Genomic DNA, 56,918 nt, shown 5'->3' on the forward strand with positions numbered 1-56,918 from the left:
GTGTGGCGCTGATACGGTACCGGTTCACCGGTATTTTTTGAAGAAGCGTCCATCCACGGCCAAGGGGAGCGCGAGTTGGCACGACAGCAACGGGCGATCCGCACGCGCAGAATCTTCCTGGAAGCCGCCGCAGAGGTCTTCGACGAGCACGGCTACGACGCCGCGACGATCGCCGCGATCCTTGACCGCGCCGGTCTCACCAGGGGCGCGCTCTACTTCCACTTCACGTCGAAGGAGGAGCTGGCCCGCGGTGTTCTCCAGGAGGCGGTGACCGCGGACGGCGTCACTCCACAGACGTTCAAGCTGCAGGAGTGGGTGGACATGGCCCTTCTGCTGGCCTACCGGCTGCCCAGGGAGCCCCTGCTCAGCGCCTCGATACGACTGTCGGTCGACCCGCGGGCGCGCAGCCTCTTCGGGACCCGCTGGCCGGACTGGATCGTGATAGGCGCCGACCTCCTCACCGAGGCGAAGGAGCGCGGCGAGCTGCTTCCGCACGTCGATCCGGTAGCCACGTCACGTCTCCTGGTCGGGGCCTGGACCGGGGTGCAGCTGGTGACGGAGTCCATGGCGGATCCGCCGGACCTCGTCACCGAGATCTCGGCCCTCTTCGAGCTCATCCTCCCCAACACGACCGTGCCGGGCGTGCTGGCCCGGCTGGACACCTCCCCGCACCGGGCCGAACGCATCATCGAGCAGAACAGGACAGCCGCTGTCGCGTCCTGACCCGGCCGGCCGCACGGCCACGTGTCACCCGAATGGGGGTCCTCGCCTGCGTCGTGGCTGGTCGGGCGGCATGGTGGCTCTATGTGGCTTCGCCGAACAGCCCTGGGCGCCATGGTCGTGCCGCTGACGCTCCTGGTCTTCCGGGACGCGCCGGTACGGCTCGTCGCGCCCGATCCGGCCATGGCGAAGCCCGAGACGGAGAGCGGCGCCCCGCGGCCCCCGATCGTCAGCCGTGCCGCGTGGCACGCGGACGAGGGCCTGGTCAAGGAGAAGGCGGTCTACACGGGGGGCGTGAAGGTCGTCTTCGTGCACCACACCGGGCACACCAACCGGTACGCCTGCGCCGACGCCCCCAAGATGCTCCGTGCCATGGAGGCGCAGCACGTCAAGGGCGAGGGGTGGGACGACATCGGCTACAACTTCGTCGTGGACCGCTGCGGGACCATATACGAGGGCAGGGCGGGCGGCGTCGGCCGTACCGTGCGCGGAGCCCACGCCACGGGGTTCAACGCGCACAGCGTGGGAGTGGCGGCCCTGGGCACCTTCGGCCCCGGGGTAGCGGTGCCCAAGGCGCTCATCGAGGGGATCGCGAAGGTGGGCGCGTGGAAGCTGCGCAGGGAGATCGACCCACGGGACATCGTACGGATGGTCTCCACGAACGGTGACAGTCTTTACGAGCGGGGCGAAGTCGTCCGCCTCCAGGCGGTGTCGGGCCACCGCGACACCTACCGGACCGATTGCCCCGGGGAGGCGCTGTACGCGCAACTACCGGCGATCCGGGCCGAGATGGTCAGACTGCGGGCGGCCCGGCACTGAGGGGATGGGGGCCCGTGTCCCTGACCCGGCCCGCCCGCGTCCGTCGTCTCCCGCGTCTGTCTGCCGTCTCCCGCGCCACGCGTCGCGGCCGGCGGCCCGAGGGCCGGTCCCGGAGCTGCCGGCAGGCGCCCGGCGACGGACAGTTGCCGCGCCTCGCCCTACCTGGCGGAACGTCTCCTGTGTCCGGCGCGCGGACCCCCATCGCCTCGTGGTGCACCGCCTCGGGACGCACCGCGTCCGACGCCGCGACTGATCGCCGCAGCTGTCGGACCGGCGCTCAGCCGGCGACGAACTGGGTGAGGATCGCCTGCACTTCGTAGATGTCGACACCCTTGGTGAAGGTCTTCTGGATCGGGGTCGCGCTGCCGGAGATCCAGATCTTCAGTTCGGCGTCCAGGTCGAAGGTCCCGGCCGTCTCGACCGCGAAGTGCGTGATGCTGCGGTACGGAACGGAGTGGTACTCCACCTTCTTGCCGGTGATTCCCTGCTTGTCGACGAGCAGGAGCCGACGGTCGGTGAACAGGATGGTGTCGCGGATCAGCAGGTACGCGGCGTGCACCCGTTCGCCCTGCCCGAGCAGGCGCGCGTAGTCCTGCTGAGCTGCGGCCGGATCGACGGTGTGAGCGTTTCCGAACAGTGCCATGAGAGAGCCTCCACCCGAGTGAATGTGCGGACTTCGAGCGCGTCTAAGTCCAATAAGCAGCTTATCGGCGGCTTATCTGTTCGTGCCCTTGCACACCTTTCGGAGCACAGCGGAGGAATACAGTCATGCAGACATCACCCCTCGCCAAGCGGCCCGTCGAATCGGCGCTCGCCCTTCTGCTGGTTCTCCTGAGCGTGCTGGGCCTCGCAGGCCGTAGCGCTGCCGACGCCCCGGCGCAGGCGGCACCCGCCCAGGCGGTCCCCGCGCAGGCCGTGATCGCCCCGACCGTCGTCGCGGGCACCGACTGGGACCGCATCGCCGAGTGCGAGAGCAGCGGCCGCTGGAACATCAACACCGGAAACGGCTACCACGGCGGCCTCCAGTTCTCACCCTCCACCTGGCGGGCCTACGGCGGCGAGCAGTACGCCCCTCGCGCCGACCTCGCGACCCGGTCCGAGCAGATCGCCGTCGGTGAACGCGTGGCCCGCGGCCAGGGTCTCTCCGCCTGGCCCACCTGTGGACGCCTCGGAGTGAACGGCACCTCGTCCTCGGGAAGCGGCAGCGCGGCGGCCCCCGAGCGGCAGTCCAGCAGTGGTTCGAGCAGTGGTTCGAGCAGTGCGGAGCACGGTACGGAGAGCAGCGGAACCGCGAACGGCGGCACGGGAAGCGACTCCGGCAGCAGCGTGGACAGCAGCACCGGTGGTACCTCGGACCAGGCACCCGAAGCGGCTGAGGCGACCGACTCCACGGACTCCTCCGAGCTCGCCGGCCGGAACACCTACGTCGTCGAGCCGGGCGACTGTCTCTCGGTGATCGCCGACCGCGCCGACGTACCCGGTGGCTGGCACACGCTGTACGAGCTGAACCGTGCCCTCCTGGACGAGGGGCCGCACCTCATCTACCCCGGGCAGCGCCTCACCCTGGCCGCCTGAACTGCCTGAACTGCCTGAACTGCCTGAACTGACTGAACTGACTGAACTGACTGAACCGCTTGAACCGCCTGAACCGCCTGAACCGTCTGAACCGCTTGACCTGCCTGAACCGCTTGATCGTTCGGCCCGCCCGACAGGCGCGAGAACCGAACCGAACACAGCGCACGAGCAGCAAGAAACCGCACGAGCAGCAGGAATCGCACGAGCAGCAGGAACCGCACGAGCAGCCCGCACGAGCAGCAGGAACCGCACCGTAGAAGCCGCTCGGCAACACCCGGAGTGAGGGCAAGTGATGGCTCTACCGTCCCGGCAGTACCGGAACGTCGTCCCGGAAGCGCGGAAGGGAAGCACCGTAGCCGTGCAGAGCATTCAGGTTGCCGTCGTCCCCCCAGCCGTTAGCGAAGTCCGCAACACGCCGGGTCATGATGCCGACCGGTCCGTCGGTGGTGCGGTGCGCGCGTTCCGCCCAGCTTCGGAAGCGCCGGGTGGGTCCGCGGTAAGAGCTCCGGAGCCGCCACAGCTCCCAGGTGCAGCCGATGGCGATGCGAAGTGCGTCCTCGCGGTGGCCCTCCGTGAACGCGAGCCGTGTTCCGAAGGCGTCCCCGCAGAAGTCGCCGTCCCCTCCCCGGAGCGCCGGTGGCGCCCCCGTCCTCCCCTCATGAGGGACACGCACCGCGTACCGCGTTCCCGAAGGCGTCCGCCGCCGACTTCGCGATGCGTCGGGTGCGGCGGCCGGAGGAGCGACCCGTGCCCCCTCGTCCCGCAGCCCACAGGGCGGTGCCTGCCCCTCTCCGGCGCCCCCGTCCGGATCCGGCTCCCCGACCCGAGAGATCCCGGACTACCGCTCCGTGGTCTCCCCGTGACTCTCCGTCTTCGTCGCACGACCCGGACATGCGGGATTCCTGCACGATCCGGGACCCCACTCCGGCACGAAGATGCCCAGGGTCTTGTGCCGCGTCACCACCGTCGCGACCGGGTGCTTGCAGACCGGACACACGTGTGCGGCCCGCCGATTCTGAGGAAGCTCGGTTCTGGCCATATGTCCACGGTAGATCCACGAACTACTGAGTGACACTTTTGCGACCTCTCACCCTGTAGGTAGGTGAGAAACTTCCTGCCCTGTGGGTGAGAAGCGGCGCCCGCGGCGGATACCTGGTGCCATGGAACGGGGGACCGCCTTCGACGAAGGGACGACCCGGTCATGGCAGCCGCGCCGTCACTGACCGCAGCCCTGCGCTCCGTACACGCAGTCGTCTTCGACACGGACGGGGTGATCACCGACTCGGCCCCCCTGCACGCCGCGGCATGGAAACAGGCGTTCGACGCGTGCCTGGCGGCCCATGAGGGGCAGCCACCCTTCGACGCGGACGAGGACTACCGGCGCCACGTCGACGGTAAGTCGCGCCTGGACGGAGCCGAGGCCTTTCTCGCTTCCAGAGGGATCACCCTGGCGGAGGGGAGCCCCGACGACCCGCCCGGGACGGCGACCGTGCGGGCGGTCGCGGCGAGCAAGGACGCGGCGTTCACGGACGGCCTGCGCGCCCGTCCGGTCGCCGTCTGGCCGGGCACCGTCCGCCTCCTGCGGGTGCTGCGCGACGAGCGGATCCCGTGCGCCGCCGCTTCCGCCTCGCGGCACGCCACCGAGCTACTCGCGGGTGCCGGACTGCTGGACCTCTTCGCGGCCGTGGTCGACGGTAACGAGGCGCGCCGCCTCGGCCTGCCCGGGAAACCCGACCCCGCCCTCTTCGTGGAGGCGGCGCGCCGGCTGGGGCCGCCGGTCGAGGAGACCGCCGTCGTGGAGGACGCACTCGCCGGGGTGGAGGCGGGCCGGCGCGGCGGCTTCGGTCTGGTCGTCGGGGTCGACCGGGCCCGTGGGCCCGACAGCGCGGCCGACCTGCGCCGCCACGGCGCCGATCTGGTGGTGTCCGATCCCGGCGACCTGCTGATCCCGGAGGAGGACTGATGGCGGCGCGGGCATGGACCTGGTCGTACGAGGGGTACGAGCCGCGGAAGGAGCGCCTGCGGGAGGCCCTGTGCACCCTGGGCAACGGCTACTTCGCCACCCGGGGCGCCGCCCCCGAGACATCCGCGGGTGAGTTCCACTACCCGGGCACCTACGCGGCCGGCTGCTACAACCGGCTGACCTCCACCGTCCAGGGGCGGCAGGTCGAGAACGAGGACATGGTCAACCTCCCCGACTGGCTGCCGCTGCGCTACCGCCTCCATCCGGCCGGCGCCGCCGGCCCCGGCCCGTGGCTCTCCCCCGACGACCCCTCCCTCGTGGGCCACCGGCAGTCGCTCGACCTGCGCGGCGGAACGCTGACCCGCCGGTCCGTGTACGAGGACGGGGAAGGCAGGCGCCTGACGGTGGAGCAGGAGCGGCTGGTGCACATGGAGGACCCCCATCTCGCGGCACTGCACACGACGTTCACGGCCGACGGCTGGGAGGGGGAGCTGGAGGTGGAGTCCGGGATCGACGGGGACGTCCGCAACAGCGGTGTCGCCCGCTACCGGGATCTGGCGAACCGGCACCTGACGGGTTGGGAGACGGGTGTCGAGCCGGGTTCCGTGGTGTGGCTGCGGTGCCGGACGGTGGAATCGGACATCGGTGTGGCGCTGGCCGCCCGTACCGTGGCCGCTGCCGTTCCCCAGGGTGACGCCGGGCGCTACCGCGCCGAGCCCCGGCGGCTGCCGCGCGTGGTCCAGCAGGCCCTCCGGCTGCCCATGGCACCGGACGCGGCGGTCGCCGTCGACAAGACGGTCGCCCTGTACACCTCGCGTGACGCGGCGATCGGCAGCCCTCTGCGGGCCGCCGTCTCCGCGGTGCGCCGTGCCCCGGCGTACAGCAGGCTCCTGGCATCGCACCGCCGGGCCTGGGCGAACCTGTGGCAGCAGGTCAAGCTGGAGGTGCCCGGCGAGCCGGGCCGCATCCTGCGCCTGCACCTGTTCCACGTGCTGCAGACGCTCTCCCCGCACACGGCCGAACTCGACGTCGGCGTACCGGCCAGGGGGCTGCACGGGGAGGCGTACCGGGGCCATGTCTTCTGGGACGAGCTGTTCGTGCTGCCGTTCCTGAACCTGCACCTGCCGGAGGTCTCCCGGGGGCTGCTCGACTACCGGTACCGGCGGCTGCCGGCTGCCTGCCGGGCGGCGCGGGAGGCGGGCCGGGCCGGCGCCATGTACCCGTGGCAGAGCGCGGCCGAGGGACGCGAGGAGACCCAGGAGGTGCACCTCAATCCGCGGTCGGGCCGCTGGCTGACCGACCGGTCACGGCTGCAGCACCACGTCGGCTCGGCGGTCGCGTACAACGTGTGGCAGTACTGCCAGGCCACCGGCGACACGGAGTACCTGTACTCCAAGGGCGCCGAGATGCTGCTGCAGATCGCCCGGTTCTGGGCCGACAGCGCCACCTGGGACCCGGCCCTCGGGCGGTACCGGATCCGGCACGTCATGGGGCCCGACGAGTACCACGACGGCTATCCGGACTCCGACGTGGCGGGGCTCGACGACAACACGTACACCAACGTGACGGCGGCGTGGGTGCTGGCCCGGGCGGGCGAAATCGTCCTCGCCCTGCCCGGGAGCAGACGCAGGAAGCTCCTGGAGGAGATGCGGATCGAGCCCGCCGAGCTGTCCCGGTGGGAGGACGTCTCCCACCGGCTGCACGTGCCCTACCACCGCGACGTCATCAGCCAGTTCGCCGGCTACGGCGATCTGGCCGAACTCGACTGGGACGGTCTCCGGGCGCGGTACGGGGACATCCGGCGGCTGGACCGGATCCTGGAGGCGGAGGGCGACACCGTCAACCGCTACCAGGCGTCCAAGCAGGCGGACGTACTCATGCTCGGCTACCTCTTCTCACCGCGGGAACTCTCCGGCCTGTTCCGGCGGCTCGGCCACGAGCTCGACGACGAGACCTGGCGGGCCACCACCGACTACTACCTGGCGCGCACCAGCCACGGCTCGACCCTCAGCTCCCTCGTCCACGCCTGGGTGCTGGCCAGGACCCGGCGTGCCGACGCGTGGGCGTACTGCGAGGAGGCGCTGATCGGCGACATCGCCGACATCCAGGGCGGTACGACGGAGGAAGGCATCCACCTGGGGGCGATGGCCGGCACGCTCGACTTCGTGCAGCGCGGGATGACGGGCCTGGAGACGCGCGACGACGCCCTCCGGCTCTCCCCGGCCACCCTGCCGCAGCTCTCCAAGTTCGGGATGCGCCTCCGCTTCCGCGGCCACTGGGACGTGGACCTGCGCCTTCGGGCCGAGCGCGTCAGGGTCGCCGTCCCGGACAACGGCAAGCCGGGGCTCAAGGTCGTGCTCGACGGGCGGACGTACGTGGTGCCCACCGCCACGGCGCAGTGGCTGGACCTGCCGTCCTGACCCACCCCGCGCGTCCGGCCCGCTCCCGCCTCGTCCGGCGCGTTCGGGGCGGTCCGCGTGGGCGTTCAGGAGGGCCGGGACGAGACCAGCACGCCGATCTTGTCGATCCGGTGCTCCGGATTGTGGTGGGCGTCGCGCCAGTGGTTCCCGGCCGCGTCGTCCTCGGGGGTCGCGCAGGTGGACAGGGTGATCATCGCCCGGGTCGGTGCCTCACCCGGCGCGCCCGGTACCTCCGCCCGCTGCTCGGCCAGGGAGCGGGCGGACCGGAAGGACGTCTCCCGCGTCCCGGTGATCCGGTACTCGTACACCGTGCCCTGCGACGTGACGAGGACACGGTCGCCCTTGTCCAGCGACGGCACGTCGCGGAAGGGGCCGCCCGCGGAGAGCCGGTGGGCGGTCACGAGGTAGTTCCCGATCTCGCCGGGCCCGACGCCGCCGCGCTCACCCCAGGGACTCGCGGCCACGCTCCGGTCCTGGATACGCGTCCCCGGCCCGTCGTCGGTCGTCCCCCTGTACGGCACCACGCGCAGGTCCGTCACGCCGATCGCCGGTACCGAGAGTGTGGCGCTCGCGGTACGCGGGTCGGTCCTGTCGGCCGGCGTTCTCGGCGCGGTGGCGGGGGTGGCGGCCGGAGCCGCGACGGCGGTGGCGGTGGCGGTGGTCGGCGCGGGCTCCGTGGCCGACGCCGTCGCCGTACAGCCTGCCGCGAGGACGAGGGCGGCGGCCACGCCCGCGAGCGCCCGGGTGCGTCCGCCGGTTCCGTTTGCTCGGTGCATGAGGGGGTTCCGGATCAGTAGCCGGTCGGTTGAGTTCCGCGGGCCCTGGCTCCCGGCCCGCCACCTTCCAGTACACCACCGGTGGCCCCTCCCCCGCTCGCGTCGGGGGAGTCGAGCAGCTCACGCACCTCCTCCGCACTCGTCTCGGTGAGGTCCTCGCCGACGAGCAGCCAGCGGGTGATGCCGGCCGACTCGAGGAAGGCCAGGTCGTGGCCGGCGATCAGCAGCGCGCCCTCGTAGGCGGCGAGCGCGGCCGTGAGCTGCCGGACACCGGCCACGTCCAGATTGTTGGTCGGTTCGTCCAGCATCAGCAGCTGCGGGGCGGGGGCGGCGAGCATCGTCGCCGCCAGCGCGGCACGGAAGCGCTCCCCGCCGGACAAGGTGCCGGCCGGCTGGTCGGCGCGCGCCCCCTTGAACAGGAAACGGGCGAGCTGGGAGCGGATCCGGTTGTCGGTGACACCGGGCGCCAGCCGGGCCACGTTCGCCGCCACGCTCAGCTCCTCGTCCAGCACGTCCAGGCGCTGCGGCAGGAAGCGCAGGGGTACGAACGTCCTGGCCTCGCCGGCCAGGGGCGCGAGCTCACCGGTGAGGGTGCGCAGGAGTGTCGTCTTGCCGGCGCCGTTGCGTCCGATCAGCGCGACGCGTTCCGGCCCCCGGACGTCGAGCTCCCCGTCCCGCAGCAGGCCGAAGCGGGGCCGCAGCCCCCGCACGCTCAGGACGGTGCGCCCCGCGGGTACGGCGGTGTGCGGGAGCTCCACCCGGATCTCCGCGTCGTCACGGACGGCGTCCGCCGCGTCGTCGAGCCGCTCCCGGGCCTCCTTGAGCCGGTCCTCGTGGAGGCCCCGGAGCTTGCCCGCCGCCTCCTGGGACGACCTCTTGTGCTCGCCCGCGACGATCCTCGGGGCGCGTCGCTGGGCGTCCATCTTCTTGTTGTGCCGTTGACGGCGGGCCACCTTGATCTGCGCCTCCTCCAGCTCGCGCTTCTGGCGGCGTACGTCCGACTCGGCGGCCCGCAGCATGCGGCCGGCGGCCTCCTGCCGGGTGGCCAGCGCCTCCCGGTAGGCGGACCAGCCGCCTCCGTACCAACTCACCGAGCCGGTGTGCAGTTCGGCGACGCGGTCCACCCGTTCGAGCAGATCACGGTCGTGGCTGACCACGACGAGCACGCCGGAACGCCAGGAGTCGACGGTCTCGTACAGGCGGCGGCGGGCGAACACGTCGAGGTTGTTCGTCGGCTCGTCGAGCAGCAGCACGTCGGGGCGCTCCAGCAGCAGGGCGGCCAGGCGCAGCAGGACGGTCTCGCCGCCGGACAGCTGCCCGACGGTGCGGTCCAGTCCCACGCCCCCGAGCCCGAGGGAGCCGAGGGTGGCGAGGGCCCGCTCCTCGACGTCCCAGTCGTCGCCGACCGTCTCGAAGTGCTTCTCGGAGACGTCTCCGGCCTCGATGGCGCGCAGGGCGGCCCGCCGCTCGCCGATGCCGAGGGCCGCGTCGACGCGCAGGCCCGTGTCCAGGGTGAGGTTCTGCGGCAGGTAGGCGAGGCTGCCACCGACGGTCACCGACCCCTGGGCGGGGCGCAGCAGTCCGGCGAGCAGGCGCAGCAGTGTCGACTTGCCGGAGCCGTTGGCGCCGACGAGCCCGGTGCGGCCCCGTCCGATGACGAGGGAGAGCCCGTCGAAGAGCTCCGTCCCGTCCGGCCACCGGAAGGAGAGGCCGGAACAGGTGAGGGAAGCCGAGGGCGTGAGGGGCTGGGGCATGGTGATCCTCGCAGTCGAAAGCGCGTGAACAGGGGGCTTCGCAGGCGAGCACCACGCGGCGACCAGGCCGGGGAGAACGGGGGTGCGGTCCTCCGGAGGGCGGGGGACGGCTCATGCACCGAGGTCGCATCCACGCGGACGTCACGGGACGGCAGGAAAGCCGACGGGAGCGTGACGGGCTACGGCGGGGGCCGTACCGCGCGGTGATCGCGGACCTCAGATGCGCAACGTCCACCTCTATCGGAGACGACAGGACGCGGAGACTGTACAACGGCCGCCCGCCCCGTTGCCCGGAATTACGCGCGAACCGGTCCCGACGGGGGCGGCCGGCCCGGTCCGCGCCGCCGCCCCCGGTCAGGGTGCGGTCCGCGCGGGGATCCCGGCATCCCGGCCGCGAACGGCGTGATGTCCTCGGCGCCGCCGCTCGGCGTCTTCGCCACCCGCTCGGGGCCGCTATCAGCGCCCGGCCGACGGCGACCATGCCGAACTCGTCGCCCCCCGCCGGTCCGGCAGCCGGCCGATGCCGGTGACGGCGGAGTCCTTGCCCTGGAAGGCGCCGCAGAAGTCACCGTCCGGACCGACGGGTCCGACGGCGAGCGCCGGCCTGCCGCTGAGCTTCTTCGCTTCTTCGGACACGACCGCCCCGCCCCGCGGGTGCGGGACGGGGCGGGGCGTGAGGTGGGTACGACGCCGGATCGCGCCGCCCGGATCAGACCAGGTCGGGGTACTGGTTCCAGCCGCCGGAGCCGATCTGCACCCGCGCCTTGAACGGCGTGGACGCCTTGCCCGTACCGGCGTAGAAGAACAGCTGACCGGCGGAGTTGGACGCCAGCAGGTCGGCGATGCCGTCGCCGTTGATGTCGCCCGGCGCCGCGAGGTTGGTGTACTGGCTCCAGCCCGTGCCCCCCACCGCGATCCGCGCGCCGAAGGGGGCGCTGGCCTTTCCGGTACCGGGGTAGAAGAAGAGGCCGGCGGAGCTGCGGGCGATCAGGTCGGCCCGCCCGTCGAGGTTGTAGTCACCGGCGCCGACCAGTTTGTTGTACTGGCTCCAGCCGCTGCCGCCGACCTGTACCCGGCTCTTCATGGAGAGCCCGTCGCCGTTGCCCGCGTAGAAGTACAGCGCCGTCGCACTGCGCGCGATCAGGTCGCTCTTGCCGTCGCCGTTCAGGTCACCGGGGCCGACCACCAGGTTGTACAGCTTCGAGCCGCCCGCGAGATCGGTGTCGTTCTCGGCGTAGGTGGCCGTGTTGTACAGGTGGCCGTCGTACGTGCTGTGCGCGATGAGGTCGGAGTCCCCGGAGTTCCGGAGGGAGACCGCGTGGGTCAGCCGCACCGCGGAACGGGTCCAGCCCGTGCCGACGAGGTACTTCGCCGACAGCCGGCCGGTACCGGTGCCGTAGTAGTAGTACAGGGTGCCGTCACCGGTGCGGGCGAACACGGCCTGCTTGCCGAAGGCCGGCTGGCCGCCGGCGCCGCCCAGCGGGGCCGCCACGTTCCAGTCCTCGCCGCCGGACTGCCTGGCCTGGAAGGTGCCGGTGCCCTTGCCGTCGTAGAGGTACAGCGTGCCGTCGTACGCCCGGGCGACGAGGTCCGCGGTGCCGTTGCCGTTGTAGTCGGTGCCGCCGGCCAGCTGGTTGTACTGGGTCCAGCCCGTGCCGCCGATCTGGATGCGGTCCTTGAACGGGTAACCGGTGACGCTTCCGTTGCCGGGGTAGAGGAACAGCCCGGCGGACGTACGGGTCACCAGGTCGGCGAAGCCGTCCCCGGTGAGGTCGTCGGCGCCGACCAGCTGGTCGAACTGGCCCCAGCCCGCCCCACCGACCTGGATGCCCTTGCCGAAGCCGGTGCCGGTACCAGGGAAGAGGAAGAGTCCCGCCGTGCTGCGTGCCAGCAGGTCGGGCGCGCCGTCGCCGTTCAGGTCACCGGGGACGACGAGCTTGTTGTAGGCCTGCCAGCCGCTGCTGAGCGTGGTGTACGAGGCGAGCCCGCCCTCCGACGTGGCGTACATGCCGTTGTGCAGCCGCAGGGAGCCGGTGGCGGTCAGGGACAGCACATCGGCGTGGCCGTCACCGGTGAGGTCACCGGGCAGCAGCAGGTCCTTGACCTGCGATTCGGCACCCGAGATGGCGGGAACCGCGTCGTATCCCCAGTCGGCCCACACATCGCCGGAGGGGACGCGGTAGACGAAGTCGCCCGTACCGTCGTTGTCGAAGTCGGCCCGCTGAGCGGCCGGGACGGACGCGGACCGCGCCAGGCCCTTGTTCTGCTCTCCGGCCGCCGCCGATCGGCCCGGCATGGAGAGGACGGGACGCTCGGTGGCGGCCGGGAGGGGGGCGGTGAACGCCCCCGGCGTGCCCCCGTCACCCTCTGCCGCGTACGCGGTGATCGTCATCGAGCTGCTGACCAGCAGTCCGGCGCAGCCGATCGCCGCCGACACGGCCATACGTCGGGTCCACCGGGACTCGGGTCTCGCAGGGTTGGGCATGCTGCCTCCACGTGGAAGAAAAGGAGACCGTCCGAGGAGGGCGGCGCATGCCGGGCAGAACCACGGACGTGTGACGTCGTCGACGCGCCACGGCGAAAACGCCCTCAACGCGCGCACGACAGAACAAGAACCCCCCACCGGTGGTGGCGCCCCTCCCCAGGGTCGTGGTGTAGATCTATCCTCACCAAGGCCTTCAGGGCAAGTCCTTTCCCCGGTGAGCTACTTGCCGGTCGGTGCCCGGTGCGTTCGCACCCGGGCACCTCGGGCCGTACGGCTCCGGGCGGGAGTACCGGGCGGGCACCGACTCCCTGACCGGTCCGGCCCTCGCACACCCACCGGGCGGTCGCACTCCGGCGGCCGGCCGGCGGCTTCGCGGGGCGAGGCGCGAGGCCGGAGACACGGACCACGGCGCCCGCGGTCCGGTCCGCGGAGGGCCGGCAACCGGCCGTCCCGGCCGCCGAGGTCAGGCGGGGACGTCGAGCGGCCGGAGGAAGCGGCGCTCGTAGCGCTTGATGCAGCGCGTCTCACGGGCCAGTGCGAACGCCTCCTGGCACTCCGGGTCGGTCATGCTGTCCGTGCGGTACTGCTCGTACGCGGCCAGGCCGGGGAAGGAGAACAGGGCGTACGCGATGTCGCTGTCGCCCTCGCTCGGCAGGAAGTAGCCGTGGTGCGTCCCGCCGAAACGGTTGACGAGCCGGACCCAGCGGCGTCCGTACTCCTCGAAGTCGTCGAGCTTGTCGGGGTCGATCTCGTACTTCAGGTGAACGGTGATCATGCAGGCATGATGCCGTGTCACGGGCGACGGGCCGTACGGCCGGGCGAGCCCGCCGCCGGAGGAACCGCCGGCCCCGTGTCACGGCCGTCGGACCGACCCGGGCCCTCGGCCGTGGCCGGCGTCCGGGACGCAGGGGTCCGGGCGGTGGTCAGTCCGCCAGGCGGGTCCCCCTGCGCCAGACGGCGCGTGTGTTGAGGGTGTCGCTGATGGTGTGGGTGGGGTCGCCGTCCACCAGCAGAAGGTCGGCGCGGAGCCCTTCCGCCACGCGGCCCCGGTCGCCGAGGCGGAAGCGGCGGGCCGCGGTGGCTGTGGCCGCGCGCAGCGCCCGCGAGGGCGTGAGGCCGGCTGCCACGAGGTACTGCAGCTCGTGATGCAGGCTCGCCCCGTGGGCCAGGCCCCCGAAGAACGTCTCCGCCATGGAGACGTCGGTGCCGGCCAGCAGGTCGACACCGGCGGCGTCCAGGGCGCGCACGGTGTCGTACACGTCGGTCAGTTCGCCCTGCGGGTAGCGGTTGTAGCTGGACCGCAGGGTCCGGTCCCACGCGCTGTCGAGACGGGAGGCCACCCGGGGGTCGTCGGCGAGTTCGCCGGCGGTGATCCCCATCATCGAGGCGTTGAGGCTGATGCAGGGGACGACGAACATGCCCGCGTCCTTGATGAGGTCGACGATCTCAGCGGTGTGCGGTTGATCCATGAACACGTGGGTGAGGCCGTCGATGCCGGCTTCGGCGGCCATCCTGGTGGCGTCCACGGTCAGCGCGTGGGCCACGGTGAGGGCCCCGTACTTCTTGGCCTCCGCCACACCGGCGTTCACGGTGGCCCGGTCCAGCGAGGGCAGCCCGGGGTGCCCCTCCACACTGCCGTCGTCGATCATGAACTTGATGAAGTCGGATCCTCGCGCGAGGAGTTGGGGCACGTAGGCGGCCGCCTCCTCCGGCGTGGTGGAGAACGGCATCAGGGGCATCACCGGGGGCAGGTCCCACTTGGGGCGGAAACCCTCGGGCATCAACTCGCTCGGGTGTCCACCGGGCGGTGTGATGGCGAAGCCGGCGGAGCGCACGTCGGCCACGGTGTCGTCGTCGGTGACGGCTCCCCGGTTCTCCCGGGTGTTCATCCCCTGCATCTCCAGTTCGGTCGTCACCCCGAACCGCAGGGCGAGCGCCAGGGAGCCCGGGGCGGAGTGCACATGGGCGTCGATGAGCCCCGGCAGCAGTGTGGCGCCGCTCCCGTCCACGATCTCGCTGCCCGCGGGGACGTCACCGCCGACGCGAGCGATCCTTCCGCCGTCGATGACCACGGTCTGCACGCCCACCGACTTCTCCCCGTCGAAGACCCGGGCACCGGTGATCGCGGTGAGTGCCATGGAAGTCCGCCCCTTTTCCCTGCTCGGCAATTTGTATATCTAATGCTATGCACATGCCTGTCGGTATGCAAACGGCGGTGTCGGGGCTTAGAATCAGGCACATGAGTAGCGCGTCTTCCTCCGAGCAGCCGCCCGACGAGTCGGCGCTGGACCGGATCGGCCCGGCGCTGTCACGTCTGCGGCGACGCGCGCCCGCCTCCGGCAAGGACCTGTCCCGCAACCTCGTACTCAACGTGATCGCCGACGCGCCGGGTGAGACGACCGTCGGCGCACTCGCCGCCGAGATGGGTGTCGCCCAGCCGGTCGCCAGCCGGACCGTCGCCGCCTTCATCGAGGAGGGGCTGCTGCGACGGACGGCGTCCCAGGCCGACGGGCGCCGGAGCGTACTCGAACTCACCGAGCACGGCGAGGCCGAGCGCGGCCGCTTCGCCGCTGAGCAGCGACGGGCGTTCCTGGAGATCACCGCTGCCTGGGCGCCGGAGGAACGCGTGCAGTTCGCACGCCTCCTCTCCCGGTACGGCGTCGACGCCACCGCGTGGTCGAGGAAACAGGCCACGGGCCACGGCTGAGCGGGACGGCGGGGCGAGTGACGCGCCGCGCGGCCCGGGACCCCGCGACATGCGGCCGGCGCCGGCACCCGCCCCGCCCCCGGCGCCCGTCCTGCCCCGGGTCCGCCGCCTTCGCCGACGCCGGGCGGAGGCCGCTGCCTCCCGTGATCCGTCGCGGAACCTCTGCGTTTGTCGCCGGTCCTCTGCGGAACTGTCCGTGCTCGGTAACGGGGGCAGCCCGCGGAGCCGTCCGCGTGTCTTCATGGGCGCACGGCATCGGGGAGACGGCAAAGGGGCGGGCGGACATGGCACGGCACAAGGAAAGGGCACGGCACGGCCGGCTTCTCGGGGCGGCGCTCGCGGTGACCGCGCTGGCCGCCGCCACCTCGGTGTGGACCGCACAGGCCGGCACCGCAGGCGGGGGTCCGCAGGCAGGAGTCCCGGCGCCGGAGGTCCGGCCCGAGGACCAGGTGACCAAGGTGGCGGCGGACATCGCGCACGCCTCGGACCGTGGCGACCGGGGCGTGAACATCACCATCGACGACGGACCGGACCCGGTCTGGACGCCCCAGGTGCTGCGCCTGCTGAAGGACAGCGGTGTGAAGGCGACGTTCTGCATGGTGGGCACGCAGGCCGAGGCGTACCCGGACCTGGTCAAGGCGGTCGTGGCGGACGGCCACCGGCTGTGCAACCACACCGTCTCGCACAACACCGCCATGGACACCCGGTCCGAGGCCTACCAGTCCCAGGAGATCCTGGACGCCGAACGCATGATCACCAAGGCATCCGGTGGGGTCCGGCCGCAGTACTACCGGGCTCCGGGCGGAGCCTTCACCCCGTACAGCCGGCACCTCGCCGCGTCCCGGGGGATGCGGCCGCTGGGCTGGAACGTCGACTCCAAGGACTTCGAGCGTCCTGGTGTGGACACGATGGTCGCCACCGTCAAGTCGGAGATCTCCGACGGGCCGACGGTCCTCTTCCACGACGCGGGAGGCGACCGCTCCCAGACCGTTGCCGCCCTGGGCGAGGTGCTGCCCTGGCTGAGGGAGCAGGGGTACTCCTTCGGCTTCCCCGTACGGTGAACGAGGCCCGGCCGCACCGGCACGGCCGGTGGACCGGGCCCGAGAACCGGCTCGACGGGGTGCGGTGCGGTGTCCGATCATGTGCCCATGCCCCTGACAGAGACCCTCGCCCGAGTCGACGCGGACCTGGCGGCCGGCCGGGTTCCCGTCGCACGCCAGCGTCTGCGCGGTCTCGTCTCGTCCTTCCCGTACGACCTGACGCTCCGTCGGCGTCTGGCCGAGGTGTACCGGCTCTACGGCGACGCCGCCGAGGCCGGGCGCTGGATGTACCTGGAAGAGGACCGCGACGCCGGTGAGACCGCCGCCTTCGAGGCGCGGTACGGGTCTCCGGGGTGGCGGATGAGCGCCCTCGCCTGGCGCGGCCCCGAGGCGATGGCTGCCACCGCCTTCGCAAAGAGGCAGTTGGCGGCCGTGCGGACCGCCTGCGCCGAGGAGCTGGGGCACCCCGTCGACTGGGACGACCCCGCCTCCTACCGGGACGACCTGGAGGAGGGGCACGACGCGCCCTCCGAGCCGTGGACGGCCGGCGGTGCGCTGGCGGGCATCGGCTGCCTGGTGGGGGTCCTCGCGTTCCTCGCGATCTGGGTGAACGGAGTCGTCGCCCTCTTCGACTGACCCGGGTCTGCCGGGCCCGGGGGCACGGCTCTGCCGGCCCGGGGCACGGTGGTCACCGCCCCGTCCGGTCAGGTGGCGCCGACCACCGGGGCGGCCGGAGCGATGCGGGCGAGTGCGCCGATCTCCAGCGCGGTCCACAGGGCGCCGTCGGGGCCGACGGTGATGCCGTGCGGTTCGGAGCCAGGGGTGGGCAGGTCGTGGACGGTGAGGGCGCCGTCGGGGGTGAGGGTGCCGATGCGGTTGCCGCCCCATTCGGTGAACCAGACGGTGCCGTCGCCGTCGACGGTGACGGCGTGCGGTCGGGCGGTGCGGTCGGGCAGCGGGAACTCGGTGATCCGCCCGTCCGGTGTGATCCGGCCGATCTGTCCGGCGGCGATCTCGGTGAACCACAGCGCGCCGTCGTGGCCTGCCGCGATCCCGACGGGCGCTGCCGCCTCCGTCGGCAGGGGGTGGAGGGTGATCGCGTCGTCCATGCCGATCCGGCCGAGGGAGTGGGCCTGGTTGAGGGTGAACCACATCCCGCCGTCACCGCCGGCGATGATCCCCGAGGGGAACGCGCCGGTGACGGGTAGCGGGAACTCGGTGACGCGCCCGTCGAGGGTGATGCGGCCGATGCGGTCGGCGGCGGTCTCGGTGAACCACAGAGCGCCGTCGGGTCCCGCCGCGATGCCGAACGGCCCGCAGCCGGGCGTGGGTACGTCGAATTCCTCGATCACGCCGTCGGTGGTGATCCGGCCGATCCGGTCCGCCTTGTACTGGGTGAACCACAGGGCCCCGTCAGGACCGGAGGCGATGACGCTCGGCCCGCTGCCGGGGGCGAGCGGGTGGCTCGTCGGCTCCTCGCCGGGGACGAGGCGGCCGATCCGGCCGCTGTGGACGAGGGTGAACCACAGGGCACCGTCGGGTCCCGTGGTGAGGGCGTAGGGTCCGGCCGCGCTGTCGGCCACCGTGTGCTCTTCGATGGACATCCGGGTCAAGAGGTCCTCCCGGGACCGTGTTCGGAGGCGATCCGCGTGATGTCGGCCGGGGTTCCGGCCATGATGGTGCGGGCGTGTTCGGTGACCAGGTCGGCGGGCCAGTCCCACCAGGCGGCGCGCTGCAGCCGTTCGACGTCGGCGTCGTCGAAGCGCTGCCGGATCGGTCGGGCCGGGTTGCCGCCGACGATCGTGTAGGGCGGGACGTCGGCGGTGACCACAGCCCCGGCCGCGATGATGGCGCCGTCGCCGATCCGTACGCCGGGCATGACGGTGGCCCGGTGGCCGAACCAGACGTCGTTGCCGACGACGGTGTCGCCACGGCTGGGCATGGCGGTGACGATGTCCAGGGTCCGTTCGGCCCACCGGCCGCCGAACATGGTGAACGGGTACGTCGAGACGCCCATCGTGGGGTGATCGGCGCCGGCCATCAGGAACGTGGTCCCGGAGGCGATGGCGCAGTACTTGCCGATGACGAGGCGTTCCGGCCCGTAGGCGTAGAGGACGTTGCGGTGCTCGAAGTCCGTGGCGCCGTCCGGGTCGTCGTAGTAGGTGTACTCGCCCACGGCGATGTTCGGCGAAGTGACCAGCGCCTTGAGGAACACCACCCGCTCGTGGGCGGGCAGCGGGTGGAGAGTGTTGGGGTCAGGAGACAAGGCCGGAGTCCTTTGCCTGGTTACGGGATGTCGCACACGGTCCTGGAGGGGTGTGGCCGGGGCAGGAACGGATCGGCCTGAGGGATCGGGCCTCAGACGTTCTCGTGGCCGGCCGCGGTGACCCATTCGGCGAACTGGACGACCACGCCGTTGGGGTCGGTGACCTGGAAGAGGCGTTCGCCCCACGGCTCTTCGCGCAAGGGCATGGTGATGTCGACCCCCTCGGCACGCAGCCGCTTCTCCTCGATCTCGATGCCGGTGGTGGTGAAGGCGAGGATCAGGCCGGAGGCGTGCCGGTCGCGCTGGTCGGCCGGCAGCACCTCGGTGCCGCGTGCGAGCAGGACGACGTCCATCGCGGCGTCGTCGCGCGTCAGGGAGGCGAACCCGTCGGCGGCGGCCTGCTCGGTGTAGCCGAGGTGGGTGGTGAAGAACCGCTGGGACGCGGCGACGTCGTCGACGGTGAGCGAGACGGTGGACGCGCTGATCTGCAAGGTGCTTCTCCTCGTAGGTTTCCGTGCAGGGGGTCGCTTCCTGGCAGCCGGAGCACCGCAACCCGTCGGCACACTGCGTGCCGATGGAGGGATCCCAGGGTGGCTTGGTCGAATCCCCTCTGTCAACGGCACTGGTGGTGCCGATAGCATCGAGTGCATGACCACCGACAACGCCGCCGCGCCCCGCCGCCGTGGTGCGGTGCGCACCGAGGAGCTTTTGCGCGTCACCTTCGAACTGGCCGCGGAAGTCCGCTACTCGGACCTGACGATCGCCGCGGTCGCCCGCCGCGCCGGCGTGGGCAAGCACACGATCTACCGGCGTTGGTCGACGAAGTCCGAGCTGCTCCTGGACGCCCTGCACCGCGCCCTCGGTCCCGCCCTCGACTACCGCGACACCGGCGACGTCCGCGCCGACCTGCGCGAACAGTTCATCCGCTCCAGTGCCGCACTGCTGAGCCCTGCCATCTGGCCCGTCTACCGTGCCGTCATCATCGCGGCCCAGGACGACGACGCGCTGCGCGAACGGCTTTACCGGCAGTTCCTCGCTGTGATCGAACAGCACACCCTGGACCGCCTCACCAGCGCCCAGCGCGCCGGTGAGCTCGTCGCGGACGCCGACCTCGGCTACCCCGCCGAGGTGCTGTGCGGTGCCCTCTATTACCGGGGGCTGCTGTCCACCCGTCCCATCGACGAAGCGGCGATCGACGGCCTGCTCGACATGTTCATGGCCGCATACGCCGCTTCCCCGTGACTCCCCGCGCGGAGGAAGATCCCCTGGCGGGCCGCGGGCGTCGGCACGGAACCGAAGGCCGATCGAGCTAGTTCGACGACGAAGGTCCAGGTCACTGACCTGGGTCTTCGTTCAGGAGCGAGTGGCGAGGAGCGAACTCGCGCTCCGAGCTTGGGAATCAACGGTGCTTGGGTTGTTGAAGGCGCTCTGACCTGCGATTTCGGATTGGATAGGTGGATGGCTCCCGGCCTCTGGGAGCCGAATCTGACCGCTGTGTCCGCTCTGCTGGGCACGGATGGGGCACGAGAGCTGGCAGTGCGACGGAACCCGCCGAAGTGCGCGCTCCGGGCGGGCCGACTGGTCAGAGGGGGATGATGCGGACTTGGTTGCCGCAGAGCTTGGTCATGTCATCGCTGTCGGAGGTCAGCAGGGCGACGGGTTTCGGCTGCCGCAGCGCGACCTCGGCGACCGTGGCGTCGATGGCGTACTTGTGCCCGTGCAGCCCGGCGTCTTTGAGGAGTTCCGCTGCTGCTTTCGCCGCCGCTTCGGTGACGGGCTCGACCTTGACGCGGGAGAGGGCCCAGTTCAGGCGGGGCATGTTGGTGCGGGAGTGGGTGACTTCCACGATGGTGTTGGCCCCGATGACCAGGTCGGCTCCCATGTCGTGGAAGACCTGCAGCATGGCGAGGAGCTTGCGGTCCTGCGCAATCCAGGCGGACAGTCCTTCCGAGTCCAGGACGACGGTCTCGATGCGCTCACTCACGCGGCGTCCGCATCCGTGGAGGAGTCGACGGCACCGAAGATCTTCGAACGGGCCTCAGCGAGTTCCTCGTCGCTGAAGTGTCCGTGTTCTTCCTCGTGGCGGCGGAGGTCGTCGCCCAGAAGCTGGTGCCTGATCTGGCGGGCCACGGCTTCCGCCACGTAGCCGGAGACGTTGTCCGTGAGCTTGCGGAGCTCCGCCACCTGGTCGCTGGGGAGCGTGACGGTGATGCGAGTCGTTGAGGACATGCAGCAAGCATACTGGAGTATGCGCGCAAGGGTATGTGTTTGGGCCCCCATCGCCACTCTCCGTGACGCTAGCCATGCAATGTGGATGGGACACCACATGCCGCGACGTTGCCTCCCCTTCGGCCTCGACGTGCGGTGGGAAGCTGTATGAACAAGCTCCTGTGTGCCCGGGACGGTTGAGTCGTAGCTCACGGCTGGCTGGAAGGCTGGCGGGTCCCAGTGGAGTCGCGATGGTCGATTGGCCGTCGCCACCACTCCGTAGATTTGAAACAGCCCATCAGCCAGTGGGCTTCCGCGATGTCAAGGATGACGTTGCCGACCCAGGGGATTGGCTCGAAGCGGAGCATGCCCTCCTGGATGCGCACCGGCTCCCAATCCAGGTCGTGGTGGAGAAGAACGGCGTGCGGCTCACCGCGACGCTGCCAGAAGACCATGGGTTCGTGGACCTCGTTCTCGAAGGGTTTGACGATGTCGTCCGGAGCAAACTCGACGTTCGCCATGTCCGCCCACCTGCCGACTCCCTCGCGTTCCCGTGCCAGATAGCGCCGCATGACCTGTACGAACACATTGAGGCTCGCGTCGTCCAGTACGGACTCCTTGGAGACGACGATCGACTTCACTTTCTTGCGTAGCGCCCTGCCCCGGCGGAGCTGACGGGTCGCATTGGCCCAGAAAAGCCCACCGCGCTCGGGATCGTGGACCACGCAGAGAACGGGAAGGCTGCCATCGCGCCAGTTATCCCCGTGATTACCGACCGGTACGCGGTGCCCGCGGCTGGTGCGGGTCGAGATTCCGCCCTTCACCTGCACGGTCAGGGAATCCTCCGTCCGCTGTCCGTTATCGACGAAGGTGATGTGCAGATCCTCGCCGTGGTCGTTGCCGCCGTCTATCTCCTGCACGATGTGGCCGTGCCGTTCCAGCAGCGAACGCACCTCATTCACTGCCATGCGTCCGATACGCCTACTTTCGGGCACCTTCGGCATATAGCCCCCTCTTCACGACTGCGCGGGGACCAGGTTAGGACCAGCCACTGACACGCATGTGGCCTTCGAAGAACGTGGCGGGACGTGCAACCCCCTGGCTCACCTTGCCAATTGCTGTCAGCGTGGGAAACCGTGCGATTGAGGACGACGTGATCCGACAACCCACGTGGGATCGGGGCCTGGACGAGCTGACCAACCGCGTCCGCATGGCGGCGCCCGAGCTGACCGCCGGTCGCCGTCCTCCGGGCGACATCAAGTCAGAGGTGGTCGAACGGGTCGTGGTCCTGTCGGCTCCGGACCGACATCCCGTGTGCTCGTTGGCCTGGCCGGACGGCTTCCGCTTCTCACGACCTCCGTCACACCGGGCATACCCAGGCCACCTGATCCGGGGCCACCCTCAAGGAAGCGATGGTCCGGGCCGGGCAGTTCTCGGAGAAGGTCGCGTTGATCTAACAGCACTCCGGTCTTGGACGGCAGCAGAAGGTGGCCGGCGGCCCGGACGGCCTCGTGCGCGGCGCCCCGTGAAGGCCGAGGAGAAGCCTTCTGGTGCGGAGGCGGTGTGTGGCGCTGGCCAGTCTGGACAACAAAAAACCCCGGCCATTGGCCTGGGGCTTTTTCATGGAGCGGGTGACGAGAATCGAACTCGCGCTCTGAGCTTGGGAATCACCCGGCACTTCGACCCATGAATAGCCTCTGACCTGCGGCGATGTCTATCTTGGGATGCTCGCGGCCAGCTCCCGTGAAGCCCCTAATGACCGCTGCTTACCGCCCCTACTGGCACGTTGTGGCACGACCCTAGGCCCGATGGGAGGGATCGGTTCACCCGTGCAGATTTCTGGGCCAGGATGACTCGGAACCGGATGGAGGCACAGTCGGACCCCAGGGTCTCGTCAGTCGGCCCGTCACGGGGTACGAGGCCCATTCGGGCTCACCATGCGTGAGAGGAGGGAGGACGCGGGCAGCGGGGGAGCCGCGGAGGGCTGCTTGTCAGCCCCCGTCGAATCCCTCTGCTCCTTTGCCAAACCGTCGATCTGGGCCAAGAGATTTATGGTCGGAGTCCATCTGGCCAGGAGATCCATCAGGTCGGGCAGAGAAGCAGCGTAGGTGGTGAGTACGGATCCGTAGGTGTTGCCCGTCAGCACGATGACGAATCGGGGCACACGCGAGTGCCTCTCGTACACGACCAAGTTCAGCGGCACGTGACGGTCGTGGGCGTAGCGGCTGTCGACCTTGTCCGCGAATCCGTCTGCGGCGAGCCAAGGATCGAATTCCGCCGCGCGGAGATCGTCATAGAAGTCGCCGGTGCCCGCGTCCGGTACGGGATCGTAAGCCAGGTCGACCCACTCACCGCAGGAGTACATCTGTTCATGTGCCCCAAGCCTGGTTCCGTTCCGGACCGGATTCTGGGTCTGCCCGAACTGAACCTGACCACCCATGATCACAGGGCCGTGGAAGGTACCGCCGCTGGCCTCGTTGTTGATTTGAGATGCCGTACTTTGCCGCCGGGGGTTGCCGGCTGCGCGGTGCTCTTCCACCACTCCACTTCCGTTCGCATCGTTCGAGACGACTATCGTGCATCAGGAGTGTCGGGGCGCGTGCGCGATTCGCCGCAAGATGTGAGGGACGCGACGGACCAGGCAGGGTGGCGGTACGCAGTCCCACACGATGCCGTCGCGGCGGGCATCGTGGTGAGCCCGATCCGTCTACTTGCGATCCGGCTTCTCAGTCCCGCGGGTCATGTGGAAGGTGAGGTTGGAGAAGTCGCGGCCTTGGATCACCGGACCGTTCTGCGTACCTCCCGAGACGCTGTTGTGCACCTCGCCACCGGCTGCCTGTGCCCTCTGCCACCACTCTTCGAGGCGGACGCGGAATTTTTCGTGTAGAGCCGCCCGTACGTGAAGGGCTGTCACAAGTGCCTGCGCCCGGTTCAGATCGGTGCTGTCTTCCTGTAGCGCGGCGAGCTCCAGTTCGCCGGAGCTGGCCCGGGGCGGCCCATTCCCAGCCGGCTCCGGAACCGTCCTGCGCTGGAACGGGCGTCGCACCAAGGCAGCCAGCCCTGCCCAAGCTTGGCGGCCGACCTCACTTCCCGCGCTCCCTGCCAGTGCTGCCGAAACAGGAAGGTCGGACGACCTATGGCCAGGGACTTTCCCGCCTCCATGCGGATCGCCGACACCGATCCGCTGTGGGTCTACGCCGTCAAACACGAGGTCGCCGAGATCTTCAAGGCCGCCTTGAAGCAGTAACGCGCCCCACAGCAACAACACGGGACACATCGCCAGACGCAACCTAGAAGCACCACCGGCGCCCCGCAATCAAGCGGGACGATGGCGGGCACCTCGGCACTGCCCGGCTCGTAACGACGTCCTCGACGGCATCCGATCCGTGTCGACCGCCCTCGACTCCGGGCTGATGCGTATCCACCGCCCATGCACCGGGCTGCTCGACGAGCTACCGGGCTACGCATGGGACCCCGCAGCATCCGACCGCGACGAGGACCAGCCGATCAAGCGTGACGACCACAGCGCCGACGCGCTGCGCTACGTCGTGCACTCCAATGCCCACGAGTGACGCCACCGGCTCACCACATCCACCGATGCCGGGGAACTGGGATAGTCCGCCCCGTCCGGGCCCTCCACAAGAGCACGGAGCAGTGGACCCAGCCGAACAGGGAGATCAGCCCAAACAGAATACCCAAGGCGCCAACGAGCGCAGCGGAGGGGAACACGCGCAGATACCCCAGCGCCACGGCCAGACCCTCAACCAACAGCAACCACAAGTTCCAACGTCGCTTCCTGCGAATGACCCTGACGTAATCCTCAAACCTGCGCTGCTCTGCCGCCTCTTTGGCGGTCTCTTCATCGAGGATGCGCCGCTGACGTTCGCTCCAACGTCGTTGCGTCTCCACTGCCTCCGGGTCCACCGGCGCGGCGGGCGAAGTGAACACAACGTCGCCGTGAATAGCACCGGACTGCACGACGTGGCCCCCGACGCTTCCACTCAACTCGTTGCGTATGGACGGCTGTTCGCTCATGAGGCGGAAGATACGCGCTTGACGCACAAGATCACCATCGAAGCGGCCGATGCCAATGCCCGTGAACACACTTGGTGACCGCCCCCTTCGCCGTTCCGGAGAGCGGCGTACCGTGGCCGTCGCCGGCGTGGGCCCCGTACTGCCGCCAGGCTCAGGTCTGACCGAAAGGTGTCCCGAAGCTCAGCGAGCCCACGTTGCCAGCCTGAATCACTGGGCCGTGCTGCACGCCCCCGCTGATCGTGTTATGGACATCCGCGACCTGTTGATCACCCTTTGGGGGCGCCAAGTCAGCAATCATTGACCGCAGTTCGGCAGCCGCGGCCGGATTTGCCAGCAAAGTGCGCCGCAATCGTGTACGCCACTCCGCCTGGACGTCCAAGGCGGTCTGTTCGTCGCTGGCCTCCATTGCCGCCGCCAGTTCTCCGCGCGAGGTCTCCAGCTCCCCCTCGATCACGTCTTCCTCACCACCACCGCGACGCGAGAAGAACGACACCATCCGGTCACGAGCTTGTGCCCAGGAGTCCACCGCCATCTGCTGAACCAATGTCGTAGCGCCTGCGGCAGCAAGTGCCACCAACTCCGCTTCCATCGAACCACCTTTGCAGCATCTGAGGCAGCCACCGTACCCCCTGACACTCGACGACCACAGCGTCGACGCCCTGTGCTACGCCGTCCATGCCACGGCACACGATTGGCGCCACCTGCTCGCCCATCAGCTATGCAGGATTGGCCTCTTGTACTTTCCTGGTTTCGTCCCAGAACCTCGGCAACCGTTCGTACAACCCCTCTCGAAAGCGCTCGTGGTTCGACCGTCCAGCCTGCTGGAGATCAAAACCTGCAGCGCGTACCAGCTCGATGAGTGGCTCGCCGGTGTGCCGGACGAGCCGACGCCGCAAACGCAGTGGTACCTCGCTGTGACCGGGTATGAGCAGGCGCACGTCGCTGCACTGCTCGGCGGGAACCGGCTGGTTGTGCACCGTGTCGACCTGCGTTCGTGGCACATCCGGCTCGACGACAACCCGAGCCTCTCCGCGGCCTACATCGATGCGCTGCGGGCCGAGTACGTCGGACTCTGGCGCCGCCGGATGATCGAGGGCACCTGGGTGATCGCCGAGGGCGCGGTCTACGACATGTTCGACGAGCAGCGGCACGTCGTCGACGAACTGCCGCCGATGCGCCGGTGCTGGGTCGCCATCGACTACGGAACCGCGAACCAGTTCTCGGCGATCCTGTACGGTCTCGGCGCCAACGACCGGCTGTACGCGGTCAACGAGTGGCGCCCCAACTCGTGAGCCGCACACCGACAGATGACCGACGCGCAGTTCAGCCGCGCCGTGAGCGCACGGCTCGACGAGCAGCAGGTCGTTCCCGAGTAGACGTTTATTGACCCGTCCGCGACGAGCTTTTCCACTCAGTTGTGGACAGACAGGCATCCCGTCGTCACCCTTGCGAACAACGAGGTGCTCAACGGCATCCGCAGCGTGTCGACCGCGCTCGGCTCGGGGCTGTTGCGCGTACATCACTCATGCCGGGGACTCCTCGACGAGCTGCCCGGTTACGCCTGGTCAGAAGAGGCCACAGCACGCGGCGAGGACAAGCCGATCAAGTGCCACGACCACTCCTGCGACGGGCTGCGGTACGTGATCCACTCGACTGCGCACGTGCGGCGCCAAGTGTCAGACGTATTGAAGGACAGCGGTTGATCAGCTGCTCAATCCGGGACTCAGCGGTAGCGTCGAAGAGCCAACCAGTGCTTCGCCAGGAATCCGAAACCGATCACCACGTCGAACCACCCAATCGACGCCCACATCACTCGCGTGCTGTCGCCCCCGGATCCGTGACCACCGACAACCAGGAACAGGCCGAAAAGGATCCATACGACAGACCCGTAGATTCCACGACGTGCCTTCTTGAGGAATCTCTGTCTTTGAAACTGAGACTGGGCGTAGCGTGCTGCACGTTCTGCATCTTCGGCGTCCAGGATTCGTTTCGTGCGTGCCGACCAGCGAGCACGTAACTCTGCCTCCTCTGGGCTCGGCGTAGCAGGCAGGATCACATTGCCGTTGATGGATCCAGCCTGGACCACGGGCCCGTTGACATGGCCGCTCACGTCGTTACTTACGTTGTTGGTGACGTCCCGTCCCTCTCCCATGTTCCAGAAGGTACGGGAGGGCGACACCACTCTCAATCGACTCATGTTGATCCATGCCTGGCTCGCTTGGTACGCGGAGAAGACCCCGGGCGGGTTGTTGTTCGTGGGCGAGCGGGGCAAGCCTTTCCGTCGTTCGACCTTCGGCCGGGAGTGGCGCAAGGCCCGCAGCGTGGTCGGACTGCCGGCCGATGTCCGGTTCTACGATCTTCGTCACACCGGACACACCCTGACCACCCGATTGGGCGCGACGCTCAAGGACACGGTGGTGCGTGTCGGCAGTCCATGGAGAGGGCCGCGCTCATCTATCAGCACTCGGACACCGAGCGTCAACGTGAGGTCGCTTCCGGGCTCGACTCCCTGATGCAGGCCGAACGTCGGAAGGCTGCGGCCAAGGCCGATGAACAGGCATCGGGCACGGAGCGGGACGAGACACCTAGACAGGTCTAGACAACAAACAGGCCCAAGTCGCTGACTTGGGCTTTCGTTGTGAAGCGGGTGACGAGAATCGAACTCGCGCTCTGAGCTTGGGAATCACCCAGTGGTTGACCACGAATACTTCCTGCTGTTGGTGTTGCTCAACCTCGGGGGCCTCGTCGATACCGTCACCAGATGGTTGTCCCACACGTGGGCGGAGAGTGAGTATGCGCCCGTTCCGTGGTGGGCGCCTAGCGGCGGCCTGTGGGGGCCAGTTCGGCAGGTTGCCCTGACCGGCGAGGCGCCGGGCATAGTGGTGACGATAGTGGCGATCTTCCGGGCGTTCGGTGAGGCGATCTGGGGGAAAGCCGCTCAGTATCTTCCAGCTCTCGCAGCCCCGGAAGGCCGGCCTGCCGAGGCAGCTACTGCGATGATCGGGCTTGTTCTCGCCCTCGTGCTACTCCTTGCGTTGAGGGCCGTGAGGGGAGTTCTCGGTCGGCGTCCTGGTCCGTCTCGGGACGGCCATAAGCGCAACCCAGGCTTCGTTGACCCCCTTCCTCGTTGGTGGTGGCTGCGGTCGCTAATGAGCCTGCGACCGGGGGTGGCCAGTCGTACCCGGCCGGTCGCGGTCTTGGTCGACTGCCTTGCCCGTGTGGGCTCGGCGCGGCGCTACTACCAGACCGTTACGCGAACTCGTAGCACTTTCTATGTCGCTCGCGTGGACCTATCCGGGGCTGAACGGGTTGTGTGGTCGGCATGGAAGGTTAGACACGGTCCGGTGCGCGGTGCGCTTCGGCGGGACTACCGGAAGCACGCGGCCGAGGTAGTGGGGGTAATCCGGCGGCTAGAGGCACGGCAGGACATCGACGACAACACAGGCCAAGTCTTCGAGGAAATGGCGCGCGTGCTGGTGACGATTGCTGAACGGTACGCGAGCGGCAACACACTCGCCTTGCTCGATCCCAGGGACGTGGACGGCGTAGAATCTGCGGTTGACCGGGAATGGGTGCGATTGGTCATCCTCGGCGTGGCCATGACCGGTGCCGCCATCGCGGCGGGCTTGTCGGAGCTGTCTGCCGCCGCGTCCACGCAGATCGTTGCCGTGGTCGGCGCCGTCGCCTGGGTGCTTTTGTACCGTGACCGACTGTCCCCGGGGGATGTGCTCGACGTGATGCGTGGCCAGAGCCGCAAGTAACCATGCTGGAATCCGCGGGGCCTTCCCCCGTTGTGCATCCGTGCGATGCCGAGCATGGCGTGGTGGACTCCGTCGCCTTTGAGGCGGCAGTCGCGCAGGATCTTCCAGGTGTTCATGCGGGCGGAGACGTGCTCGACGCGGGCGCGGACCTGCTTGTGGCACTCTTTGTGGGCCTGCTTCCAGTCGGGCAACTCCTCGCCCTTGCGGCGTCGATGCGGCATCACGAGCCCGGTGCCCCGGATAGCCGCCTTGAAGGGCACGGACGGGGCACCCGCGACCGCGGATCAGCCGCGCAGCCCCCGGAGTATCACGCCTGGGTAGCGGCGGCGGGCGCCTACGGTAGCTGCCGCATCTTTTGGCGCTTCGGCCGCTTCTCAACAGGGATCAAGCCTCGGCGGACCTTCAGCAGTTGCTCGTCTTTCATGTTCTCGCGCACTGCGAGGTGGCCCAGGATCCGATGCTGTGTTTCCGGAGTCCAGAACACTTCGAGACGCTCCCGAGCTCTGGTGATCGCGGTGTAGAAGATGCTATGGGAGATACTCTCCTCGTTGGCATCGGTGATGACAACCTTGACTGACTTATACTCAACGCCCTGCGCCTTGTGAATCGATACGGCGTAAGCGATCTGAAAAGGCACCATGGTGTTGACCGAGTCGTCATCATCGTCACTGTTGCCGCGTTCGAAGACGTCGAACTGGACCGTTGAGCCTTCCACCCAGCGTAGATCTGTGAAAAGCACTGCAGCTTCATCGACATCTCGCTCGAGATTTACATCGAAGGTGATACGTCCGGGCGCGCGATCGATCTTGACGATCTCTCCTTTCAGGTTATTGAAGATGACGGGACTGAACCGATCAGATTCGTTGAAAAGTACGGGGTCGCCGGCCTTGTATGTAGACTCACCCCAAGTCACAGCCGGATTTGGGTTGATCGCCTGCAGGAATCGGTTAACGTTATTGATGCCGTACAAACCGTCATAGTTGAGGCAGAGGACGATTTCGTCGTCACTTCGGTGCTCAAATAGTGATTCCCCCAGAACCTTTGAATAGTCATTCTTGGAGAGCGACTCTTCGATGTGGTCGTCCAAGTTCCGCACTCTACCCCACAGGGTGAGAAGTCCCGGATCGGTCGTCCTGAAAGGTTCTGTGAGTTCGAATACGGACTCGCTCGTGATGTATGACCGGATGATACCGAACCAGTTGCCAAACTCAATCGACTCGATCTGATAGACATCGCCAACGAGTACGAGTAGGTCGAAAGATGTCTCCTCGAGAACATCAAGCAAGCTTGCGTTACTTACCGTGCTGCACTCGTCGATCACTAGTACGTCATACTTCTCGCTGCCCGACGTGATGTTGCGCGTGTGTCTGGTGATCGTACTGAACTCGACGTTCGGTGCTTGTACTCTCCTCTTCAGGTTGTCGACAGCCGGGTTAGTGTGAGCCAAAAACAGTTTTCGCGAATTCTCGAAGTAATTCGCGATGTGATTTACCATCGTTGATTTTCCCGTACCGGCCGCACCGTATACGAGGGCGACCTTCGAGTGCTCAAACAATTCCATCAGTGCCTGAGCCTTCAAAGGGTCATCGATAGCACCTGGGTTCGCGTCAATCCATGCCTGCACATCGTTGGAGTGTTGGGATACACCGCTAGCGGAAATCTCCTGGAGCTTTTTGATGATCGAAACCGTGCCGTCCTCGTACCCGGTGATGAACACGTGCCCATTTTCATGAGCCAGCCTCCGCGGCTTGTGTCGGTCGGTGGGCGGAAGCGCCCGATTGTGGTGCGCGATCAGCTTGTCGACGTCACCGAGGTCCTCCAGCTCGGATGTCGGCGTATAGATCACGCCGTGCTGCTCGACATTTCCCCGGACTCGTCTAGCCAGGAGCTCGTGAGGTCGAGCCCTCGCATCCAGACTCTCGGTAAGGTCCCCAAAGGGCGGGTTATGTCCGCGTGGTGATGTGCAGAATGGCATCGCATCGAATGGCCTGCAGCCCTGGGAAACGAACAATCCGGAGAGCGCGTAACATTTTTCATAATGGAATTGTGCCCTGATGAGGCGATTGTTCATCCGGAGCATGAGGTACCGCAACAAGCGAGAACCTGGCCGGTCGTTTCGGATGAGTGACCGTGCGCGATCGAGAATCGGGAAGATGGCCGCATCTCGTTGAGTGCCGCCTATTGCCCAGGAGCGGAGTGAGCCGTAAGCCGCTTCTGTCATCTCCATGAGATCGAGCAGGTTTGATCGGGTTGTTGTTAGGTAGTTCATCAGGTTGCGATACTCTGAATGCGACGTCCTGACGCTCTCGTGTGCGACATCGAAAAGGCGTGCGAAATTATTGAATTCGCACGGCCGGATCGAAACATCCCATGTTCGGATCAGAGTGATCGGCATCGCCCGTCCGAGGACCTCGATCGAGTCGCTCTCCAATTCAAGACTGGCTGCGTATTTGTCGGTGATATCGATGTCAGTAAAACCAATGATGCGATCGAACTTGCTCGTCCGGTTGTGGGCGAGATAGAACGTCACTTCATAGTAAATGCTGTCGGCGACGAAGAAGGGGCGCGAGCTGTGAATGTAGTACCGCTCGCGACGTGAACTTGAGGATGTCGCTGCTTTGGGCCGTCGGATGCGTGCGGCAATTTTTTCATAGTACTCACCCAGCGAGGGGTCGAGGTCGATCGGGAACTGCTCGATGTTCTGCAGGATTTCTACTCCGAGTAGATCCTTTGCCAGGTCTCGTGTGCGGAGTAGGTACTCGTAATACTTCAGCATCAATCGCTCAGACGGATCGCGATCCAGCGTGTAGTGCGAGACGCTGGCCTGGAGCAAGCCGTGGAATCTACTGAGGAGCCTGAACTTGGCAATCGGCCTAACGAAATCCAGGGCTGGCCCGACCTGGTTGTAGTGAAACTCAGTCGAGCGATCGTTGAGGTGTGCCCAGACAGCAAGCCCCTCGACGAGATTCCGGAGCTGCCCCAGCACGTTCTGCGAGAGGAGTCCCCGGTCGCCTATTGAGTTGGCAAGGTTCTGGCAGATCACGCTGTCGGCGCTATTCACTTGCTGTTCTACTGATGCCATAGCTCCCGCTCTACGTCCTCGAAGGATCGTGCGTCACCTTCGAATGGGGCGAGGAGTCCTGGTTGCTCCCGACCCGAGTCTTGCCGAGGCGGACCGCGCAGCATCCGCGAAGATGCACTGACTGCTGCCGAACAGTCGACCCCGCTCCGGTCCACGCCATCAGGAAACAATGGAACCACTCAAGAGCCCACAAAACAGGCCGTTTTTCAAGATTCTCCGCTTGCTACGCTCGCTCGTGACCTGACCTACACGTTTCCGAGGTCCCTCAAGCGGCGAGCAGATCCGTCCGGCTCGCCACTCACCCTTACCGCCCGCCCGGGGGGTGACCCGTTGACGACGATGGGTTGCGTAGGTGCGATCGCAACGCCGTCGCGCCCCGTCTTCAGTGATCGCACGCGTGGTTCATACCGCCGTATCTGCGGCGCCCTGCGCTGCGTAGGTGACGGCTCCCAGCAGAACGCCGCTGCCTTCGACCTTTACTGTGCCGCGGCCATGGCTGGGCCTGGCCTTCCCCGGCAGCGTGCTGTCCGGTCGGTCATCGTCTGCATGCTCAGGGGTAGCCCGCGTGATCGTAGCGGGCTCCTGTCTCGGTTCTCTTACTAAGAATGACCGGCGTGAGCGCGGGTGATGCTCCGGTGAGTTAGGCGACGAGCCGGGCCGCCCGCTCGCGGAGCTCCTGAGCCTCCGGGACGCCGCCGTAACGGCGCAGGCGGACGCGCATGTCCTGGAGTGCTGCCTGGACCTTCACCGAGCGGATGCCGTCGGCGCAGTCGAGGAAGTCGCGCCAGGTGGCCATGGCGCCGTCGACGTCGCCTTGGCGGAGGCGGACGCCGCCGAGGTCGGCGAGGACGATGGCGCGGGTGCGGCGGCGGTCGAGGCCGTGGATGTCGAGGGCGAGGTGGAGGTGTTCCTCGGCGGCGTCGAGGTCGCCGAGGCGGGAGAGGATCATGCCGGATTCGTGGGCCCAGCGGCCGGGGGAGTAGTGGGCGGCCCAGGAGTCGCCGGCTGCGGCGGTCGGCTTGCCGATGGCGGTCTCGGACAGGGCCAGGTGCTTGGTGGCCATGCGACGGTCGTCGTCCTGGGCGGCGGCGTTGGCGAGGGTGGCCTCGTAGTAGGCGACGGCCCGCGGGTTGTCGAGCTGGTGACCGTACTCCACGCAGGCTTCGCCGAGCTGGACGGCTTCGGCGCGATAGCCGAGGTCGACGCACTGCACGGCGAGGCCGCGGAGAGCCGTCGCAGAAAGCTCCGGATCACCGGCCTCCGCCGCCAGGCGGAAGGAGTGGGCGTAGTAGCGCTGGGCGAGGCCGCGCAGCTCTGGGGTGTCGCCCTCGTCCTGCGCCATCCAGCCGGCGAGGTGGACGAGCTGGGAGGTGGCGGCGAACAGGTCGCGGCCGGTGGCTTCGGTGAAGTGGCCCTCCAGCCAGGGGGCGACGTCTTGGGTGAGGTAGCGGACGGCCAGGTGGCGGGCGTGCCCGCCACCGAGTTCGGAGGCGGAGTCGCCGAGGGCCTTGACCATGTGCCGTACGGCGGCCACCTCGCCCTGGCCGACGCGGACCGCTCCGGGGAGGGCGGTCTTGGTTCGGCGGGTGATGCTGTCCATGTCGGGCAGGCCGAGTGCGGACAGCGCGTATCCGCTGGAGGCGAGGATGAACTCCCGGCGTTCCACGTCGCTCCTTCCCAGGTGCAGGACTGATGCAACGGTATCTGTGTGGGGTGCCGCAGGCGCGGGCTCCGAGAGGTTGATCGCTTCGGGATTCAGTGCCAGGACCTGGGCGATGTAGGGCCACCAGTGGCCGGGGGTTCGTTCGCCTTCTATCCACCGCCGGGCGTGCTGGCGCTGCAGGCGGCGCGGGTCACCGCATTCGGCGAGGCCGAGGGCACGCGCCAACTCCGAGGGCCCCCAGCCGCGTTCTTGGCAGGCCCGTTTGATCAGTTCCGCGACGGCCGGGTTCTTCGGCACCCCGTCACCCTCCCCACCTGGATTACGCGGGATTACGCAGGACTACATCCTGGGCCCTGTCCCGGGAGTGCGGCCCGTCGTTCACTGAACATCACTCTGCAGATCTCCGAATGGCTCGAATAGGCCCTGTTCAGGGCCTGTTGGCGCCTGCCCGGACACGTTGAGAGGAACCGACGGTGGCGATGCCCCCTGACAACGCACGGACCCGCACGATTCCGCTCTCGCGCCAGCCCAGTGCGGCACAAGGCTCCGCCGTCCGAGAGGCAGTCCGATGAGCCGTTCCCACGTACCCGACCCGCTGGAGACCGCCCTGAGCTGGGTGTGGGCCCTCGGCACGGCTGCCGGGCTCGCCATGGTCGGACTTCTGGCCCACACCGAGCACTCCTCCGCGCAGGTCCCGTTGGCGCAGCCGACGCTCAGCGCCGAGGACGTTCCGTTGGCCGACGGCCCCGTATAGGCACTCCGGCCCGTCCTTGCCTCTCGACCGGGGCGAGGTCGGAGCCCCATCGAGTTCTCGCCGCAGGGCGCTCACGGCGCCTTGCAGGCGTACCCGCTCGGCATCATTAGTGAAGGGAAGCCGATGTCCAGTTCGTACAACAGCGACACGTATCCCCTCCCCGTGTCGGTCGCGTTCAGCGGCCCCGACAACACAGGGAAGACCAAGCAGATCGGAATCCTCGCCCGGCGCATGGGCCCGGCCGCGACCTCAGCAGGCCCGCTCGACCACTACGACCCCCGCTGGACCGCCATCAAGGCCGACGGCATGGCCCGCTGGTGGTTCGAGACCGGCCCGGTCGAGGAGGTCGCCGACGTCCTCGCCACCTCCTACCTGGAACGCTCCCGGCACCCCTTCTCCGCGCCGGTGCGCCTGCTGGACCGGGGCATCCCGATGCTGGAGGCGTCCGTCGCCGCGACGGTCGCCGTACGGGAGGATCTGGGCGCCGAGCAGGCCGCGGACCGGGCCCGACTCCTGCTGACCTCGTATGAGACCGACCTACGTGCCGCTGAGGAGGGCGAGCACGCCCTCGTCCTCCTGCACTGCGACGACCCGGAGGAAGGTACCCGCCGGAGCCTGGCCCACGAGGTGACCGTCACCGACATCTACGCGGCGTACCAACGTCACCTCCATGAGCAGATCAACCGCCTCGTCGACGAGGGACGCTTCCCGATGGCGATCCGCATCAGCGATCGGCCGACCGTCGCCGTCCAGGACGAGGTGCGCCGGCTTCTGGCACCCCTGCACCCGGACGTTCCCGGGAAGGCTCTGGCAGGAGTGCATGTCATCGCGCTGGGCGGCATGTCGGAGAGCGGCAAGAGCACGGCTGGCGAGTACCTGCGCACCCAGCACGGCCACGCGCGCCTCAAGATCGGGTACCTCATTGAGGGCGCGGCTGGCCGGGCAGGGATACACGATCCGTACCGGCTGGGATCGGTCGTGCAGGCCGAGTTGATCGTGGACTCACTGGACCGCTTCTGCCAGGCCCACCACTTCATCGACTCCGTCAGCATCGAGTCGCTGCACGACTTCGATTCGACCGCTGAACTCGCCCGGATGCTCGGGGCCCAGCTCACCATCGCCTATCTGGACTCCTCCGAGGCCACGCGCACCCGGCGGGGCACCGTCGGCACCCAGGACGTCGTCGACCGCGACCTCATCAAAAGCGCACGAGGCGCAGACAAGATCGTCTCCATCGCCCACGAGATCATCAGCAACGACGGACCGCGCCTGGAGCTGGAGCGGCGGCTGGACCGCATCGCGCTCAACCGCCGCTGGCCGGAGCACCAACCCTCCACCATGCCGGTCAACGCACTCGGACTCCCCGTGCACCTGGAGTCCTACCTGGCGGAATTCCTCGACCGGACCACCGGCCTGCGCCCGCTGATTGACCTGCTCGCCGTCACCGGCAGCGGCGCCCGGGGCAAGTACCAGCACGGCTGGAGCGACCTCGACGTGCTTGTCGTGGCCGACACCTCCTCCCTCGACGAGATGCGCCAGATCCTCGCGGATCTGGAGACCGAACTCGGCGGGGTCAAGCTGGGCATGACCGTACTGACCCGCGCCGAGTGCCGGGCCGGCGCCATCACCTCACGACTCCTTCACGTCCTCGCTCTCATCGGCAGCGGGTCGCTGGTTCCCTTGTGGTCCACCCCCGGCCTGACTCTGCCCGCTCCGGACGCGGCCACCGACGTCGCTGCAAGCCTGCGCGACGGCATCCAGGCCGCCATCGAGATCCGCCGCCAGTTCCTCAAGGGAAGCCCCGACCTCCGCGCCCTCTACAAGGTCACTGCGCTGCTCGCGAAGATTCAGCTCCGTTTCAGTGGGATCGAGTGCCCCTCCGACAGCGACGCCCTCACCGTCCTCCTCGACGCCACACGGCAGGACACGGCCCTGGTTACCACCGCCCGCACCGAGCCGCTCGCTGCCGAAGCGCTCGCACTCCTCGTTCTCCAGGCTTGGCTGGACACCCTCCCTGGGGAGACGCGGTGAGCGCGAACGTCCGACGGTCCATGGCAACAATGGGTGTCTTCCACAAGCCGGTGGCGACCCGCGAGCGGGCCGAATACGAGGCGAGGGGATGTGTGCGGCTCGCCTCCCGCATCGCAGTTCCGGCCCTTCACGGGCAGATCGCGTTACCGGACAGGCAACTCCTCGTCTACGAGGACGTCTTCGCCACCGGCCGGTGCGAACTGCTGATGGGCGACGTGATCGCCCTCGCCGACCGCGATCCGGCCGCCCAGCTCCGCCTGGACCGCCTTGTGGACGGGGTCTGCGCCGACCTGCAAGCAGCGGCTGAGGAGACCGGGAAGAGCGTGCCGCTGGCCGAGTGCGTTCCGGACCTCTACCTCGACCGCATCCGCCCCGGTAGCCGACTGGATCGCTGGTACCTGCGACGTGGCCTGCCGCTCGCCCTGCCCCAAACCGATACGACCCTCACCCTCCGGGAGCTGGCAGACTTCACCCTCACTGCCAACGGCAGACCGCTGACGTTGAAGGTCGCCGACACCATCGACACCCTCCGCCATGCCCTGGCTCCCGACCGCCGCAGGCTCGCGGGTCTGACGCAGGGCGACCCTACGGAACCGAACATCGCCGACCCGCTGTGCTGGCTCGACTTCGAGTTCGCCGGGCGCAACACCGTCGCGGGCGAGGCCGCCAACCTGCTCTGGTACCTGATGGCCCTGGGCGGCTGGCTCGTCCCCCACTACCAGCCCGACGTGTACGCCCGCACCCTCCGTCTCGCCCTGCCGCCCCTGACCCGCCCGCGCATCGAGCACCTGGAACTGCACCGGAGCAGTCGCCACATTGATGTCCGGTACTCCTGGAACACCGGCCCCGGCCGCGCTGCTGCCATCACCCGTGCCCTGGACGGCCTTCGCAGGGAGAACAGCAGCAGTCTGGAGGAGATCCGCGCCTTCCTCGCTCTGCGCATCCTCGGGGTCATCCCGCCCTCTCGGTTGACCGGACACGACCTCTTGCTCGTCCTGATCAAACTCGCCGAGAGCCAGGACCCGCACACGACGCTCGACACCTTCTTCACCACCACACCGGCCCCTCACCCCCACCCCGGCGAACGGAGCAGCAATGTCCCTGCCCCTGCTTGAGACTCCTCTCCAGACCCGGCCGCTCCAGGGGCGCACCGCCCTCGTCACCGGCGGGGCCACCGGCATCGGCGCCGAGATCGGACGGGTGCTCGCGGCCGCCGGAGCAACCGTGGCGGTCAACCACCTCGGCCAGGACCCCGACGCCCACGCCCTCCTCGCCGCCTTCGAGCGCGCGGGCAGCCCCGGGATCGCGGTGAACGCCGACCTGACCGATCCAGACTCCGTCCAGACCATGGCCGGCCTCGTCCGTGCCGAGATCGGCCCCGTCGACATCCTGGTGAACAACGCCGGTTCTTACCCCCGCGTTGCCTGGCAGGACACCGACGAGACCGCTTGGAACTACTCCCTCGACGTGAACCTCACCGCTCACTACCGCACCTGCCACGTGCTCACCCCCGACATGATCGAACGCCGCTGGGGCCGGATCGTGAACATCGGCAGTGTCAACGCCCGCGCCGGCCGGACGAACCTCGTCGCGTACAGCACTGCGAAGGCAGGGCTGCTGGGACTGACCCGCTCCCTCGCCCGCGAACTGGGTCCGTACGGGATCTGCGTCAACACCGTCATGCCTGGGGCCATCCAGGTCGAGGCCGAGAACACCCTCCCCGCCCAGCACCGCGCGCGGCCGGAGGACCAGATCAAGCGCCAGTGTGTCCCGCGCCGTGGTCGGCCCGAGGATGTCGCGGCCCTGGTGGCGTTTCTCGTGGGCCCCTCCGCCTCGTTCATCACGGGGCAGTCCGTCCACGTCGACGGCGGCTGGCTGCTGCACTGAGACCACCAACAAGCAAGGAGACAAACCGAAATGATGGAACGAGTCCGCGCCGTCCTCGTCACTGCAGACGACACGATGCTGGTCATCCGCCGTACCCGGCCCGGCATTCCCGAATACTGGGTTCTGCCCGGCGGCGGCGTCGAACCCAGCGACGAGTCCCGGGAGGCGGCTCTCCACCGGGAGATCCACGAGGAGATCGCGGGGAAGGCCGACATCATCCGCCTCCTCCACACGATGGAGTCCGATGATGAGCGGCAGCTCTTCTACTTCGCCCGTATCGCGACTTGGTCCTTCGACGACCGCACCGGTCCCGAGTTCAGCGCCGAAGGCCGCGGTGAATACGCGCTGGAGGAGATTCCGCTGACCATGGAGGGGCTCGACGGCATCGACCTAAAGCCCGAGGAGATCGCCCACGTCCTACGGGGAGCCATCAGGGCCGGAAGCCTCGGAGTCGAGGCATCGCTCTGAGCCTTCGAGTGCGTCAGCACGCCATCAGGGCCGACTCTGAGATGACCCGGCCCTGATGGCGTCCGTACGCGCTACTGGCTTAACGTCGGCTCGATGCCGCACGCCCTGTACGTAGTAACGGAAAACGAGCCGCGCCCGCGTCTTCTCGGGTCGAGTGGCGCTGCTACTGGACCAGCCGGAGCACCGGCTTCTGTTCCTGAACGTCCAGCAGGTTCTGCACCCTCTCGCTTGTCCACGCCAGCTCATGAGCCAGTCGGGAAACCGATAGGCCCGCTTCCCTGGCAGCCAGCTCGAAGGCTTGCCGAAGCAGCGAAGGCCGTTCACCGGGGAAGTTCGAGACGGATTCGGCGGTGAAGCCCGGCTGGCCGTCGAGAGCGCGTAGACGCTGATACGTCCGGCTGGCAGTCGCGTCGGAGATCAGCCCCAGCTCGCGGCATCGGTAGACGAGCGAGTGGAGGGAGACTCCCCAGACTCCCCTGAGCTCGGCCAGGCGTGCAAGATCCATTCGCCGCGGCAGGAACGGCAGGATGCTGTCCTGGGGGGTCAGGAACTCGGCGGCGAAGGCATCAGCCTGCTTCTCCTGACGGCTGTCACCGGTGGCATCGGCGTGAAGCACAAGGTGGCCCAGCTCATGGGCGGCCGTGAACCGGTGCCGGTAGATGTCGTCGGCCCGGGCGGCGGTCAGAACGACGAGTGGCCGTGCTGCGCGGGTGGAAAAGGCGTCCACGCTCGCGGCGGAGGGATCGCTGGCAGGCGGCATGACCACCACGATCCCGTGAGACTCCATCCGCCTCACCAGATGCGTGACAGGGCCGTCGCCGAGACCCCAGCGCCTGCGAAGCTCGCGGGCAGCGGATACAGGATCGGTGGACAGCTCTTCGCCGGGATGGACCTCCCCACCGGCGAAGCCGGGCAGATCGACGAGAGGCAACTGAACCCGCTGTTCCAGCGCGTACGTAAGCTCCCAGACCTGCTCGGCGAACGCGAGCGCACGTTCCCGCTGGGACTTCGGTGTGCTGCGCAGGCTGCGGAAATGTGCCATGGAAGCGTCGAGCCGATTAGCCGGCCTCCCCAGCAGGAAGAACGTCACCGGAACCCCGAGGACCTCTGCGAGCCGGGGGATCAAGTCAGGTCGTGGCTTCGACACCCCTGTCTCGTACTGCCCCACGGCTGCAGGCGTCACCCCGAGCCCGGCCGCCACGTCCTTCTTCGTCATCTCCGCCAGACGACGAGCTTGCGTCACCCGGGTGGGATCGAAGGCATCGTAGACGGCGCGCGGCGTTGCGCCTCGTTCTTCCGTACCGGGAATGAGGTCATGCTTAATGGGTCGCATCGTCTTCGCTGCTCTGGTCCTCAATGGGTTCTGCCTCGGTCTGCACGGGTACGTGCAGGGCCTGGTCCGAGGCGGCACGAGAGGACAGCGTAAGGGTGGGTTCGATTCCTTCGGCGAAGCCGGTGTGTGCCGTGACCTGGCTCGGAATGCTGATCGGGCGCAGCGTGTACGAGGTGACCTCCTGAGGCAGGTGGAGCGGCTCGGGATCGGTGGCCCACTCCAGTTGCCGGTTCATCCCGAGCGCCGCGATGCCCCAGTACGCCTCCAAGAGCTCGGAGGCGTTGCAGGCGAAGGGAACCAGAACCAGCTGGGTGCCCTCCGGGACTGTCGCCAGAGCGCCGCGCGGCTCGGCGATCGGGATGGCCGGCCCGAAGTCGAGGTCGAACGGGTCCTGGATGTGCTTCGGCGTCGGCGCGAACGTGAAGAGCTCCTGCACCAGCCGGGACTGGCTGGGGATGCGTGCGCTACGTACGTCTGACTTGGTCTTGGAGTACCGGAACGGGTAGAGCAGCCCGTTGCCGATGAGCATCAGCTCGTACGAGAAGCCGAACGGCTTGACCGCACGGGCGCCAGGGACCTTCTTGAGTTCGTCCTGAAGCCGCTCGTACTGGTTCTCGTACCGGCTGGTGCCGTAGACGCGGGTGGTGCGGGAGGCGGCTTGTTCCTGTGCGGCCTGTGCGTTGGCCTGCATGTTGCGAAGGCCCTGCCCGACGCGACGGCGGGCATCTGCTGCGTGCTCGCCGAACACGTCGGTCGTCCACGACGACGAAGGCATACTCATGCGGACGACTCCTCGGGTCGGACTACGCATTGAAGCATTCCAGTGCGGCCCTGACTTTAGTTGATGTCGGAGATTTTGCACAAATGCTTTGGTGCTCGGCGTGTCTGTTGCCCATTCGTCACCAGCGCGGCCCCCAGGAGGCCGTGGCGCGTGGGGGAGTTCCTGGGCCATTGGCCATTGGTCCTGGTCGGTGCTCCCTGCGCAGGGAGCCGCCTGTCTTGGTCGGGCGGTAGGCGGCCGACGGAGGTGCCGGGGCACTGCCGGTGGTGCCGGCGGTCAGGTCGGCGAGGCGGTGGAGGCGCCAGGTGAGGACTTCGCTGAGGCTGGTGGCGGTGTCAGTTTCCCGTCGGGCGGTGGCTTGGGTGAGGAGAGCGGTGGGCTTGTGGCCCACGGCTTCAGCCCGCGCGAGGGTGGCGGCGAGAGCCGGCCAGCCGGGCTCCGCGAGAATCTGTTCGGCCAGCTCGGGAAGGGCCCGGCGCAGGGTGTTCTCCTGTCGGCGGCGCAGAGTCTCAGTCAGCCGTGTCCCGCGCTGCCGAAGTGTGGTCAGGGGCTCGGTGGCAGTGGCCCGGTAGGCGGGGCGAAGGTGCGTGACGGTCTGGCGGGCGGCTTCGGCCTGTTGATGGTGTTGCCGGGTGCGGTGCCAGTGCTGGGCGGCGATGACCGCGAGCAGGAGGGCGTCGAGGACGATCGTGAGGAGGGCTCCGTCCTGCGGGGCGGGCTCGCGCAGCACCGCCTTCACCGCGCAGCGGGTGGCCTGGGTCTGCTGATGCTGGGAGCGAATACGGGATCGGGAGGCGCGCTCGAAGGCGGTGGCGGCCTGGACGAGCTGCGGCCGGAGCCCGACAGGGGCTACCAGGGGAAGTGCGTCGAGGGCTTCGGCGAGGACGGTGATGTGGGCCTGTCCTGCCTCGTCCTCGTCGTGGGCGAGGTGGTCGGGCGTCTGGTCGACGGCGAGGGCGAACCGCCGCCAGGCCGAGGCGCCAGTCCGCACCGCCGGTATTGCCTCGGTGGCCGTCAGGCGTTCGGCGATCCTGGGATAGGAGAGGTCGGGGGCGAGGGTGGAACCGGAGAACCACACCGGCTCGCCCTGGGCGTTGGTGTCGTCGTTGAGGGCAATCTTGTAGCCGCGGACGTCGCCGGACGGGAAGTACTGGACGTCGACGAGGGCGCCGGTCCCCTCGATGATCCGGAAGAACTCCGCTGTGGTCGTGGCCGCCGAGACTGCGGTGCGGACTATGGTGCGCAGGTGCTCGCGGGAGGTGCGGGCGTTGCCCGTGCGGCGGGCCTTCTCCTGCTCAGCGCGGGTGGGGCGTTTGGCGGCGGTGCGGTCTCCGCGCGGCACCTGGCGGAGCCCGTATTCCTCCTCGATGGCGACGAGTTCCTTGTCGGCGCGCAGGAAGTCGTTCCAGTTCCGTGGTGGGCGTAGATTGCCCCGGACCTTGGTGGCGACGATGTGGATGTGGTCTGCGGCGTGGCGGACGGCGACCCACCGGCAGGCGTCGGGGTCGCCGTCCGGAGCGATGCCGGTGGCGTTGAGCAAGCGGCGGGCGACGGCGGCCCACTCCTCGTCCGACAGGCTTCGGTCCTCGGGTGCGGTCCGGACCGAGCAGTGCCACACATGCTCCTTCGGCGCCTTGTCACCGGCCTGCTTCACTCGCAGATCGAGGGCTGTGCTGAGTTGGGCGAGGGTGGCCTCCGGGTCGCGGCCGGGGTCGGGGGCGAAGCCGTCCCACGAGGCGACGAGGTGAGGATCGGTGTGCTCGTTGGCACGGCCGGGTCCGTAGAGGTAGTTCAGGACGCCGGGGGTCTTGTGGCCGGGCTTGACGATGTTCGCGATCAATCAGACTGCCCGGTGCTGTGTGGCGGCCGCGTCGGCGGCGGTGTCGATCGTTGTGGCTGCCTGGCGGACCAGGACCAGAACCCGCGCGGCCTCCGTCAGCACCGGCTTGTCCCCAGGGTGTGGATCGCCTCCTGCGTTGAGGCGGTGGGCGATCTGATTGACGTTCGTACCGATTCGCGCGACCTGCGTACGCAGCGCGGCAAGCTCGTCGATCAAGTCGTCCACCGCAGTGCGCCCGTCGGGCAACGCGTAGCCGCCGTGGAGGTGGGCCATGACCAGGGCCCCGACGAAGTGGGCGCCGGCCAGCCCGAGCCGCTGAGCCTCGGCCTTGATCTCACTCTTCTCCTCCACGCTGTAGCGGACATCGACGCGCTCGGTGCGCTGGACGTCCTGGCGCGCACGACGGCTGGCGACCCGGTGGAGCGCAGCCTCTTCAGCGGCCCGCACCACACCGTCGTTCGTCCTGGGAGCGCCCTCGCTCCCAGGTATCCCCGCCACCCCTGGGGCGGGCACTGTGTTGGACCGGCCCTTGGACGGTCCAACGCCATACCTTGCTCCGCCTGGTGCTTGGGGGCGATTCATCTGCTGTCTCGGTCTGCTGGGGGGTTCGTGCTGCGCGCCGTGCATAGGTCTCTTTCCGAGGTGGGAGTTGGGCGTCGAACGTTGACTGGTCGTCGGCCCTGGACGGTTGGGCTGGCCGGACTCGGCCAGGGCCTTCATGGGTGAGGGGCGAACGGGGAGGATCGCTGCATGGACCACGTCGTTGACCTCGATTCGGCCTCCGCCGAGATCACCGCGCGTCTCTCTGCCTGGAGTGCGGCGGGGCTCGCTCCTTGTCCGATCACCTGGCGGGACGGCCTTGCGCCTTGGCCGCAGCCGCTGGAGACCGACCGGACCCGTGTAAGCGATCCGGATTCGATCGGTCTGCGCATCCAGGGCAGTGATGGATGGGCCGAGCTGCACCTTGTCCTGTATCGCGGAGGCTGGGCAGACCTCGATGCGCTGACCGATAACGAGGTCCTCACCGAAGGTCCCCGGATCAGCACCCCGGCAGAGTTCGGCCGTCTCCTCGACTCCGCCGTCACACGCTTCGCCAGCACCCGTTGGCAGCTACCGGCATGAAGCGCGATGCCGGTCCGAGGGACCTGGGCACGGCTCGTTGCACACGCGGCGGGGACCGACTGCGTCGGCTGCCGGTCCCCGCTGGCCTGGTCCCGCAGCTCTGAGCCCTGAGGCGTGAGCTCGGGGGCCGACCGTATGGCGTAGACGGTCCGCACTGACCTGCGGTTTCCCTGCCTCTTCGGGGACCGGTCCCCGGATAACTCCGTCCTCTTCGGGGACCGGTCCCCGAAGAGGCAGGGGACAGGGGTGAACTTGGTGGGGACCGGTCCCCACCTGAGTCGGGGACCGGTCCCCGACTGCCCGTCAGGGGGACCGTCCCCAGCGAACCGAGCTGTGCGGGGACCGGTCCCCACTGTCCCCGCACCTCGCGGACCGGCCGGGCAGGCGAGGGCGCTACACCGTCGGGACCGGTTCATCGAGGGCTGCCAGCAGAGCTGCCAGGTGCACCTCCGACCGGGTCATTTTGGGGCTCGCTGACCCGCCACTGGGGCTGGCGGCTGAGTGGGGCGCTACTGGGGCGGGGCTCCGCTCGCGAGTGATCCACGCTCGCCAGTCGGCACCCCACGCGGCACCCGAGCGTGGAGACGCGCCGGCCCGGAAGGCCCGCCACTTGTCGTCCGCCACTCGTACGCCCTCCTCGCCAAGGCGGGTGAGGTGCCCCTCGCTCCGCAGCCAGGAGTCGCTGCCCGCGTCGATCTGCCATTGAGAGGCGGGGATGGGTGCACTGCTGCTGTACCTACTGGTTCCTATTGGTTCACTTCTGTTCTGGGGGTCGGATTCTGCTCCCCCGAGGTATCGGAATCCGGCACCCCCCGGGGTTGGATTCTGTACCCCGGGGGCGGATTCCGGACCGTCCGCATTGCTGCTGGAGGTATCGGATTCCGGTACCTCGGGGGTTAGAATCTGGCCCTCCTGATCGGTCGGATTTCGAACGTCCTCGGTCATGAAACGGGCGGCTTCGGGGAGGCGGAAATACGTTTCCCCGCGAGGCCCTTTGCGTCCGTCGAGGCGGACTATCTCGCCGCTGGCGACCAGTTTGTCCAGCGCGTCCCGAACGGCGCTGCGCGACGCGTTCGCGCGTCGCATCAGGGCTGGGACGGAGGCGTAGGCCGTGCAGGTGTGGTCGATGCAACGATCGGCGATCAAGGTGAGGACCATGCGGGCAGTGCCTTTGCTGAGGCTGTGGTCCCATACCCAGGCGCGGGCATCGTGGCTCATGGTTCGGCGGCTCCTCGAAGCAGGGGGTGGTGGCGGTGGCCGCGAATCGCCGCGACGGCGGTGCTGCCGTCGGACGGAGCTGGCGCACCGAAGGCCGATCCGGGCGGCCTTCATTTCAGCGACTGGACCAAGAAGGAAGCCACATCACCTCGCGCAAGTCCAGGGTTACTTCGCACAAAGCGAGCAGCCGACGGCGAACGCCGGCGGAACGCGGTCCAAAAACGATAGACCCGAATCGGCCGTTCACCAAGAAGTTCATGCCGATGGCGCCCGTGACCGAGTCGCCTTTGGCTTCAGGTCAGCAAAATTTGGGCCGGATCCCCAACTCCGATACTCCCGAAATCTGCTGGGAGTCGAGGCAACATAGACGCACATCGCCGGTTAACCAAACCGGCGATGCAGAGGTATCACTTACGGGATGCCGAAATAGTCCCAGCGGGGGCAGCGCGATAGCTCGCAGCGGTCGCGATGCCCGTACGTCTGCCTCATTGGGCGTGCTCCCGCATGGGTGCATCGGTTGTTGACCCGCCGCCTCGTAGAAGGAACATCCTTGCCCCGACCCGCAGTGATCACCACCCCATGGCCCGCCGACACGTGGGAGGAGGCGGTCTCGAATGGCTGACCGCCTTCTCGGCGTGGCCGAGGCAGCCGAACATCTCGGTGTCGGTGAGTGATTCATCCGTCGCCTCGTTTCCGAGCGCCGTATCCGATACGTCAAGGTCGGCAAGCACGTCCGCATCTCCGACACCGCGCTGGACGCCTACATAGAGGCGCGCACGGTCGAGCCGGTCCGTACTCGCCGCTCCGGATTCAGGGCTGCGGCCTGATGCCCCGTCCGCGTCAGAAGGCTCCGCGCCGCACATTCGGCGCGATACGACAACTGCCCTCGGGGCGCTATCAGGCCCGCTACCCCAGCACGGCCGATGACACCCTGCGGCCAGCTCCGGAAACCTTCGAGACCAGGCGCGATGCAGAGGCGTTCCTCGTCCAGGTCCAAGCGGACCAGATGCGGGGCGACTGGCTCGACCCGACCGCCGGGGAGGTCTCGTTCGCCGACTACGCCACACGCTGGATCGCGGAACGTGGCCTCGCCCCGACCACGACTGAGTTGTACCGCCGGCTGTTCCGGCTCCACCTGGAGCCGACGTTCGGCGAGATGAACGTCAACATGATCGGCCCCGCTCGGGTCAGAGCCTGGCGGGCGGAGCGGTTGTCCGCCACCGGTGCCACCACTGTGGCCAAGTCGTACCGGCTCCTCAAAGCCGTGATGGAGACCGCCGTCGAGGACGACATGCTGCGCAAGAACCCCTGCCGCATCCGCGGAGCGGGTCGAGAGGACGCGGACGAGCGGCCGGTGGCGACGGTCGAGCAGGTCTTCGCCGCGGCAGATGTGGTCGGTCTGCGCTGGCGCCTCATGGTTCTGCTCGGTGCCTTCGCCTCGATGCGGCCCGAGGAACTCGCCGAGCTCCGGCGGCGGGACGTGGACCTCGACTCCGGCGCGCTCTGGGTTCGCCGTGCCGCACCGGAGCTCAATACAGGGCGCCGTGTGATCGGCGCTCCCAAGTCCCGGGCGGGCCGACGAGAGATCGTGCTGCCGTCATTCCTCCACGAGGACGTCCGTCGGCACCTGGAGTGGTTCGCCCAGCCGGGTCCGGACGGGCTCGTCTTCGTCGGCGAGAGGGGGGCGGTACTGCGCGGCACCACGTTCGGCCGCAAGTGGCGCAGGGCCCGGGACAAGGTGGGGCTGCCCGAAGGCTTCCGCTTCTACGACCTACGGCACACGGGCAACACGCTGGCGGCCGACACCGGTGCCAAGCTCAAGGACCTCATGGTCCGAGCCGGCCAGTCATCCGAGCGCGCGCAACTGATCTATCAGCACTCCACCAAGGAGCATCAGCGCAGGCTCGCCGCCAACATCGATCTCGACGTGCGCCGCCAACAGTCGGCTGCAGCCTCGGGGCGTGGTGGGGCGACCGTTCACCCGCTGGTGCCACGTCCGCCCGGACCGTCCGCCCCACGGGCTGCGCGGCGTTGATCGCGCAGGAGCAGACAGTCCGCACTGTGCGTGTGACGCAGGGCACTTGGAAGGGATCTCGCGATGCGGGACCCGGTAGTGGAGCGCTCGCCCTCAGGGGTGACGGATCCACTATTGATGCAGATGGGAAGGGTCGTTATGGCACGCGAATGGCACGAGCCCTAAAAATGGTCTAGACAACAAACAAGGCCCAGGTCGCTGACCTGGGCCTTCGTCATGGAGCGGGTGACGAGAATCGAACTCGCGCTCTGAGCTTGGGAAGCTCATGTTCTACCATTAAACTACACCCGCGAAGCGCGCCGCTATCGGCAGTGCATCGCCCCACACTCTACCCCATGCCAGGCCCCCGGTGCGTGCGCCGTGGGGTCCGTGTGGCGTGGTGCGGGGTGGACGCGGTGGTGAGGGGCGGGAGTTGGGGGCGTAGCGTGGGCGGGCGGAGTGCCGCGTGGAGCGGCGTCCTGTTCATCCCCTAATGTGGCGGTCTCGTCCATGGCTGGTTGGGGAAGGGACTTGATGGAGTCGATGGAGCGCACCGTCGTCCGCTGTGCCGAAGGGCACGTTTTCGCTACCTCGTCGTTCCCGATGCAGCAGCTCGGGTCCGGCCGGATCGGCCCCGGGCGGTTGCTGCGCTGTCCGCGCTGTGCGCGGTTGAGGCAGGCCGTTCCGGTGGTGTTCGAGCGACGGTAGGGAGCGAGGGGGCAGGCGCGCGGGCAGTCCGGTTGGGGTGGGCTCGCGCGTTCTGCGTATCCTCGGGACGTGCTTCTCTCAGATAAGGACCTCCGGGCCGAGATCGATGCCGGGCGGGTTCGCATTGACCCGTTCGACGCTTCGATGGTGCAGCCCTCGAGCATCGATGTGCGGCTGGACCGCTACTTCCGGGTGTTCGAGAACCACCGTTATCCGCATATCGACCCCGCCGTCGAGCAGGTGGACCTGACCCGTCAGGTGGAGCCCGAGGGCGACGAGGCGTTCATCCTCCACCCCGGGGAGTTCGTGCTGGCGTCGACGTACGAGGTCATCTCGCTGCCCGATGATCTCGCCTCCCGGCTGGAGGGCAAGAGCTCACTGGGGCGGCTCGGGCTCGTGACGCACTCGACCGCCGGGTTCATCGACCCCGGTTTCTCCGGCCATGTGACGCTGGAGCTGTCGAATCTGGCGACGCTGCCGATAAAGCTGTGGCCGGGTATGAAGATCGGGCAGCTGTGCATGTTCCGGCTGAGTTCCCCGTCGGAGTACCCGTACGGCTCCGAGCGGTACGGATCCCGTTACCAGGGCCAGCGGGGCCCGACCGCCTCGCGTTCGTTCATGAACTTCCATCGGACGCAGGTGTGATGCGGTATGGCTGGTGAGGCGCGGGAGAACCTGACGTACGAGGGCTTCGGGCGGGCCGTGCGGGAGCTGGCCCAGGCGGTCGCGGACGACGGTTACGAGCCGGACGTCGTGCTCAGCATCGCGCGGGGCGGGGTCTTCGTCGCGGGTGGTCTGGCCTACGCGCTGGACTGCAAGAACATTCACCTGGTGAACGTCGAGTTCTACACCGGTGTCGGCACCACGCTGGACATGCCCGTCATGCTGGCGCCCGTTCCGAACGCCATCGACTTCACAAGGAAGAAGGTCCTGATCGCCGACGACGTGGCGGACACCGGCAAGACGCTGAAGCTGGTCCGCGACTTCTGCATCGACCATGTCGCCGAGGTGCGCAGTGCGGTCATCTACGAGAAGCCGCAGTCGCTCGTGAAGTGCGAGTACGTGTGGAAGAAGACCGAGCGGTGGATCAACTTCCCGTGGAGCGTCGAGAAGCCCGTCGTACGCCGTGAGGGCCAGGTCTTCGACGCGTAGGCGGGCGAGAGCGCGCAGGCGGGCGAGAACCCGCACGCACACGTCGCGGGACGCACGTACGCGCGCATGAGGGAGGGCCCCGGTCCGGCCGGGGCCCTCCCTCATGCGCGTGCGGTCAGATGGTGCCGAGCTTGATGATCGAGAGCAGCGCGATCAGCTGGATCGCGGAAGCGCCCAGCGCCTTCGGCCACGGCAGGTCGTGCGACTTGCTCACCATGGAGGTGAACAGCGCGCCGGCGGCCAGCCAGGTGACCCAGCCGAGAAGCTGGACGAGGGAGTTCTCGCCGCCCAGGAACAGGGCGAAGATCAGGCGGGGCGCGTCCGTGATCGACATGATCAGCATCGACAGGCCCACGGTCGGCTGCCAGGCCCCCGTGCCGCCGAGCTGGCGGGCCAGGGTGTGGGTGACGGCGCCGAGGACGAGGCCGCCGACGACGAAGCCGACGCCCGTGAAGATGACGTACGGGGCGGCCGTCGACACCTCCGCGTGGATCGCCTCGTCGCGGGCCTGGTCGAAGCCGAAGAGGGCGAGCAGCCCGTACACGAACGTGACGACGATCGCGGGGCCCCAGACGGGGTAGTCGCGCATCTGCCAGAACGTCGGCCCGGGGCGCAGCACCACACCGCTCAGCAGCTGCTTCCAGGGCAGCCGGGGGCCGGCGGGCTGGGCGGGGGGCTGGTCGGCCTGGTAGGTGTTCCCGTCGCCGTACGGGTCCTCGCCGATGCTGAACGCCTGGGTGTGACCCGGGGCGTTGGCGTACGGGTCCTGCTGCGGCGGCTGGTGGTAGGGGTCGCCGAAGTACTCCGGCTCGCCGTGTCCGCCGCCCTGTCCGCCGCCGCCGTGCCCGCCTCCGCCCGGGTGCCCGCCGCCCCCGTGCCCGCCGCCGTACGGGGTGCCCTGGGGGCCGCCGTGCGGTGCGCCGCCGCCCGAGGGGGGCCACGACTGGCGGCCGTACGGCGGCGGTGATGCCTGCGTGCCGTACGGCTGTTGCTGCTGCGGGTGTTGTTGCGGTGTGCGGTTGTCCCGGCCGCGTCCGATCCTGAATCCAGCCACGTGTCGAACGTACCTGGTCCGCGCGGGTGGGGGGTGGGGGCCGGGGGAACAGGGCGGCCATTGCGGCCTAGCTGTGACATCCCCTAGGGGGACCCTGGGGGGTCCGCCCACCCCCGGCGGTGGTCCTGACCCCCGGCCGCCGGGCCCGTTCCGCGTCGTACACGCGGAAGCGGCCGGTCCTGCCCCCGAGGCAGGTCCGGCCGCTTCCGTGCGGGTGGGAGGACTACTTGACGGGCTCGGGCTCCGGCACGTCCGCCGCCTCTGCCTCGCCCGAGGGGTCGGCGGGTGTCTTCACCGACTCCAGCAGCAGCTGGGAGACGTCGACGACCTGGACCGACTCCTTCGCCTGGCCGTCGTTCTTCTTGCCGTTGACCGAGTCGGTCAGCATGACGAGGCAGAACGGGCAGGCCGTGGAGACGATGTCGGGGTTGAGGGAGAGGGCTTCGTCGACGCGCTCGTTGTTGATGCGCTTGCCGATCCGCTCCTCCATCCACATCCGCGCGCCGCCGGCGCCGCAGCAGAAGCCGCGCTCCTTGTGGCGGTGCATCTCCTCGTTCCGCAGACCCGGCACCTTCGCGATGATCTCGCGCGGGGGCGTGTAGATCTTGTTGTGGCGGCCCAGGTAGCAGGGGTCGTGGTAGGTGATCAGACCCTCGACCGGTGTCACCGGGACCAGCTTGCCCTCGTCCACCAGGTGCTGGAGGAGCTGGGTGTGGTGGATGACCTCGTACTCGCCGCCGAGCTGCGGGTACTCGTTGGCGATCGTGTTGAAGCAGTGCGGGCAGGTGGCGACGATCTTCTTCGTCGACTTCGCCTTCTTCGTCGAGTCGTCCACGCGGCCGTCCTCGTCGAGGGACTCACCGAACGCCATGTTCAGCATCGCGACGTTCTCCTGGCCGAGCTGCTGGAACAGCGGCTCATTGCCCAGCCGACGGGCGGAGTCACCGGTGCACTTCTCGTCGCCGCCCATGATCGCGAACTTGACGCCCGCGATGTGCAGAAGCTCCGCGAAGGCCTTCGTCGTCTTCTTGGCCCGGTCCTCCAGGGCGCCCGCGCAGCCGACCCAGTACAGGTAGTCGACCTCGCCGAGGTCCTCGACGTCCTTGCCGACGATCGGGACCTCGAAGTCGACCTCCTTGGTCCACTCCACGCGCTGCTTCTTCGCGAGACCCCAGGGGTTGCCCTTCTTCTCCAGGTTCTTGAGCATCGTGCCCGCCTCGGACGGGAACGCGGACTCGATCATCACCTGGTAGCGGCGCATGTCGACGATGTGGTCGATGTGCTCGATGTCGACCGGGCACTGCTCCACACACGCACCGCAGGTGGTGCAGGACCACAGCACGTCAGGGTCGATGACCCCGTTCTCCTCGAGCGTGCCGACGAGGGGGCGCTCGGCCTCGGCCAGGGCGGCCGCGGGGACGCCCGCGAGCTGCTCGGCCGTGGCCTTCTCGTTGCCCTCCATGTCCTTGCCGCCGCCGGCCAGCAGGTACGGGGCCTTGGCGTGCGCGTGGTCGCGCAGGGACATGATCAGGAGCTTCGGCGAGAGGGGCTTGCCGGTGTTCCAGGCGGGGCACTGCGACTGGCAGCGGCCGCACTCGGTGCACGTGGAGAAGTCGAGGATGCCCTTCCAGGAGAACTGCTCGACCTGGGAGACGCCGAAGGTGTCGTCCTCGCCGGGGTCCTCCCAGTCGATCTCCTTGCCGCCCGAGGTCATCGGCTGGAGCGCGCCGAGCGCGACCGCGCCGTCGGCGTTCCGCTTGAACCAGATGTTCGGGAATCCGAGGAAGCGGTGCCAGGCGACACCCATGTTGGTGTTGAGCGAGACCGTGATCATCCAGATCAGCGAGACGCCGATCTTGATCATGGCGGTGAAGTAGATGAGGTTCTGCAGCGTCCCGAGCGCGAGGCCCTTGAAGGCGAGCACCAGGGGGTACGAGACGAAGTACGCGGCCTCGTAGCCCTCGACGTGGTGGATCGCGCCCTCGAGGCCGCGCAGGGTCAGGATGGCCAGGCCGATGGCCAGGATGACGTACTCGACGAAGTACGCCTGCCAGGCCTTGGAACCGGCGAAGCGGGACTTGCGCCCGGCGCGGGAGGGCAGGTTCAGCAGCCGGATGGCCATCAGCGTGACGATGCCGAGCACCGTCATGATGCCGATGAACTCGATGTACAGCTCGAACGGCAGCCAGCCGCCGACGATCGGGAGGACCCAGTCGGCCTGGAAGAGCTGTCCGTACGCCTGGAGCAGCGTCGGCGGCAGGGTCAGGAAGCCGATCGCGACGAACCAGTGTGCGAAGCCGACGATGCCCCATCGGTTCATCCGGGTGTGGCCGAGGAACTCCTTGACCAGGGTGATCGTGCGCTGCTTGGGGTCGTCGGTGCGGCTGCCTGCCGGGACCGGCTGTCCGAGGCGGACGAACCGGTAGATCTGCGCGACGGCTCGGGCGATGAGCGCAACGCCGACGACAGTCAGCACCAGCGACACGATGATCGCGGCGAGTTGCATGTGGGGCTCCTCGGGCCTGCGAGGGTGGGATCCAGCGGGACAAGCGATTACTAAGCAGTAACTTAATCAGTCTGTGCTGACACTATCCACTTATTCCGCCACGCTGTAGTTGGGCAGGCGGTGATCTGTGTCGCTCAGGCGGTCCTTTCCCTGCCGGGTCAGGGCGCGGAACTCCGTGCGCAGGTGGATCCGCACGGACCGCGCCATGATCGCCAGGTCCGGCCAGGTTCCATGATGCTCCGCGTAGTGCGCGTCGAGCAGGGCGGGTTCGTCCCAGGGCATACCGGAGCGCGCCTGGACCTGTGCCAGCCCGGTCAGGCCGGGTCTCAGCTCCCGGCGCCACCGGCCGGCCGCCGCCTCGAGAAGGGCCGGATCGTCCGGGGCCAGGGGCGGCGGGCCGACCAGCGAGAGCTGTCCGCGTACGACGTGGACGAGCCGTGACAGCAGGTCCAGACGGAATCTGCGGGTGCGCAGCGAACACAGCTCGAAGGGGTGGCCGCCGAGGCCGGTCCGGATCTCGCGCCGCAGGACGCCCCCGGGGTCGCGGGGGTGCCGTACGGCGAGGGCGAGGGCGGCGAGGGCGAGCGCCGGGGCGGCGAGGGCCAGGAGTGCCGAGCCGAGTACGAGGTCGAGGGACCGCTTGACGGTCACCGCCTCCAGGATCTCGGCGGCCCGGCCGAGAGTGCGGCCGGCCGCCCGGACGGCCGCCTGTGCGGCGGGATGCCGTCTCCTTCGTGGCGCAGTCTGTTTTGCGTTCCGCATGGGTGCCTGCCCGGGATCGGTGACGTGCCGTTATGACCGTCTCGCTGCATTTTGTGACAGAACGATCCCATGGTGCGAAGGTGGGTGGGGGGTGCGGGGCGCGCGGTGCGGCCGGTGTCGCGGCCGGAGGTCCGTCCCCGTCGCCGCCAGGCCTGCACCGTCGGGCCGTAAACCCGGAAAATGCCTGCTCATGGCGGGTGCGAGCACATAAGTTGAGCGTAAGTGGCTCAGGTCCTTTGACTCCGGGCCGGGTGTCGTGCATCCTTGAGTCAGATCCACTCAAGTAGTCAGTTGGAGGAATCGAAATGGCACGTGCGGTCGGCATCGACCTGGGCACGACTAACTCCGTCGTCAGCGTTCTCGAAGGCGGCGAGCCCACCGTCATCACCAACGCCGAAGGCGCCAGGACCACGCCGTCCGTCGTCGCCTTCGCGAAGAACGGCGAGGTGCTCGTCGGCGAGGTCGCCAAGCGTCAGGCGGTCACCAACGTCGACAGGACGATCCGTTCGGTCAAGCGCCACATGGGCACCGACTGGAAGATCGAGCTCGACGGCAAGAACTTCAACCCGCAGCAGATGAGCGCCTTCATCCTGCAGAAGCTGAAGCGCGACGCCGAGGCGTACCTGGGCGAGAAGGTCACCGACGCGGTGATCACCGTTCCGGCGTACTTCAACGACTCCGAGCGTCAGGCGACGAAGGAGGCCGGCGAGATCGCGGGCCTGAACGTCCTGCGCATCGTCAACGAGCCGACGGCCGCCGCGCTGGCGTACGGGCTCGACAAGGACGACCAGACGATCCTCGTCTTCGACCTCGGTGGCGGCACCTTCGACGTGTCCCTCCTGGAGATCGGCGACGGCGTCGTCGAGGTGAAGGCCACCAACGGTGACAACCACCTCGGTGGTGACGACTGGGACCAGCGGGTCGTCGACTACCTGGTGAAGCAGTTCGCCAACGGGCACGGCGTGGACCTGTCCAAGGACAAGATGGCTCTCCAGCGTCTCCGCGAGGCCGCGGAGAAGGCGAAGATCGAGCTCTCGTCCTCGACCGAGACCACGATCAACCTGCCCTACATCACGGCGTCGGCCGAGGGCCCGCTGCACCTGGACGAGAAGCTCACGCGCTCGCAGTTCCAGCAGCTCACCGCGGACCTCCTGGACCGCTGCAAGAACCCGTTCCACAACGTCATCAAGGACGCGGGCATCCAGCTCTCCGAGATCGACCACGTCGTTCTCGTCGGTGGCTCGACCCGTATGCCGGCCGTCGCCGAGCTCGTCAAGGAGCTCACGGGCGGCCAGGACGCCAACAAGGGTGTGAACCCGGACGAGGTCGTCGCCATCGGCGCCTCGCTCCAGGCCGGTGTCCTCAAGGGCGAGGTCAAGGACGTCCTGCTCCTCGACGTGACCCCGCTGTCCCTCGGTATCGAGACCAAGGGAGGGATCATGACCAAGCTCATCGAGCGCAACACCACGATCCCGACCAAGCGGTCCGAGATCTTCACGACGGCCGAGGACAACCAGCCGTCCGTGCAGATCCAGGTCTACCAGGGCGAGCGCGAGATCGCGGCGTACAACAAGAAGCTCGGGATGTTCGAGCTCACCGGCCTGCCGCCGGCCCCGCGGGGCGTGCCGCAGATCGAGGTCGCGTTCGACATCGACGCCAACGGCATCATGCACGTGGCCGCCAAGGACCTCGGCACCGGCAAGGAGCAGAAGATGACCGTCACCGGCGGCTCCTCGCTGCCGAAGGACGAGGTCAACCGGATGCGCGAAGAGGCCGAGCAGTACGCCGACGAGGACCACCGCCGTCGTGAGGCCGCGGAGTCCCGCAACCAGGGCGAGCAGCTCGTCTACCAGACGGAGAAGTTCCTCAAGGACAACGAGGACAAGGTCCCCGGTGACGTGAAGACGGAGGTGGAGACCGCGCTCACCGAGCTGAAGGAGAAGCTCAAGGGCGAGGACACCGCCGAGATCCGTACCGCCACCGAGAAGGTCGCGGCCGTCTCCCAGAAGCTGGGCCAGGCGATGTACGCCAACACCCAGACCGAGGGTGCGGCCCCGGGCGCCGGTGCGCCGGGTGACGGCCAGGCCAAGGCCGACGACGACGTCGTCGACGCCGAGATCGTGGACGACGAGAAGGACCAGAAGGGCGGTGCGGCGTGACCGAGGAGACTCCGGGCTTCGACGAGAAGCCTGACGTCCCCTCCGGCGCCAACTCCGACGACGCCGAACCGACGGCCGCCACCCCCTCCGAGGAGGAGGCGGCGGCCCCGGCCGGGGACGTACAGCAGACAGTGGCTCTGACAGCCCAGCTGGACCAGGTCCGCACCGCGCTCACCGAGCGCACGGGCGACCTGCAGCGGCTTCAGGCCGAGTACCAGAACTACCGTCGCCGTGTGGAGCGCGACCGGGTCCAGGTCAAGGAGGTCGCGGTCGCGGGCCTGCTGTCCGAGCTCCTGCCCGTGCTCGACGACGTCGGGCGCGCGCGGGACCACGGCGAGCTCGTCGGCGGCTTCAAGTCGGTGGCCGAATCCCTGGAGACGGTCGTCGCGAAGCTGGGACTCCAGCAGTTCGGCAAGGAGGGTGAGCCCTTCGACCCGACGATCCACGAGGCCCTGATGCACTCGTACGCGCCGGACGTCACGGAGACGACCTGCGTGGCGATCCTGCAGCCTGGGTACCGCATCGGGGAGCGCACGATCCGCCCCGCCCGGGTGGCCGTGGCCGAGCCGCAGCCGGGTGCCACGCCCGCGGCGGCCAAGGAAGAGAAGGCAGACGACGAGGAGAGCGGTGGCACCGAAGAGGTCTGACATCACGTCCGACCACTGCGGTGCACACCGACGGGGCGTGCGGCCGGCCGACTGGCCGGCCGCACGGCCGATCGTCCGGAAGGAGGGACGTCGATGAGCACGAAGGACTTCGTCGAGAAGGACTACTACAAGGTTCTCGGCGTCCCCAAGGACGCCACCGACGCCGAGGTCAAGAAGGCGTACCGGAAGCTCGCCCGCGAGTTCCACCCGGACGCCAACAAGGGCGACTCCAAGGCCGAGGAGCGCTTCAAGGAGATCTCCGAGGCGAACGACGTCCTCGGTGACCCCAAGAGGCGCAAGGAGTACGACGAGGCGCGCGCCCTCTTCGGCAACGGGGGCTTCCGGGCGGGTCCCGGTGGTGCGGGCGGCAACTTCAACTTCGACCTGGGCGACCTCTTCGGGGGAGCGCCCGGGGGTGGCGGTCAGGGCGGCGGCGCCGGTGGCTTCGGCGGCGGTGGTCTGGGTGACGTCTTCGGCGGACTCTTCAACCGGGGCGGTGCGGGCACCCGTGTCCAGCCCCGCCGCGGCCAGGACATCGAGTCCGAGGTGACGCTCAGCTTCACGGAGGCCGTCGACGGGGCCACGGTCCCGCTCCGGATGTCCAGCCAGGCCCCCTGCAAGGCCTGCTCGGGCACCGGTGACAAGAACGGCACACCGAGGGTCTGCCCGACCTGTGTCGGCACCGGGCAGGTGTCGCGCGGGACCGGCGGCGGATTCTCGCTCACGGACCCCTGCGTGGACTGCAAGGGCCGCGGGCTCATCGCCCAGGATCCCTGTGACGTCTGCAAGGGCAGCGGCCGGGCGAAGTCGGCGCGCACCATGCAGGTGCGGATCCCGGCGGGCGTCCTGGACGGGCAGCGGATCAGGCTGCGCGGCAAGGGCAGCCCCGGCGAGCGTGGCGGCCCGGCGGGTGACCTCTACGTCGTCGTCCACGTCGACGCCCACCCGGTCTTCGGCCGCAGGGGCGACAACCTCACGGTCACCGTGCCCGTCACCTTCGCGGAGGCGGCGCTCGGCGGTGAGGTGAAGGTCCCCACGCTCGGCGGACCGCCCGTCACCCTGAAACTCCCGCCCGGCACGCCGAACGGGCGTACGATGCGGGCCCGCGGCAAGGGTGCCGTGCGCAAGGACGGAACCAGGGGCGACCTGCTGGTCACCGTCGAGGTCGCCGTGCCCGGCGATCTCGGCGCGGAGGCTCAGGAGGCCCT

At 68.5% G+C, this 56,918-nt stretch carries 50 protein-coding genes, 1 tRNA gene and 4 pseudogenes (1 of these 55 only partly in view); 27 read left to right on the forward strand and 28 right to left on the reverse strand.

The window, feature by feature from the left end:
• Positions 1-75 precede the first annotated feature (75 nt).
• Complete coding sequence (locus tag BA175_RS14870; RefSeq protein ID WP_069171746.1) at positions 76-723, forward strand: ScbR family autoregulator-binding transcription factor; 648 nt, start codon at positions 76-78, stop codon at positions 721-723.
• Between the two features lie 81 nt (positions 724-804).
• A complete protein-coding gene (locus BA175_RS14875; protein ID WP_069171747.1) occupies positions 805-1,539 on the forward strand; it encodes a peptidoglycan recognition protein family protein in 735 nt (244 codons plus the stop codon).
• A 277-nt stretch (positions 1,540-1,816) separates the two neighbouring features.
• On the opposite strand, the gene BA175_RS14880 is transcribed toward BA175_RS14875, so the two are convergent.
• Complete coding sequence (locus BA175_RS14880) at positions 1,817-2,182, reverse strand: PH domain-containing protein (protein WP_069171748.1); 366 nt, start codon at positions 2,180-2,182, stop codon at positions 1,817-1,819.
• A gap of 125 nt (positions 2,183-2,307) precedes the next feature.
• Between BA175_RS14880 and BA175_RS14885 the strand changes: the two genes are divergently transcribed.
• The 3 genes from BA175_RS14885 to BA175_RS14900 all read left to right on the forward strand — a co-directional run bounded on the left by BA175_RS14885 (position 2,308) and on the right by BA175_RS14900 (position 7,497).
• Entirely contained in the window at positions 2,308-3,114 is an 807-nt protein-coding gene (locus tag BA175_RS14885) for a transglycosylase family protein (RefSeq protein WP_069171749.1), read from the forward strand.
• A gap of 1,201 nt (positions 3,115-4,315) precedes the next feature.
• Positions 4,316-5,077, forward strand: coding sequence for an HAD family hydrolase (locus tag BA175_RS14895; RefSeq protein ID WP_069171751.1), 762 nt, complete (start codon positions 4,316-4,318; stop codon positions 5,075-5,077).
• A complete protein-coding gene (locus BA175_RS14900; protein WP_069171752.1) occupies positions 5,077-7,497 on the forward strand; it encodes a glycoside hydrolase family 65 protein in 2,421 nt (806 codons plus the stop codon). Before BA175_RS14895 ends, BA175_RS14900 begins: the two co-directional genes overlap by 1 nt.
• 65 nt (positions 7,498-7,562) lie before the next feature.
• On the opposite strand, the gene BA175_RS14905 is transcribed toward BA175_RS14900, so the two are convergent.
• From BA175_RS14905 to BA175_RS14930, 6 genes and pseudogenes are all read right to left on the reverse strand, one after another.
• Positions 7,563-8,273 (reverse strand): class E sortase, encoded by a 711-nt coding sequence (locus tag BA175_RS14905; RefSeq protein ID WP_069171753.1) that lies wholly within the window; start codon positions 8,271-8,273, stop codon positions 7,563-7,565.
• Positions 8,274-8,287: 14 nt separating this feature from the next.
• Positions 8,288-10,027 (reverse strand): ATP-binding cassette domain-containing protein, encoded by a 1,740-nt coding sequence (locus tag BA175_RS14910; protein ID WP_079159553.1) that lies wholly within the window; start codon positions 10,025-10,027, stop codon positions 8,288-8,290.
• A gap of 383 nt (positions 10,028-10,410) precedes the next feature.
• Positions 10,411-10,648: pseudogene (locus BA175_RS14915) on the reverse strand (12-oxophytodienoate reductase); the annotation flags it as partial.
• Between the two features lie 88 nt (positions 10,649-10,736).
• Complete coding sequence (locus BA175_RS14920; protein WP_069171755.1) at positions 10,737-12,512, reverse strand: FG-GAP repeat domain-containing protein; 1,776 nt, start codon at positions 12,510-12,512, stop codon at positions 10,737-10,739.
• A gap of 463 nt (positions 12,513-12,975) precedes the next feature.
• Positions 12,976-13,287, reverse strand: a complete 312-nt coding sequence (locus BA175_RS14925; RefSeq protein WP_069171756.1) for an NIPSNAP family protein — start codon at positions 13,285-13,287, stop codon at positions 12,976-12,978.
• Between the two features lie 148 nt (positions 13,288-13,435).
• On the reverse strand, positions 13,436-14,650 hold the full coding sequence (locus BA175_RS14930) for an amidohydrolase family protein (protein ID WP_069171757.1): 1,215 nt from the start codon (positions 14,648-14,650) through the stop codon (positions 13,436-13,438).
• 101 nt (positions 14,651-14,751) lie between these two features.
• Between BA175_RS14930 and BA175_RS14935 the strand changes: the two genes are divergently transcribed.
• The 3 genes from BA175_RS14935 (at position 14,752) to BA175_RS14945 (ending at position 16,895) form a co-directional block, all read left to right on the forward strand.
• Complete coding sequence (locus tag BA175_RS14935; RefSeq protein WP_069171758.1) at positions 14,752-15,219, forward strand: MarR family winged helix-turn-helix transcriptional regulator; 468 nt, start codon at positions 14,752-14,754, stop codon at positions 15,217-15,219.
• Between the two features lie 284 nt (positions 15,220-15,503).
• Positions 15,504-16,280, forward strand: coding sequence for a polysaccharide deacetylase family protein (locus BA175_RS14940; RefSeq protein WP_069171759.1), 777 nt, complete (start codon positions 15,504-15,506; stop codon positions 16,278-16,280).
• Positions 16,281-16,367: 87 nt separating this feature from the next.
• Positions 16,368-16,895, forward strand: coding sequence for a DUF6584 family protein (locus tag BA175_RS14945; protein WP_069171760.1), 528 nt, complete (start codon positions 16,368-16,370; stop codon positions 16,893-16,895).
• Positions 16,896-16,963: 68 nt separating this feature from the next.
• On the opposite strand, the gene BA175_RS14950 is transcribed toward BA175_RS14945, so the two are convergent.
• The 3 genes from BA175_RS14950 to BA175_RS14960 form a co-directional block, all read right to left on the reverse strand.
• On the reverse strand, positions 16,964-17,863 hold the full coding sequence (locus BA175_RS14950) for a Vgb family protein (protein ID WP_069171761.1): 900 nt from the start codon (positions 17,861-17,863) through the stop codon (positions 16,964-16,966).
• 5 nt (positions 17,864-17,868) lie between these two features.
• Positions 17,869-18,525 carry a CatB-related O-acetyltransferase gene (locus tag BA175_RS14955; protein WP_079159554.1) on the reverse strand — a complete coding sequence of 219 codons (657 nt, stop codon included), beginning with the start codon at positions 18,523-18,525 and terminating at the stop codon, positions 17,869-17,871.
• Between the two features lie 92 nt (positions 18,526-18,617).
• Positions 18,618-19,016 carry a VOC family protein gene (locus BA175_RS14960; protein WP_069171762.1) on the reverse strand — a complete coding sequence of 133 codons (399 nt, stop codon included), beginning with the start codon at positions 19,014-19,016 and terminating at the stop codon, positions 18,618-18,620.
• 157 nt (positions 19,017-19,173) lie between these two features.
• On the opposite strand from BA175_RS14960, the gene BA175_RS14965 reads away from it, so the two are divergent.
• On the forward strand, positions 19,174-19,767 hold the full coding sequence (locus BA175_RS14965; RefSeq protein WP_069171763.1) for a TetR/AcrR family transcriptional regulator: 594 nt from the start codon (positions 19,174-19,176) through the stop codon (positions 19,765-19,767).
• A 340-nt stretch (positions 19,768-20,107) separates the two neighbouring features.
• On the opposite strand, the gene BA175_RS14970 is transcribed toward BA175_RS14965, so the two are convergent.
• From BA175_RS14970 to BA175_RS14985, 4 genes are all read right to left on the reverse strand, one after another.
• Positions 20,108-20,509, reverse strand: a complete 402-nt coding sequence (locus BA175_RS14970; RefSeq protein WP_069171764.1) for a DNA-binding protein — start codon at positions 20,507-20,509, stop codon at positions 20,108-20,110.
• Complete coding sequence (locus tag BA175_RS14975) at positions 20,506-20,754, reverse strand: type II toxin-antitoxin system CcdA family antitoxin (RefSeq protein WP_069171765.1); 249 nt, start codon at positions 20,752-20,754, stop codon at positions 20,506-20,508. The genes BA175_RS14970 and BA175_RS14975 overlap by 4 nt, the downstream gene beginning before the upstream one ends.
• 188 nt (positions 20,755-20,942) lie before the next feature.
• Positions 20,943-21,701 carry a DUF4365 domain-containing protein gene (locus BA175_RS14980; protein WP_069171766.1) on the reverse strand — a complete coding sequence of 253 codons (759 nt, stop codon included), beginning with the start codon at positions 21,699-21,701 and terminating at the stop codon, positions 20,943-20,945.
• Between the two features lie 938 nt (positions 21,702-22,639).
• Positions 22,640-23,275 (reverse strand): hypothetical protein, encoded by a 636-nt coding sequence (locus BA175_RS14985; RefSeq protein ID WP_139131394.1) that lies wholly within the window; start codon positions 23,273-23,275, stop codon positions 22,640-22,642.
• Positions 23,276-24,119: 844 nt separating this feature from the next.
• On the opposite strand from BA175_RS14985, the gene BA175_RS14995 reads away from it, so the two are divergent.
• Positions 24,120-24,305 (forward strand): hypothetical protein, encoded by a 186-nt coding sequence (locus tag BA175_RS14995; protein ID WP_069171768.1) that lies wholly within the window; start codon positions 24,120-24,122, stop codon positions 24,303-24,305.
• A 10-nt stretch (positions 24,306-24,315) separates the two neighbouring features.
• Here BA175_RS14995 and BA175_RS15000 read toward each other — a convergent pair whose 3' ends face one another.
• Entirely contained in the window at positions 24,316-24,768 is a 453-nt protein-coding gene (locus tag BA175_RS15000; RefSeq protein WP_139131395.1) for a hypothetical protein, read from the reverse strand.
• A 151-nt stretch (positions 24,769-24,919) separates the two neighbouring features.
• Complete coding sequence (locus tag BA175_RS15005; protein WP_069171770.1) at positions 24,920-25,357, reverse strand: hypothetical protein; 438 nt, start codon at positions 25,355-25,357, stop codon at positions 24,920-24,922.
• A 211-nt stretch (positions 25,358-25,568) separates the two neighbouring features.
• Here BA175_RS15005 and BA175_RS31785 point away from each other — a divergent pair, with 211 nt between their 5' ends.
• The gene (locus BA175_RS31785) at positions 25,569-26,060 is read left to right on the forward strand and encodes a hypothetical protein (RefSeq protein WP_069171771.1); all 492 of its coding nucleotides are present in this window, start codon (positions 25,569-25,571) and stop codon (positions 26,058-26,060) included.
• A 123-nt stretch (positions 26,061-26,183) separates the two neighbouring features.
• Positions 26,184-26,471 (forward strand): hypothetical protein, encoded by a 288-nt coding sequence (locus BA175_RS31790; RefSeq protein WP_254667871.1) that lies wholly within the window; start codon positions 26,184-26,186, stop codon positions 26,469-26,471.
• A 20-nt stretch (positions 26,472-26,491) separates the two neighbouring features.
• Here the strand turns inward: BA175_RS31790 and BA175_RS30890 are convergent, their stop codons facing one another.
• Complete coding sequence (locus BA175_RS30890) at positions 26,492-26,920, reverse strand: hypothetical protein (RefSeq protein WP_139131396.1); 429 nt, start codon at positions 26,918-26,920, stop codon at positions 26,492-26,494.
• Between the two features lie 61 nt (positions 26,921-26,981).
• Between BA175_RS30890 and BA175_RS15020 the strand changes: the two are divergent.
• Both BA175_RS15020 and BA175_RS31155 read left to right on the forward strand, forming a co-directional pair.
• Positions 26,982-27,367 (forward strand): annotated as a pseudogene (locus BA175_RS15020) (tyrosine-type recombinase/integrase); the annotation flags it as partial.
• Between the two features lie 91 nt (positions 27,368-27,458).
• Entirely contained in the window at positions 27,459-28,529 is a 1,071-nt protein-coding gene (locus BA175_RS31155) for a hypothetical protein (protein ID WP_175420773.1), read from the forward strand.
• Between the two features lie 29 nt (positions 28,530-28,558).
• Here BA175_RS31155 and BA175_RS29645 read toward each other — a convergent pair.
• The 3 genes and pseudogenes from BA175_RS29645 to BA175_RS15035 form a co-directional block, all read right to left on the reverse strand.
• Positions 28,559-28,778: pseudogene (locus tag BA175_RS29645) on the reverse strand (IS5/IS1182 family transposase); the annotation flags it as partial.
• Between the two features lie 85 nt (positions 28,779-28,863).
• Positions 28,864-31,611 carry an AAA family ATPase gene (locus BA175_RS15030; protein WP_069171774.1) on the reverse strand — a complete coding sequence of 916 codons (2,748 nt, stop codon included), beginning with the start codon at positions 31,609-31,611 and terminating at the stop codon, positions 28,864-28,866.
• Positions 31,612-32,251: 640 nt separating this feature from the next.
• On the reverse strand, positions 32,252-33,571 hold the full coding sequence (locus BA175_RS15035; protein WP_254667872.1) for a tetratricopeptide repeat protein: 1,320 nt from the start codon (positions 33,569-33,571) through the stop codon (positions 32,252-32,254).
• A 271-nt stretch (positions 33,572-33,842) separates the two neighbouring features.
• On the opposite strand from BA175_RS15035, the gene BA175_RS15040 reads away from it, so the two are divergent.
• From BA175_RS15040 to BA175_RS15060, 5 genes are all read left to right on the forward strand, one after another.
• Positions 33,843-34,028: a hypothetical protein gene (locus tag BA175_RS15040; RefSeq protein ID WP_069171775.1), complete on the forward strand. Its 186-nt coding sequence runs from the start codon at positions 33,843-33,845 to the stop codon at positions 34,026-34,028.
• Positions 34,029-34,151: 123 nt separating this feature from the next.
• Entirely contained in the window at positions 34,152-36,059 is a 1,908-nt protein-coding gene (locus BA175_RS15045; protein ID WP_069171776.1) for a nucleotidyltransferase domain-containing protein, read from the forward strand.
• Entirely contained in the window at positions 36,056-37,174 is a 1,119-nt protein-coding gene (locus BA175_RS15050) for a hypothetical protein (protein ID WP_139131397.1), read from the forward strand. Before BA175_RS15045 ends, BA175_RS15050 begins: the two co-directional genes overlap by 4 nt.
• The gene (locus BA175_RS15055) at positions 37,155-37,946 is read left to right on the forward strand and encodes an SDR family NAD(P)-dependent oxidoreductase (RefSeq protein ID WP_069171778.1); all 792 of its coding nucleotides are present in this window, start codon (positions 37,155-37,157) and stop codon (positions 37,944-37,946) included. Before BA175_RS15050 ends, BA175_RS15055 begins: the two co-directional genes overlap by 20 nt.
• Positions 37,947-37,976: 30 nt before the next feature.
• Positions 37,977-38,414, forward strand: a complete 438-nt coding sequence (locus BA175_RS15060; RefSeq protein ID WP_069171779.1) for an NUDIX hydrolase — start codon at positions 37,977-37,979, stop codon at positions 38,412-38,414.
• A gap of 163 nt (positions 38,415-38,577) precedes the next feature.
• On the opposite strand, the gene BA175_RS15065 is transcribed toward BA175_RS15060, so the two are convergent.
• From BA175_RS15065 to BA175_RS15080, 4 genes are all read right to left on the reverse strand, one after another.
• Positions 38,578-39,747: a helix-turn-helix domain-containing protein gene (locus BA175_RS15065; protein ID WP_079159556.1), complete on the reverse strand. Its 1,170-nt coding sequence runs from the start codon at positions 39,745-39,747 to the stop codon at positions 38,578-38,580.
• Positions 39,734-40,528, reverse strand: a complete 795-nt coding sequence (locus BA175_RS15070) for a hypothetical protein (RefSeq protein ID WP_069171781.1) — start codon at positions 40,526-40,528, stop codon at positions 39,734-39,736. Before BA175_RS15070 ends, BA175_RS15065 begins: the two co-directional genes overlap by 14 nt.
• 118 nt (positions 40,529-40,646) lie before the next feature.
• Positions 40,647-42,368 carry a relaxase/mobilization nuclease domain-containing protein gene (locus BA175_RS15075; protein ID WP_069171782.1) on the reverse strand — a complete coding sequence of 574 codons (1,722 nt, stop codon included), beginning with the start codon at positions 42,366-42,368 and terminating at the stop codon, positions 40,647-40,649.
• On the reverse strand, positions 42,369-42,815 hold the full coding sequence (locus tag BA175_RS15080; protein ID WP_254667873.1) for a MobC family plasmid mobilization relaxosome protein: 447 nt from the start codon (positions 42,813-42,815) through the stop codon (positions 42,369-42,371).
• Positions 42,816-43,118: 303 nt separating this feature from the next.
• Between BA175_RS15080 and BA175_RS15085 the strand changes: the two genes are divergently transcribed.
• The 3 genes and pseudogenes from BA175_RS15085 to BA175_RS15090 all read left to right on the forward strand — a co-directional run bounded on the left by BA175_RS15085 (position 43,119) and on the right by BA175_RS15090 (position 46,743).
• Positions 43,119-43,490: a hypothetical protein gene (locus BA175_RS15085; protein WP_069171784.1), complete on the forward strand. Its 372-nt coding sequence runs from the start codon at positions 43,119-43,121 to the stop codon at positions 43,488-43,490.
• A 1,832-nt stretch (positions 43,491-45,322) separates the two neighbouring features.
• Positions 45,323-45,535: pseudogene (locus BA175_RS29655) on the forward strand (excisionase family DNA-binding protein).
• Positions 45,535-46,743, forward strand: coding sequence for a tyrosine-type recombinase/integrase (locus tag BA175_RS15090; RefSeq protein WP_079159561.1), 1,209 nt, complete (start codon positions 45,535-45,537; stop codon positions 46,741-46,743). The pseudogene BA175_RS29655 and the gene BA175_RS15090 overlap by 1 nt, the downstream one beginning before the upstream one ends.
• Positions 46,744-46,960: 217 nt before the next feature.
• On the opposite strand, the gene BA175_RS15095 is transcribed toward BA175_RS15090, so the two are convergent.
• Positions 46,961-47,034: transfer RNA gene (locus BA175_RS15095), tRNA-Gly, on the reverse strand.
• A 465-nt stretch (positions 47,035-47,499) separates the two neighbouring features.
• Between BA175_RS15095 and dcd the strand changes: the two genes are divergently transcribed.
• Together dcd and BA175_RS15105 are read left to right on the forward strand one after the other, a co-directional pair.
• Entirely contained in the window at positions 47,500-48,075 is a 576-nt protein-coding gene (gene dcd / locus BA175_RS15100; RefSeq protein ID WP_069171785.1) for a dCTP deaminase, read from the forward strand.
• 6 nt (positions 48,076-48,081) lie between these two features.
• On the forward strand, positions 48,082-48,582 hold the full coding sequence (locus tag BA175_RS15105; RefSeq protein WP_069171786.1) for a phosphoribosyltransferase: 501 nt from the start codon (positions 48,082-48,084) through the stop codon (positions 48,580-48,582).
• A gap of 115 nt (positions 48,583-48,697) precedes the next feature.
• Here the strand turns inward: BA175_RS15105 and BA175_RS15110 are convergent, their stop codons facing one another.
• The 3 genes from BA175_RS15110 to BA175_RS15120 all read right to left on the reverse strand — a co-directional run bounded on the left by BA175_RS15110 (position 48,698) and on the right by BA175_RS15120 (position 52,904).
• Complete coding sequence (locus BA175_RS15110; protein WP_069171787.1) at positions 48,698-49,636, reverse strand: Yip1 family protein; 939 nt, start codon at positions 49,634-49,636, stop codon at positions 48,698-48,700.
• 223 nt (positions 49,637-49,859) lie between these two features.
• Positions 49,860-52,142, reverse strand: coding sequence for a (Fe-S)-binding protein (locus BA175_RS15115; protein ID WP_069171788.1), 2,283 nt, complete (start codon positions 52,140-52,142; stop codon positions 49,860-49,862).
• 90 nt (positions 52,143-52,232) lie between these two features.
• Positions 52,233-52,904, reverse strand: coding sequence for a sugar transferase (locus BA175_RS15120; RefSeq protein ID WP_069171789.1), 672 nt, complete (start codon positions 52,902-52,904; stop codon positions 52,233-52,235).
• Positions 52,905-53,209: 305 nt separating this feature from the next.
• Here BA175_RS15120 and dnaK point away from each other — a divergent pair, with 305 nt between their 5' ends.
• The 3 genes from dnaK to dnaJ form a co-directional block, all read left to right on the forward strand.
• Complete coding sequence (gene dnaK, locus BA175_RS15125; RefSeq protein WP_069171790.1) at positions 53,210-55,063, forward strand: molecular chaperone DnaK; 1,854 nt, start codon at positions 53,210-53,212, stop codon at positions 55,061-55,063.
• The gene (grpE, locus tag BA175_RS15130; protein WP_069171791.1) at positions 55,060-55,710 is read left to right on the forward strand and encodes a nucleotide exchange factor GrpE; all 651 of its coding nucleotides are present in this window, start codon (positions 55,060-55,062) and stop codon (positions 55,708-55,710) included. The genes dnaK and grpE overlap by 4 nt, the downstream gene beginning before the upstream one ends.
• Before the next feature lie 93 nt (positions 55,711-55,803).
• Positions 55,804-56,918: the 5' portion of a molecular chaperone DnaJ gene (gene dnaJ, locus BA175_RS15135; RefSeq protein WP_069171792.1), read on the forward strand. 73 nt of this gene lie beyond the right edge of the window; 1,115 of the gene's 1,188 nt are visible here — the first part of the coding sequence; it begins with the start codon at positions 55,804-55,806; its stop codon lies beyond the right edge, outside the window.

Source organism: Streptomyces griseus (assembly GCF_001715295.1).
Lineage (GTDB): Bacteria > Actinomycetota > Actinomycetes > Streptomycetales > Streptomycetaceae > Streptomyces > Streptomyces griseus_G.

Coding starts and splice junctions, on each gene's coding strand:
- BA175_RS14880 (WP_069171748.1), bottom strand. CDS start 2,182: ATGGCACTGTTCGGAAACGCTCACACCGTCGATCCGGCCGCAGCTCAG.
- BA175_RS15070 (WP_069171781.1), bottom strand. CDS start 40,528: ATGAGTATGCCTTCGTCGTCGTGGACGACCGACGTGTTCGGCGAGCAC.
- BA175_RS14945 (WP_069171760.1), top strand. CDS start 16,368: ATGCCCCTGACAGAGACCCTCGCCCGAGTCGACGCGGACCTGGCGGCC.
- BA175_RS14900 (WP_069171752.1), top strand. CDS start 5,077: ATGGCGGCGCGGGCATGGACCTGGTCGTACGAGGGGTACGAGCCGCGG.
- BA175_RS15030 (WP_069171774.1), bottom strand. CDS start 31,611: ATGGCATCAGTAGAACAGCAAGTGAATAGCGCCGACAGCGTGATCTGC.
- BA175_RS15000 (WP_139131395.1), bottom strand. CDS start 24,768: ATGAGCGAACAGCCGTCCATACGCAACGAGTTGAGTGGAAGCGTCGGG.
- BA175_RS14950 (WP_069171761.1), bottom strand. CDS start 17,863: ATGTCCATCGAAGAGCACACGGTGGCCGACAGCGCGGCCGGACCCTAC.
- BA175_RS15115 (WP_069171788.1), bottom strand. CDS start 52,142: ATGCAACTCGCCGCGATCATCGTGTCGCTGGTGCTGACTGTCGTCGGC.
- BA175_RS15045 (WP_069171776.1), top strand. CDS start 34,152: ATGTCCAGTTCGTACAACAGCGACACGTATCCCCTCCCCGTGTCGGTC.
- BA175_RS14930 (WP_069171757.1), bottom strand. CDS start 14,650: ATGGCACTCACCGCGATCACCGGTGCCCGGGTCTTCGACGGGGAGAAG.
- dnaK (WP_069171790.1), top strand. CDS start 53,210: ATGGCACGTGCGGTCGGCATCGACCTGGGCACGACTAACTCCGTCGTC.
- BA175_RS15005 (WP_069171770.1), bottom strand. CDS start 25,357: ATGGAAGCGGAGTTGGTGGCACTTGCTGCCGCAGGCGCTACGACATTG.
- BA175_RS14895 (WP_069171751.1), top strand. CDS start 4,316: ATGGCAGCCGCGCCGTCACTGACCGCAGCCCTGCGCTCCGTACACGCA.
- BA175_RS15105 (WP_069171786.1), top strand. CDS start 48,082: ATGGCTGGTGAGGCGCGGGAGAACCTGACGTACGAGGGCTTCGGGCGG.
- BA175_RS14905 (WP_069171753.1), bottom strand. CDS start 8,273: ATGCACCGAGCAAACGGAACCGGCGGACGCACCCGGGCGCTCGCGGGC.
- BA175_RS15055 (WP_069171778.1), top strand. CDS start 37,155: ATGTCCCTGCCCCTGCTTGAGACTCCTCTCCAGACCCGGCCGCTCCAG.
- BA175_RS14875 (WP_069171747.1), top strand. CDS start 805: ATGTGGCTTCGCCGAACAGCCCTGGGCGCCATGGTCGTGCCGCTGACG.
- BA175_RS14965 (WP_069171763.1), top strand. CDS start 19,174: ATGACCACCGACAACGCCGCCGCGCCCCGCCGCCGTGGTGCGGTGCGC.
- BA175_RS15090 (WP_079159561.1), top strand. CDS start 45,535: ATGCCCCGTCCGCGTCAGAAGGCTCCGCGCCGCACATTCGGCGCGATA.
- BA175_RS14935 (WP_069171758.1), top strand. CDS start 14,752: ATGAGTAGCGCGTCTTCCTCCGAGCAGCCGCCCGACGAGTCGGCGCTG.
- BA175_RS30890 (WP_139131396.1), bottom strand. CDS start 26,920: ATGGGAGAGGGACGGGACGTCACCAACAACGTAAGTAACGACGTGAGC.
- BA175_RS14910 (WP_079159553.1), bottom strand. CDS start 10,027: ATGCCCCAGCCCCTCACGCCCTCGGCTTCCCTCACCTGTTCCGGCCTC.
- BA175_RS15085 (WP_069171784.1), top strand. CDS start 43,119: ATGGACCACGTCGTTGACCTCGATTCGGCCTCCGCCGAGATCACCGCG.
- BA175_RS15040 (WP_069171775.1), top strand. CDS start 33,843: ATGAGCCGTTCCCACGTACCCGACCCGCTGGAGACCGCCCTGAGCTGG.
- BA175_RS14940 (WP_069171759.1), top strand. CDS start 15,504: ATGGCACGGCACAAGGAAAGGGCACGGCACGGCCGGCTTCTCGGGGCG.
- BA175_RS15060 (WP_069171779.1), top strand. CDS start 37,977: ATGATGGAACGAGTCCGCGCCGTCCTCGTCACTGCAGACGACACGATG.
- BA175_RS15120 (WP_069171789.1), bottom strand. CDS start 52,904: ATGCGGAACGCAAAACAGACTGCGCCACGAAGGAGACGGCATCCCGCC.
- BA175_RS14925 (WP_069171756.1), bottom strand. CDS start 13,287: ATGATCACCGTTCACCTGAAGTACGAGATCGACCCCGACAAGCTCGAC.
- BA175_RS14885 (WP_069171749.1), top strand. CDS start 2,308: ATGCAGACATCACCCCTCGCCAAGCGGCCCGTCGAATCGGCGCTCGCC.
- BA175_RS15065 (WP_079159556.1), bottom strand. CDS start 39,747: ATGCGACCCATTAAGCATGACCTCATTCCCGGTACGGAAGAACGAGGC.
- BA175_RS14920 (WP_069171755.1), bottom strand. CDS start 12,512: ATGCCCAACCCTGCGAGACCCGAGTCCCGGTGGACCCGACGTATGGCC.
- BA175_RS14975 (WP_069171765.1), bottom strand. CDS start 20,754: ATGTCCTCAACGACTCGCATCACCGTCACGCTCCCCAGCGACCAGGTG.
- BA175_RS14980 (WP_069171766.1), bottom strand. CDS start 21,701: ATGGCAGTGAATGAGGTGCGTTCGCTGCTGGAACGGCACGGCCACATC.